Annotated in this window: 55 protein-coding genes, 4 pseudogenes and 3 riboswitches (1 of these 62 only partly in view); of the genes and pseudogenes, 50 read left to right on the forward strand and 9 right to left on the reverse strand. The window is 37.7% G+C overall.

Annotation, left to right across the window (positions count from 1 at the left end):
• Positions 1-388, reverse strand: partial view of a lipase family protein gene (locus tag BkAM31D_RS09550; protein ID WP_066151710.1) — the 5' portion only. The gene continues 338 nt to the left of window position 1, outside the view; 388 of the gene's 726 nt are visible here — the first part of the coding sequence; it begins with the start codon at positions 386-388; its stop codon lies beyond the left edge, outside the window.
• Positions 389-570: 182 nt separating this feature from the next.
• On the opposite strand from BkAM31D_RS09550, the gene BkAM31D_RS09555 reads away from it, so the two are divergent.
• The 5 genes from BkAM31D_RS09555 (at position 571) to BkAM31D_RS09575 (ending at position 7,250) form a co-directional block, all read left to right on the forward strand.
• Positions 571-1,350 (forward strand): class I SAM-dependent methyltransferase, encoded by a 780-nt coding sequence (locus BkAM31D_RS09555; protein WP_066151708.1) that lies wholly within the window; start codon positions 571-573, stop codon positions 1,348-1,350.
• Positions 1,351-1,780: 430 nt separating this feature from the next.
• Positions 1,781-4,534, forward strand: coding sequence for a phosphoenolpyruvate carboxylase (gene ppc, locus BkAM31D_RS09560; protein WP_066151706.1), 2,754 nt, complete (start codon positions 1,781-1,783; stop codon positions 4,532-4,534).
• A gap of 119 nt (positions 4,535-4,653) precedes the next feature.
• Positions 4,654-5,589 carry a carbon-nitrogen hydrolase family protein gene (locus BkAM31D_RS09565; protein WP_084372050.1) on the forward strand — a complete coding sequence of 312 codons (936 nt, stop codon included), beginning with the start codon at positions 4,654-4,656 and terminating at the stop codon, positions 5,587-5,589.
• Positions 5,558-6,220: a GNAT family N-acetyltransferase gene (locus BkAM31D_RS09570; RefSeq protein WP_066151704.1), complete on the forward strand. Its 663-nt coding sequence runs from the start codon at positions 5,558-5,560 to the stop codon at positions 6,218-6,220. Before BkAM31D_RS09565 ends, BkAM31D_RS09570 begins: the two co-directional genes overlap by 32 nt.
• A 163-nt stretch (positions 6,221-6,383) precedes the next feature.
• A complete protein-coding gene (locus BkAM31D_RS09575) occupies positions 6,384-7,250 on the forward strand; it encodes an AraC family transcriptional regulator (RefSeq protein ID WP_169801089.1) in 867 nt (288 codons plus the stop codon).
• 52 nt (positions 7,251-7,302) lie between these two features.
• Here the strand turns inward: BkAM31D_RS09575 and BkAM31D_RS09580 are convergent, their stop codons facing one another.
• Positions 7,303-7,644, reverse strand: a complete 342-nt coding sequence (locus BkAM31D_RS09580) for a winged helix-turn-helix transcriptional regulator (RefSeq protein ID WP_066151700.1) — start codon at positions 7,642-7,644, stop codon at positions 7,303-7,305.
• 121 nt (positions 7,645-7,765) lie between these two features.
• Between BkAM31D_RS09580 and BkAM31D_RS09585 the strand changes: the two genes are divergently transcribed.
• Together BkAM31D_RS09585 and BkAM31D_RS09590 are read left to right on the forward strand one after the other, a co-directional pair.
• Positions 7,766-8,638, forward strand: a complete 873-nt coding sequence (locus BkAM31D_RS09585) for a VOC family protein (protein ID WP_084372049.1) — start codon at positions 7,766-7,768, stop codon at positions 8,636-8,638.
• A gap of 1 nt (position 8,639) precedes the next feature.
• Positions 8,640-9,044: a DoxX family protein gene (locus BkAM31D_RS09590; protein WP_066151695.1), complete on the forward strand. Its 405-nt coding sequence runs from the start codon at positions 8,640-8,642 to the stop codon at positions 9,042-9,044.
• Between the two features lie 41 nt (positions 9,045-9,085).
• Here the strand turns inward: BkAM31D_RS09590 and BkAM31D_RS09595 are convergent, their stop codons facing one another.
• A complete protein-coding gene (locus BkAM31D_RS09595) occupies positions 9,086-10,033 on the reverse strand; it encodes an L-lactate dehydrogenase (RefSeq protein WP_066151692.1) in 948 nt (315 codons plus the stop codon).
• A 250-nt stretch (positions 10,034-10,283) separates the two neighbouring features.
• On the opposite strand from BkAM31D_RS09595, the gene BkAM31D_RS09600 reads away from it, so the two are divergent.
• From BkAM31D_RS09600 to BkAM31D_RS09620, 5 genes are all read left to right on the forward strand, one after another.
• The gene (locus BkAM31D_RS09600; protein ID WP_066151821.1) at positions 10,284-11,447 is read left to right on the forward strand and encodes a M20 peptidase aminoacylase family protein; all 1,164 of its coding nucleotides are present in this window, start codon (positions 10,284-10,286) and stop codon (positions 11,445-11,447) included.
• Positions 11,448-11,988: 541 nt separating this feature from the next.
• The gene (locus BkAM31D_RS09605; RefSeq protein WP_066151690.1) at positions 11,989-12,639 is read left to right on the forward strand and encodes an SIMPL domain-containing protein; all 651 of its coding nucleotides are present in this window, start codon (positions 11,989-11,991) and stop codon (positions 12,637-12,639) included.
• A gap of 139 nt (positions 12,640-12,778) precedes the next feature.
• Positions 12,779-13,441 (forward strand): MFS transporter, encoded by a 663-nt coding sequence (locus BkAM31D_RS09610; RefSeq protein ID WP_066151688.1) that lies wholly within the window; start codon positions 12,779-12,781, stop codon positions 13,439-13,441.
• 150 nt (positions 13,442-13,591) lie between these two features.
• Positions 13,592-14,203 carry a hypothetical protein gene (locus BkAM31D_RS09615; protein WP_066151686.1) on the forward strand — a complete coding sequence of 204 codons (612 nt, stop codon included), beginning with the start codon at positions 13,592-13,594 and terminating at the stop codon, positions 14,201-14,203.
• Between the two features lie 87 nt (positions 14,204-14,290).
• The gene (locus BkAM31D_RS09620) at positions 14,291-14,755 is read left to right on the forward strand and encodes an SMI1/KNR4 family protein (protein ID WP_066151683.1); all 465 of its coding nucleotides are present in this window, start codon (positions 14,291-14,293) and stop codon (positions 14,753-14,755) included.
• A gap of 118 nt (positions 14,756-14,873) precedes the next feature.
• Here the strand turns inward: BkAM31D_RS09620 and BkAM31D_RS09625 are convergent, their stop codons facing one another.
• Complete coding sequence (locus BkAM31D_RS09625) at positions 14,874-18,086, reverse strand: DEAD/DEAH box helicase (protein ID WP_066151680.1); 3,213 nt, start codon at positions 18,084-18,086, stop codon at positions 14,874-14,876.
• 183 nt (positions 18,087-18,269) lie between these two features.
• Positions 18,270-18,417, forward strand: a riboswitch (FMN riboswitch).
• 209 nt (positions 18,418-18,626) lie between these two features.
• Between BkAM31D_RS09625 and ribD the strand changes: the two genes are divergently transcribed.
• The 7 genes from ribD to BkAM31D_RS09660 all read left to right on the forward strand — a co-directional run bounded on the left by ribD (position 18,627) and on the right by BkAM31D_RS09660 (position 24,479).
• Positions 18,627-19,712, forward strand: a complete 1,086-nt coding sequence (ribD, locus tag BkAM31D_RS09630) for a bifunctional diaminohydroxyphosphoribosylaminopyrimidine deaminase/5-amino-6-(5-phosphoribosylamino)uracil reductase RibD (RefSeq protein WP_066151678.1) — start codon at positions 18,627-18,629, stop codon at positions 19,710-19,712.
• The gene (gene ribE / locus BkAM31D_RS09635) at positions 19,713-20,366 is read left to right on the forward strand and encodes a riboflavin synthase (RefSeq protein ID WP_066151676.1); all 654 of its coding nucleotides are present in this window, start codon (positions 19,713-19,715) and stop codon (positions 20,364-20,366) included.
• A 20-nt stretch (positions 20,367-20,386) separates the two neighbouring features.
• Positions 20,387-21,607 (forward strand): bifunctional 3,4-dihydroxy-2-butanone-4-phosphate synthase/GTP cyclohydrolase II, encoded by a 1,221-nt coding sequence (locus tag BkAM31D_RS09640; RefSeq protein WP_276565207.1) that lies wholly within the window; start codon positions 20,387-20,389, stop codon positions 21,605-21,607.
• Between the two features lie 58 nt (positions 21,608-21,665).
• Positions 21,666-22,133 (forward strand): 6,7-dimethyl-8-ribityllumazine synthase, encoded by a 468-nt coding sequence (gene ribH, locus BkAM31D_RS09645; protein WP_066151672.1) that lies wholly within the window; start codon positions 21,666-21,668, stop codon positions 22,131-22,133.
• A gap of 186 nt (positions 22,134-22,319) precedes the next feature.
• Positions 22,320-23,369: an IS1595 family transposase gene (locus BkAM31D_RS09650; RefSeq protein WP_066151670.1), complete on the forward strand. Its 1,050-nt coding sequence runs from the start codon at positions 22,320-22,322 to the stop codon at positions 23,367-23,369.
• Between the two features lie 31 nt (positions 23,370-23,400).
• Complete coding sequence (locus tag BkAM31D_RS09655) at positions 23,401-23,865, forward strand: DUF2691 family protein (protein WP_066151668.1); 465 nt, start codon at positions 23,401-23,403, stop codon at positions 23,863-23,865.
• Positions 23,866-24,110: 245 nt separating this feature from the next.
• A complete protein-coding gene (locus tag BkAM31D_RS09660; protein ID WP_066151664.1) occupies positions 24,111-24,479 on the forward strand; it encodes a GNAT family N-acetyltransferase in 369 nt (122 codons plus the stop codon).
• A gap of 45 nt (positions 24,480-24,524) precedes the next feature.
• On the opposite strand, the gene BkAM31D_RS09665 is transcribed toward BkAM31D_RS09660, so the two are convergent.
• Entirely contained in the window at positions 24,525-25,055 is a 531-nt protein-coding gene (locus BkAM31D_RS09665) for a DUF309 domain-containing protein (protein ID WP_066151662.1), read from the reverse strand.
• Positions 25,056-25,190: 135 nt separating this feature from the next.
• Between BkAM31D_RS09665 and BkAM31D_RS09670 the strand changes: the two are divergent.
• The 3 genes and pseudogenes from BkAM31D_RS09670 to BkAM31D_RS09680 all read left to right on the forward strand — a co-directional run bounded on the left by BkAM31D_RS09670 (position 25,191) and on the right by BkAM31D_RS09680 (position 27,609).
• Positions 25,191-25,978, forward strand: a pseudogene (locus tag BkAM31D_RS09670) (segregation/condensation protein A).
• A complete protein-coding gene (gene scpB, locus BkAM31D_RS09675; RefSeq protein ID WP_066151657.1) occupies positions 25,947-26,537 on the forward strand; it encodes an SMC-Scp complex subunit ScpB in 591 nt (196 codons plus the stop codon). The pseudogene BkAM31D_RS09670 and the gene scpB overlap by 32 nt, the downstream one beginning before the upstream one ends.
• Positions 26,538-26,706: 169 nt before the next feature.
• The gene (locus tag BkAM31D_RS09680; protein WP_066151656.1) at positions 26,707-27,609 is read left to right on the forward strand and encodes a superoxide dismutase; all 903 of its coding nucleotides are present in this window, start codon (positions 26,707-26,709) and stop codon (positions 27,607-27,609) included.
• A 188-nt stretch (positions 27,610-27,797) separates the two neighbouring features.
• Here BkAM31D_RS09680 and BkAM31D_RS09685 read toward each other — a convergent pair whose 3' ends face one another.
• Positions 27,798-29,273 (reverse strand): alkaline phosphatase family protein, encoded by a 1,476-nt coding sequence (locus BkAM31D_RS09685; RefSeq protein WP_180319898.1) that lies wholly within the window; start codon positions 29,271-29,273, stop codon positions 27,798-27,800.
• A 16-nt stretch (positions 29,274-29,289) separates the two neighbouring features.
• On the reverse strand, positions 29,290-29,970 hold the full coding sequence (locus BkAM31D_RS09690; RefSeq protein WP_174521901.1) for a DUF421 domain-containing protein: 681 nt from the start codon (positions 29,968-29,970) through the stop codon (positions 29,290-29,292).
• 292 nt (positions 29,971-30,262) lie between these two features.
• Between BkAM31D_RS09690 and BkAM31D_RS09695 the strand changes: the two genes are divergently transcribed.
• The 7 genes from BkAM31D_RS09695 (at position 30,263) to BkAM31D_RS09725 (ending at position 33,920) form a co-directional block, all read left to right on the forward strand.
• Positions 30,263-30,466 carry a DUF1657 domain-containing protein gene (locus BkAM31D_RS09695; RefSeq protein WP_066151652.1) on the forward strand — a complete coding sequence of 68 codons (204 nt, stop codon included), beginning with the start codon at positions 30,263-30,265 and terminating at the stop codon, positions 30,464-30,466.
• A gap of 68 nt (positions 30,467-30,534) precedes the next feature.
• Positions 30,535-30,966 carry a YhcN/YlaJ family sporulation lipoprotein gene (locus tag BkAM31D_RS09700; protein ID WP_066151650.1) on the forward strand — a complete coding sequence of 144 codons (432 nt, stop codon included), beginning with the start codon at positions 30,535-30,537 and terminating at the stop codon, positions 30,964-30,966.
• A gap of 16 nt (positions 30,967-30,982) precedes the next feature.
• On the forward strand, positions 30,983-31,462 hold the full coding sequence (spoVAC, locus tag BkAM31D_RS09705; protein ID WP_066151647.1) for a stage V sporulation protein AC: 480 nt from the start codon (positions 30,983-30,985) through the stop codon (positions 31,460-31,462).
• A 1-nt stretch (position 31,463) separates the two neighbouring features.
• A complete protein-coding gene (gene spoVAD, locus BkAM31D_RS09710; protein WP_066151645.1) occupies positions 31,464-32,480 on the forward strand; it encodes a stage V sporulation protein AD in 1,017 nt (338 codons plus the stop codon).
• The gene (gene spoVAE / locus BkAM31D_RS09715; RefSeq protein ID WP_066151643.1) at positions 32,477-32,827 is read left to right on the forward strand and encodes a stage V sporulation protein AE; all 351 of its coding nucleotides are present in this window, start codon (positions 32,477-32,479) and stop codon (positions 32,825-32,827) included. Before spoVAD ends, spoVAE begins: the two co-directional genes overlap by 4 nt.
• A gap of 14 nt (positions 32,828-32,841) precedes the next feature.
• Entirely contained in the window at positions 32,842-33,045 is a 204-nt protein-coding gene (locus tag BkAM31D_RS09720) for a DUF1657 domain-containing protein (protein WP_066151641.1), read from the forward strand.
• A gap of 14 nt (positions 33,046-33,059) precedes the next feature.
• The gene (locus tag BkAM31D_RS09725) at positions 33,060-33,920 is read left to right on the forward strand and encodes a DUF421 domain-containing protein (protein ID WP_066151640.1); all 861 of its coding nucleotides are present in this window, start codon (positions 33,060-33,062) and stop codon (positions 33,918-33,920) included.
• 1 nt (position 33,921) lies between these two features.
• Here BkAM31D_RS09725 and BkAM31D_RS09730 read toward each other — a convergent pair whose 3' ends face one another.
• Positions 33,922-34,635 carry a DUF421 domain-containing protein gene (locus BkAM31D_RS09730; RefSeq protein ID WP_235820327.1) on the reverse strand — a complete coding sequence of 238 codons (714 nt, stop codon included), beginning with the start codon at positions 34,633-34,635 and terminating at the stop codon, positions 33,922-33,924.
• A gap of 216 nt (positions 34,636-34,851) precedes the next feature.
• On the opposite strand from BkAM31D_RS09730, the gene BkAM31D_RS09735 reads away from it, so the two are divergent.
• The 10 genes and pseudogenes from BkAM31D_RS09735 to BkAM31D_RS09780 all read left to right on the forward strand — a co-directional run bounded on the left by BkAM31D_RS09735 (position 34,852) and on the right by BkAM31D_RS09780 (position 45,789).
• Positions 34,852-36,000, forward strand: a complete 1,149-nt coding sequence (locus BkAM31D_RS09735; RefSeq protein ID WP_066151635.1) for a D-alanyl-D-alanine carboxypeptidase family protein — start codon at positions 34,852-34,854, stop codon at positions 35,998-36,000.
• Positions 35,993-36,586 (forward strand): nucleoside recognition domain-containing protein, encoded by a 594-nt coding sequence (locus BkAM31D_RS09740; RefSeq protein WP_066151634.1) that lies wholly within the window; start codon positions 35,993-35,995, stop codon positions 36,584-36,586. The genes BkAM31D_RS09735 and BkAM31D_RS09740 overlap by 8 nt, the downstream gene beginning before the upstream one ends.
• A complete protein-coding gene (locus tag BkAM31D_RS09745) occupies positions 36,587-37,120 on the forward strand; it encodes a spore maturation protein (RefSeq protein WP_066151633.1) in 534 nt (177 codons plus the stop codon).
• Between the two features lie 191 nt (positions 37,121-37,311).
• Positions 37,312-38,726, forward strand: a pseudogene (locus BkAM31D_RS09750) (NAD-dependent succinate-semialdehyde dehydrogenase).
• A 134-nt stretch (positions 38,727-38,860) separates the two neighbouring features.
• Positions 38,861-39,589 (forward strand): pseudouridine synthase, encoded by a 729-nt coding sequence (locus BkAM31D_RS09755; protein WP_066151816.1) that lies wholly within the window; start codon positions 38,861-38,863, stop codon positions 39,587-39,589.
• Positions 39,590-39,668: 79 nt separating this feature from the next.
• On the forward strand, positions 39,669-40,196 hold the full coding sequence (gene resA / locus BkAM31D_RS09760; protein ID WP_066151629.1) for a thiol-disulfide oxidoreductase ResA: 528 nt from the start codon (positions 39,669-39,671) through the stop codon (positions 40,194-40,196).
• A gap of 14 nt (positions 40,197-40,210) precedes the next feature.
• Positions 40,211-41,856, forward strand: a pseudogene (gene resB / locus BkAM31D_RS09765) (cytochrome c biogenesis protein ResB).
• 71 nt (positions 41,857-41,927) lie between these two features.
• Entirely contained in the window at positions 41,928-43,118 is a 1,191-nt protein-coding gene (gene ccsB, locus BkAM31D_RS09770) for a c-type cytochrome biogenesis protein CcsB (protein WP_066151625.1), read from the forward strand.
• A 160-nt stretch (positions 43,119-43,278) separates the two neighbouring features.
• Positions 43,279-43,992 carry a response regulator transcription factor gene (locus BkAM31D_RS09775; RefSeq protein WP_066151623.1) on the forward strand — a complete coding sequence of 238 codons (714 nt, stop codon included), beginning with the start codon at positions 43,279-43,281 and terminating at the stop codon, positions 43,990-43,992.
• A gap of 2 nt (positions 43,993-43,994) precedes the next feature.
• A pseudogene (locus BkAM31D_RS09780) lies at positions 43,995-45,789 on the forward strand (ATP-binding protein).
• Between the two features lie 233 nt (positions 45,790-46,022).
• On the opposite strand, the gene metE reads toward BkAM31D_RS09780, so the two are convergent.
• Entirely contained in the window at positions 46,023-48,299 is a 2,277-nt protein-coding gene (gene metE, locus BkAM31D_RS09785; protein WP_066151619.1) for a 5-methyltetrahydropteroyltriglutamate--homocysteine S-methyltransferase, read from the reverse strand.
• A 130-nt stretch (positions 48,300-48,429) separates the two neighbouring features.
• A riboswitch (cobalamin riboswitch) is annotated at positions 48,430-48,612 on the reverse strand.
• Between the two features lie 136 nt (positions 48,613-48,748).
• A riboswitch (cobalamin riboswitch) is annotated at positions 48,749-48,932 on the forward strand.
• Between the two features lie 172 nt (positions 48,933-49,104).
• On the opposite strand from metE, the gene BkAM31D_RS09790 reads away from it, so the two are divergent.
• Genes BkAM31D_RS09790 through BkAM31D_RS09835 form a run of 11 tightly spaced genes read left to right on the forward strand, consistent with a single transcriptional unit; the run spans position 49,105 to position 57,544 of the window.
• A complete protein-coding gene (locus BkAM31D_RS09790) occupies positions 49,105-50,097 on the forward strand; it encodes an ABC transporter substrate-binding protein (protein WP_066151617.1) in 993 nt (330 codons plus the stop codon).
• Entirely contained in the window at positions 50,060-51,118 is a 1,059-nt protein-coding gene (locus BkAM31D_RS09795) for a FecCD family ABC transporter permease (protein WP_066151616.1), read from the forward strand. Before BkAM31D_RS09790 ends, BkAM31D_RS09795 begins: the two co-directional genes overlap by 38 nt.
• A gap of 14 nt (positions 51,119-51,132) precedes the next feature.
• Entirely contained in the window at positions 51,133-51,285 is a 153-nt protein-coding gene (locus tag BkAM31D_RS24265; RefSeq protein ID WP_257391653.1) for an ATP-binding cassette domain-containing protein, read from the forward strand.
• Positions 51,286-51,308: 23 nt separating this feature from the next.
• Positions 51,309-52,595, forward strand: a complete 1,287-nt coding sequence (locus tag BkAM31D_RS09800; RefSeq protein ID WP_257391671.1) for an adenosylcobinamide amidohydrolase — start codon at positions 51,309-51,311, stop codon at positions 52,593-52,595.
• Entirely contained in the window at positions 52,595-53,548 is a 954-nt protein-coding gene (gene cbiB, locus BkAM31D_RS09805; RefSeq protein ID WP_066151814.1) for an adenosylcobinamide-phosphate synthase CbiB, read from the forward strand. The genes BkAM31D_RS09800 and cbiB overlap by 1 nt, the downstream gene beginning before the upstream one ends.
• Positions 53,535-54,608: a threonine-phosphate decarboxylase CobD gene (gene cobD, locus BkAM31D_RS09810; RefSeq protein WP_066151612.1), complete on the forward strand. Its 1,074-nt coding sequence runs from the start codon at positions 53,535-53,537 to the stop codon at positions 54,606-54,608. The genes cbiB and cobD overlap by 14 nt, the downstream gene beginning before the upstream one ends.
• Positions 54,605-55,198 (forward strand): bifunctional adenosylcobinamide kinase/adenosylcobinamide-phosphate guanylyltransferase, encoded by a 594-nt coding sequence (locus tag BkAM31D_RS09815; RefSeq protein ID WP_085449780.1) that lies wholly within the window; start codon positions 54,605-54,607, stop codon positions 55,196-55,198. Before cobD ends, BkAM31D_RS09815 begins: the two co-directional genes overlap by 4 nt.
• Positions 55,179-55,970: an adenosylcobinamide-GDP ribazoletransferase gene (locus BkAM31D_RS09820; RefSeq protein ID WP_085449781.1), complete on the forward strand. Its 792-nt coding sequence runs from the start codon at positions 55,179-55,181 to the stop codon at positions 55,968-55,970. Before BkAM31D_RS09815 ends, BkAM31D_RS09820 begins: the two co-directional genes overlap by 20 nt.
• Positions 55,939-56,580 carry a histidine phosphatase family protein gene (locus BkAM31D_RS09825; RefSeq protein ID WP_066151608.1) on the forward strand — a complete coding sequence of 214 codons (642 nt, stop codon included), beginning with the start codon at positions 55,939-55,941 and terminating at the stop codon, positions 56,578-56,580. The genes BkAM31D_RS09820 and BkAM31D_RS09825 overlap by 32 nt, the downstream gene beginning before the upstream one ends.
• Before the next feature lie 20 nt (positions 56,581-56,600).
• Positions 56,601-56,945 carry a bifunctional adenosylcobinamide kinase/adenosylcobinamide-phosphate guanylyltransferase gene (locus BkAM31D_RS09830; protein WP_066151604.1) on the forward strand — a complete coding sequence of 115 codons (345 nt, stop codon included), beginning with the start codon at positions 56,601-56,603 and terminating at the stop codon, positions 56,943-56,945.
• A 14-nt stretch (positions 56,946-56,959) separates the two neighbouring features.
• Positions 56,960-57,544, forward strand: coding sequence for a cob(I)yrinic acid a,c-diamide adenosyltransferase (locus tag BkAM31D_RS09835; RefSeq protein ID WP_066151602.1), 585 nt, complete (start codon positions 56,960-56,962; stop codon positions 57,542-57,544).
• The last annotated feature ends 127 nt before the right edge of the window (positions 57,545-57,671 follow it).

Below are 57,671 nucleotides of genomic sequence, written 5' to 3' on the forward strand. Positions count from 1 at the left end.
CTGTCACGTATATAGGTTTTGAACGAGAAACGTTCTTTAAGCTGTGAGTGATGGCTTCTCTACATGAGGAGTAGGTCGTTAGAAATCCGGCATGAACAAGGGGAAGGTCGTTCATGTTAGTATAGGGAAAGGTTTGTTGGGAAACCTCCGCATCAATTATCCAGTCGGAGTTAGATTCTGTACCACGAAAAGCAATAATGATGTTTTTTTTTGATTCTAGAATAAAGCCAAACCATTCTTCTTTCCCCATTGCCAAAGCTTTGAAGCTAAGAATATTCTTATATCCAATAGGTTTCGTAAAAGCACCATCCATTTCATATTGCTTGTATGTTTGTAAACAACAATTTGCTAAAAATAAAGGAAGTAGCTTAGCCTCTTGTCGATCCATATAAGTGCCCCTCCTTACGGTTTTTAATTTAATATATGTATAGGTGTTAGTCTAGGTTTCTAGCTTTTTCAATTTTCTAACTGGATTTAATGATTAAATATGTGTATGAAGTTTTGAAAAGGGAATTTGAAAGCATGCATAGAAGTATTAAAAGATATTTCATTTATGAAAGGGAGGATTTGATGACGGAACAAAATGAAAAAAGCAACGTTCAAAAGCAGTTTGGTCAAAACGCGGAAAACTATGTAACAAGTCAAACTCACGCTAAAGGGGTAGATTTAAAAAAGTTAGTTGGGATCCAAAGCTTTTTGGGAGATGAATTTGTATTAGATATTGCTACAGGAGGTGGACATGTAGCCAATGCAGTCGCCTCTAGAGTAAAAAAGGTAGTTGCCTTTGATTTAACCGATGAAATCTTGGAGGCTGCTAGAGGATTTATTGAAATGAATGGTCATCGTAATGTTGAATTTGTAAAAGGGGATGCAGAACAACTCCCTTTTAGTGATGAAGAATTTGATGTAATCACTTGTCGTATTGCCGCACACCATTTTCCTAATCCAAAAGCTTTTGTTCAGGAGGTTTTCCGTACATTGAAAAAGGGAGGGACGTTTTTATTTATTGATAATGTTGCCCCTGAACTTGATTCCTTTGACCAATTTTATAATAAGGTAGAAAAAGATAGGGATTATAGTCATCAACGAGCTTGGAAAAAGACCGAATGGATCGAAATGCTAGAGAAGGCGGATTTTGATGTAGAAGAGATGTATACATTTAAGAAAACCTTTATTTACGAAAATTGGACTAACATGATGAAGCTTTCAAAGGAGAATAAAGAAAAGCTTTCAACCTTTATGCTTGATGCGCCTGATAATCACCATAAGAAATTCAATATTAAAATAGAAGATAGTAAAATAGTATCTTTCCAAGGTGAATCGATCCTTATAAAAGCAAGGAAAGGCTAATGTAATAAGATAAGAAAGAGATAAAATAAATCCCAAAATGTTAACGGTCAGCGTTAGTATTTTTATTATTGAACAATAATGGTTTTTCATTGCATATACGTTTGATTGTCATTTATCCGCCAAAGAGCAATAGACAGATGTTCGTAAGTTAAAACTTGAAAAGTAGCCGAGAAGGTAACATTTATTGAGTTTGTTATATCGATCTAAAATTTGAAAAAACAGAAAAATGAAAGCGGTTCAAATTACAAAATAGTCAGAAAAATATTTGAGCAATCTTATATCTTATGGTACTATAATAAGTACTTACAGGCAGTACATAAATCTACTGTGTAGGGACAAAAAGTGTCCAGGTATTGGGGATAATGATTAATAAGTTGCTTTGTAAGAGTGTAGAGAGAGAAAAATGTTTTTGGATTAGGAGGCTGCTTAAATGATCGATGTAGCAGATAAAAATGTACTACTACGTAACGATGTTAAGAAACTAGGCAATATTTTAGGGGAGATTTTGGTCCATCATGGTGGAATCTCACTTTTAGAAAAAGTTGAGAAGATACGTGAACTGACAAAGAATCTTCGGAAAAATTACAATGAGGAATCCTATCTTTTATTAAAACAAGAAATTTCTTCACTTGAACCACCAACACGTTCACAAGTGATTCGTGCTTTCTCGATTTACTTTCATTTAGTAAATATAGCTGAGCAAAATCACCGTATTCGTCGTAGACGCCAATATCAGTTACAGCAAGATGGAGTGATTCAACCGGTTTCGATAGAAAGCGCTGTTGTAGCTATCAAAGAAGGTCAGTATTCACAAGAAGTGATCCAACAAGTATTAAATGATTTGTCAATTGAATTAATTATTACCGCACATCCAACAGAAGCAACGAAGAGAACGGTACTGGAAATTCAAAAGAGGATTTCTACGATTCTTCAAGAGTTGGATAACCCGATGTTAACGAAGAAAGAAAAAAAGAATTTAGAGGAAAGTTTGTTCAATGATGTAACAGCTTTATGGCAAACAGATGAGTTACGTCATCGCAAACCAACCGTTATAGACGAAGTGAAAAATGGCTTATATTATTTTAAAGAAACACTTTTTGATGTTTTACCAGATATTCATCAAGAGTTAGAAGATCAGCTTGAAGAACATCTTCCAGAGACGAAATGGAATGTTCCTAATTTCTTACATTTTGGCTCTTGGATTGGTGGAGATCGAGATGGCAATCCGAATGTAACACCTGAAATTACATGGGAGACGTTAAAGTTACAACGTAAAGTAGTATTAAAAAAGTATGATGAAGCAATTGTTGATTTAATGAAGCGCTTCAGCCAATCTACTGCTCGTGTTTCGTTAGATGAAGAGTTGGTTAAGTCTGTAGAACATGAAGAAGAGATTTATCTAACTGAAGACGATTGTTGGCCGGTGAAATCGGAAGTATATCGTCGAAAGTTTGCTGTCATGCTTAAACGAATTCGCGAGGTAGGTAAGTCTGATGTAGGTTATCAAACATCAGAAGAACTTGAGAAAGATTTAATAATCGTTAAGGAAAGTGTTGAACAGCATCAGCCATCTCAACATAAGTTGAAGACGATTCGCAAAGTTATTCGTCAAGTTCAATTATTTGGTTTCCACTTGGCTACCCTTGACATTCGTAATCATAGTGGGGAGCATGAAGCGGCCATTACTGAGATCTTAAAAGTCGTCAATATTACTGATCGTTATGCTGATTTATCAGAGGAAGAGAAAATTAAGCTCCTAGAAAGTGTATTGAAGGATCCAAGACCCCTTTTATTACTTGAGGAGGATTATTCAAAAGAAACACAAGAAGTGTTAAAAGTATTCCAAATGATTAAAAAAGCTCATAATGAGTTTGGCAGTCGTTCCATTGAAGTCTATTTAGTTAGTATGACTCAGTCGGCAAGTGATTTGTTAGAAGTCCTTGTGTTAGCTAAAGAAGCTGGTATCTATCGTTTACATGCTGATGGGAAAATTGAAAGTGGATTGAATGTTGCGCCTTTACTAGAAACGATTGATGACCTTGTTGCAGGACCAAAGATTATGAAGACGCTTTTTGAAATGGGTGTGTATCGTAAGCATATTCAAGAGCGTGGTGATCATCAAGAAATTATGCTTGGGTACTCAGATGGTAGTAAAGACGGTGGTACTTTGACAGCGAATTGGAAGCTCTTTAAAGCACAACAAGAAATTCATAATATGGCTAGGGAATTTAATATTGGATTAAAGTTTTTCCATGGTCGTGGAGGTTCTTTAGGTCGTGGAGGCGGTCCGCTTAATCGCAGTATTCTGTCACAGCCTGCTGAAACGTTAGGTGACGGTGTGAAGATTACAGAACAGGGTGAAGTTTTGTCTTCGCGTTACCTACTTGAAGACATTGCTTATCGTAATCTTGAGCAAGCAGCTTCTGCCTTATTAGAGGCATCAGCTAAAGTTGCTAAGAAATCTGAGCAAGGAAAAATTCGTGAGGAAGCATGGGAAGTTGCGATGGAAGAGGTTTCGGCACACTCTTTGAAAAAGTATCAATCGCTAGTGTTTGGTGATCAAGATTTCCTTACTTACTTCAAACAAGCGACACCGTTGCGTGAACTAGGCGCATTGAATATAGGGTCTAGACCGATGAGTCGTAAGGGGAGCGAGCGATTTGAAGACCTCCGTGCTATCCCTTGGGTATTTGCGTGGACACAGTCTAGACAAATGATTCCAGCTTGGTACGCAGCAGGTACTGGTCTACAAACTTTTGCTTCTAAAGGGTCTGAAAACTTGAAACTGTTACAGGATATGTATCAACAATGGCCATTCTTTAGATCTACTATTAATAATTTACAAATGGCTTTGATGAAAGCAGATCTTTCAACGGCTAAAGAATATATTAAATTAATAGAGGATCAAACAATTGCTGATCGAATCTTTAACGATATTTCAGAAGAGTATAAGAGAACGAGAGAAATTCTTCTGCAAATTTCGGGTAACCTAGAACTACTTGATCATACACCTAATATTCAAGAATCTGTCCATCGTAGAAATCCGTATGTTGATCCACTTAACTTTTTACAAGTAGATCTCATTCAGAAAATGCGTCAATCGGAAGAAAGATCAGATGAGTTATTAACGGAAGTATTACTAACGATAAGTGGAATTGCGGCAGGGTTAGTGAATACTGGCTGATCATAAATGAAATAAAATGACTGAAACACATTCCTTTTTGGTTGAATGACGAAAAGGGATGTGTTTTTTTTGTGTTAAAATTCCGTTGAAATGTGTAATTTACGCAAGGGGGAGTAATAATGAAGTTTCGTGTCTCTGCTGTTCAATATCATCTTCATACGATTTCAAGTTTTGAGGAATTTGCAAATCAAGTAACTCATTATATAAAAACAGCTGCTGAATTTAAGTCAGATTTTGTCTTGTTTCCTGAGTTTTTCACGACTCAGTTATTATCAATTCCGCAAGAAAATGGAAGCCAAACCATTAATGATCTTCCTAAATATACGAAAAGCTATTATGATCTCTTTCAAAATCTTGCGAAAGAGTATGATATGCATATCATTGGTGGTACGCATGTTATCCAGAAAGAGGGACGCTTGTACAATGTAGCTCATCTCTTTTATCCAGATGGACGAATTGGCGAACAAGCAAAGCTTCACATGACACCAACTGAAGTAGAGGAGTGGGAATTAACCCCTGGAGATTCTCTTCGGATATTTGAAACGGAGAAAGGAAGAATTGCTTTATTAACATGTTATGACATTGAATTTCCTGAAGTTGTTCGAATGGTGAGAGGGATGGGAGCGGATGTTGTTTTTTGTCCTTCATGTACAGATGATCGTCATGGGTTTCATCGTGTTCGTTATACATGCCATGCTAGAACAATTGAAAATCAAGTATATGTAGTGACAACAGGAACGGTTGGCTCATTGCCTACAGTTGATTTTATGAGAGGGAACTTTGGCCAAGCGGCAGTAATTACACCGAATGATGTACCTTTTCCACAGCATGGAATCATGGCTGAAGGTGAAATGAATAATGATATGATTATTACTGCTGATCTTGACTTATCCCTTTTATACGACGTGCGTTTAAATGGTTCTGTTACAACATGGAGAGACCGTCGCTTTGACTTGTATCCGAATGTTTGTGTGAATACAATGGAGGAGGAAGACAATCTAACAGAAAAGGATCTGGTAAGGGATGTACAAAAAACAACTTTATCTTTTTCATGAAAAGCAAAACGTGAAAGTCATCATTCGAAATTATCAAGAAAATGATTTCGAACAGTTGATTCAGATCCAAAAAGCAAGCTTTCCTCCACCATTTCCTTCTGACCTATGGTGGAATAAAGAACAATTAAAAAATCATATCACCTTATTCCAAGAAGGGGCACTATGTGTGGAAGTCGAAGGACGACTTGTTGGTTCTATGACTGGTTTAATCGTTTCATTTGATCCTGCAAATCCTGAGCATACATGGGAAGACATCACCGATAATGGCTATATTCGAAATCATGATCCGAATGGAAATACGTTATACGTCGTTGATATTTGTGTTCATCCTGACTATAGAAAGCTTGATTTAGGGAAATGGTTAATGCAGTCGATGTATGAAGTGGTTGTTCATAAGGGACTTGACCGCTTGTTAGGTGGGGGAAGATTACCTGGTTATCATAAAGTAGCAGAAACAATGTCTGTTGAGCAATATTTACATGCAGTGATAAAAGGTGATTTAAAGGATCCTGTGACTACCTTTTTGTTACGTTGTGGTCGAACTCCGTTAGGAATTGTTACTAACTATTTAGAAGATAAAGAGTCAAGAAATTATGCTGCATTAATGGAATGGAGAAATCCTTTTAAATGACCTTGAATGCAGGTGACATTCGAGGATTATGCTACAGAGTAGATTCTTTTTCTCAATTTATGCAGACTACGGTGAGGAGAACGTTTTCCCCTCTCGTAGTCTTCTTGAATTTCTAATAAGTATTCTGTATAGTGAAAATTACTATATAGAAGTAGGGATGAAAATGAAATCTCAAAAGTTTTTAGATGTAATGGAACGAATCAAAAAAGCAAAAACGAAGCAATCGAATTTAATTGAATATAAACAAGACCTGGCAGGAGAAGAGCGGACGTTTTTCAGTGAAGAGCCGGGTATTTTATTTGTCTTATCAGGAGAATTGGAATACCAGATCGGGGAAACGAATTTTATCTTACTTAAACAAGGTGAGTATTTATTCTATCCAAAAGGGGTAACAGTGCAGCTCGAAATTGAAAATGGTTGCAGTAGTTTGCTTTTACCTTTAACGAAATCGATTACAGAATCTTTCATTCAATTGCTAGAAGAGTATAGAGGTTTTTCTCCACGACTACTAGAAGTACCAAAGCGTGTGTGCATTATGCAGGAAACTTGGTCAAACGAAATAGATAAATTACTGATCGACATGTTAGAAAAGTACTTAGAGAATAATGATTTTTTCATTCATCTATATGCGTGTGAAGTGATGTATCATATTTTTCCAAATGAGTATATGTTATCAAAGATATCGTATATTTTAGATATGTTTTATTATCCTGAATCGATTCGAATGGTCGAAGCTTTTCTGTTGCAGAATTATCAGCGGCCGCTTCGAGTCAGAAATATAGTTGAGAAGGTCAATGTGAGTGAATCACAATTGAATCGGTTATACAAAAGATATTTTCAACAGTCACCTATGGAACGTTTAACAGAAATTCGAATGGAACAGGCAGCCCTCTTACTTAAAAATCAATCGATAACAGTTACAGAAGCAGCAGGACAGGTAGGGTACCAAAGTATGTCTGCTTTTGTACAGCAATTTAAAAAGAAGTTTGGTGTTTCGCCAAAAGACTATCAATTATCTGGTAACAGGTAACTGCTGTTTATAGTGAAGAGGCGCCTAAAGCAAAATAGGCGCCTCTCCTTTTTTATTTAACTTCCTTCTTAGCATTTTTGAAGGATTGTAAATGGGCAGCGTGCATCGCACCCCATTGGCTCATTTGCTCCAAAATAGGAATTAAGCTCTTCCCATGCTCAGAAAGAGAATATTCGACTTTTGGTGGGATTTGTGCGTAAACCTTTCTTGTAATGAGATCATGTTCTTCTAATTCTCTCAGTTGAGATGTTAACATTTTTTGCGTAATCCCCGGTATAGACCGCTTTAACTCATTAAACCTCATCGTTTGATTTTGAACGAGAGGAAATAAGATTTTATGCTTCCACTTTCCTACCAATGCTTCTAAAGCAGAGTTTACTTGGCATTCACTCATTTTTCACCCTCCTTACAGTTTCCTTTTGTATACTATACCACTTTTAAGTGCGTACTTTTGAAAAGATAATATATAGTCCATAATAACAATGGAAAGGAAAAAAATAAAGGAGGTAGTTGATGTGAGTTTTCGCATACATCCCGAATTAGAATTAGGTCCAGTTAAATTAAAAGTTAGTAATCTTGAGAGATCCATTCAATTCTATAAAGAAATAATTGGCTTTAAAGTCTTAAATAAAGGAGAGAAAGTGGTGGAACTAACAGCAAATGATAAAGATGCTTTGCTAATTCTAGAAGAAGTATCAAATGCGCTTGTTTATCCGCCAGGTACTTCATTAGGACTTTATCATGTTGCAATATTATTACCCGAACGAAGTGATTTAGGATTATTTTTAAAGCATGTCGCGAACAAAGGAGTAAAAGTGGGTTCAGCCGATCATTTTGTTAGTGAGGCCCTTTATTTATCTGATCCTGATCACAACGGTCTTGAAATTTATAGAGACCGTCCAAGAGAAGGATGGACAAAATACGGCGATGATTACAAAATGGTCACTGAACCAATTGATGCACAGGGCTTGTTGCAGGCAGCTGGAGAACACGATTGGCAAGGGTTACCTGAAAAAACAACAATTGGACATATTCATTTACATGTTCGTGATTTATATGAGAGTAAAAATTTCTATCGAGATCTACTTGGGATGGACGTAACAGTAGGGAATATGACAAAATATGGAATGCTATTTATGGCTGCAGGTGGTTATCATCACCATATTGGCTTAAATATTTGGGCTGGTTCTGATGCCAAAATTAGACCTAAAAATGCAGTTGGGATTGAGTATTACACAATTCTATTGCCCGACGAAGAAGCATTGTCAAAAGTGGTTCATCACTTAACTGATAATCAGGTAACGATAATAGAAGTAGATGAAGGATGGCTAATAGAAGGTCCTTCAGGTGTTGGCATTCGTCTTCAAATAAAAAAAGGGGGGAACTAAATTGAATAAGAATGAGTTAGGTTTATTCATAGTTCGAGTTGTTGTTGGTCTTACGTTCTTTTTCCATGGACTTGATAAATTCCAAAGTGGGATAGCGAATATTGCAGGTTGGTTTGAGAGTATTGGGTTACCGGGATTCTTGGCTTATATTGTTGCTATTATTGAATTAGTTGGTGGACTAGCAATGGTCTTAGGAATTGGAACGAAAGTGATAGGAGCCTTATTTGCAATAATCATGGTAGGAGCCATATTGACAACAAAATGGCCAGAAGGCTTTCTTGGTGGATTTGAGTTAGATGTTATTCTACTTGCGGCATCTATACAACTGATTATTAGCAGCAGTCAAAGCTTTTCAATCGGAGCGTATTTTAACAAGCCTAAACATGAAACTGTTCAACATAATTAACAGGAAGAAGAGGTTGTCACGGAGCTGTGACAACCTCTATATTAGTTTGAAATCGGAAGAATAATCTCTTTTAATACTTTAACAGAATGATCAAATTGTTGCTTTTCTACATCATTTAGCTCAAGTTCAATGACCTGCTTCACACCATTTCGGTTAATAACCGCTGGAGTACCAATGAATACATCTTGATGGCCATACTCGCCGTCCAGATAGACAGATACCGGCAATATACAATTTTCGTTTTGTAAAATGGCTTTTGTAATCCGTGTTAAAGACATTCCTATGCCGTAGTAAGTGGAACCTTTTCGTTCAATAATGTGATAAGCGGCATCACGCACATTTTCAAATAGGCTTTCTAACTGTTCTTGGTTATACTCACTATTTTTAGCTAAATAGGTTTCAAGTCTTTCAACACCAATGGTTGTATGACTCCAAACAGGAAGTTCCGTATCCCCATGTTCACCAATAATATAGGCATGAACATTCCTTGAATCAATATCAAAATAATCTCCAAGCATATAGCGTAATCTAGCTGTATCTAAAGTCGTTCCGGAGCCAATTACTCGTTCTTTTGGTAACCCAGATTCTTTCCAAGTAACATACGTTAAAATATCAACTGGATTTGTAGCAATTAAAAATATCCCGTCAAAGTCATTATCCATAATATTCTTCACAATGTCTTTAAAAATCATCGTGTTTTTTCTAACGAGGTCAAGTCTTGTTTCTCCAGGCTTTTGTGGTAGACCTGCTGTTATGACAACTAGATCTGCTTCTGCACAATCTTTATAGGATCCATTCCAAATTTTAATAGAAGAAGGAGCAAAAGGGAGACCATGATTTAAGTCCATCACTTCACCTTCAGCGCGAAACTCATTTACATCAATTAAAACTAATTCTTCAACTGTTCCTTGATTGATTAATGAATAAGCATAACTACATCCAACGGCACCAGTTCCAATTAACACGACACGATTTACTTTTCCGTTCATAGTAAACCTCCTCTAAACACATTCTTATATGCTTTTGTTTACATCCTAAGTATAACAAATAATTGTGAAGTTTTTCACATTTTTATTTGGATAAATTGTGAACATCTTCACAAAGTTGGGTTGGTTTACTAGATGCCCATTTATAAAATACAGGACGATAAAATGAGAATTTATGGTACTCGTTGAATATAGTATAGAAAAAACAAAAGTGAGCATATTGAATGGGTAAATAGATTTGAAAGGGAAAGGAGTGAGAACAATTAAAAACATAGACGAATGGATTGAAAAGTACAAAGACCAAATAACTGCAACGTACCAACATCTTCACTCGATCGCAGAAGTTAGTTGGGAGGAACAAGAGACGACAAACTATTTGGCAAAAAGAGTCGGTCAATTGGGAATTGAATATTCTCTTTTTGATGATCATACGGGACTTGTTGCAGAATGGAAGGGAGATAGCCATGGTCCTACGGTTGCACTGAGAGCTGATATAGATGCCTTATGGCAAAATGTTAATGGTGTATGGAAGGCAAATCATTCATGTGGTCATGATGGACATGCAACAATGGTATTATATACGCTCAAAATGTTAATGGACATCGGCTATAAGCCTAAAGGGACATTGAAAATCATTTTTCAACCAGCTGAAGAGACGGGGACTGGCGCAAAAAAGTTCATAGACAAAGGAGTTGTTAATGACGTTTCTTATCTACTTGGCATTCATGTTAGACCAAGTGAAGAACTATCATTAAAAGAAGCTTCACCCGCCATTTATCATGGAGCTACGAAAATACTGCAAGGAAAGGTAAAGGGTGTTCAAGCACATGCTGCGAGGCCACATCAGGGAATAAATGTAATAGATTCAATCGGTGCAATCATAAATGCGGTTAATTCAATTAAGATCGATCCAAGAATATCCAGTTCTGCAAAAGTAACCATGGTACGTACGGAGGGAAGAAATTATAACATCATTCCGGATGAAGCGATTATTGGAATTGATCTTCGCGCACAAACGAATGAGGCAATGGAAACCCTTTTTGCTCAAGTTCAGAAAGCTGTAATGACAGCAGCTAGTTTTAATGGAGCTGAAATTGAACTAGAAACGCTCACATCAATGGTAGCCGCAGTTCCAAATAAAACGATGGAACAAATCATTCAAAAAGCGATAGAAGAGGTACTTGGTAAAGAAAGCGTATCACCGCCACTCGTAACGCCGGGTGGAGAGGATTTCCACTATTATGCTGCTCGGAATCCTAATTTAAAAGCAACGATGGTTGGTTTAGGAGCGGATCTTTCTCCTGGTTTACATCATCCCAATATGAGCTTCAATGTTACAGCTTTATTGGATGGAGTGAAGATATTGGCCGTTTCTATTATGAAACTATTTGAACAACCGAGAAGTGATAGTAAATAAACTGATAAAAGCTAAGGGTGCGTTTCAAAAGTTTCTTTTCTTTTTTGAGACGCACCCTATCTATGAATCTATCCTATTAAGACTGCTCTACAGTCAGATCAATGATGACACATAGAGGTTGTCGCAGATTTGAGACAACCTCCTGTTTAGAAAGGAGAGGGAGAATGAATCAAGCTATTTGTCTAGATACTGAGAATGTTACTATCACCTCCTTATATTGTTACTTTATGATTGAGCATAACAAAATGATCTGTAATAAGCGGAATCAGAATAAGAACAAACGAAAAGACTAGCAAATTCGTTTAGAAAGGGGAATAGCTGGTATAGCTCGTAAGAACAACTTCGTAGCACTGAGATAACTAGGGTTGAAGTAAGTTTTCTATGTTAACCCAGTAGTTAGAAATTATTTTGATCATAAATGTATTTACATATGGGATCCATCAGTTAGCCCTGAATCCTTTTTTTATTCATGTAACGAGTGTTCTTTTGCGCAAAGATCGACAATATAATTGGATAAATAGGGGTTAAAGGTGGGGGATAAATGGACAAATCACAAAAGCATACTAGAGAGTCTGAAACAAATACGTTACGAGTTAGGGGAGAAGGGATCGTTCAAGCTACACCTGATCAAGTTCAAATTACGATGGGAGTGACTACGTTAAATGAGAGCATTATTGATGCTCAACAGGAGAACGCTATGGCAATAAATGCTGTAATTTCTAGTCTTATTGAATTAGGAATCCCGGAACAAGATATTCAGACGACTGTTTACCGAATCGATCCAGAGTATGATTATATTGAAGGTGTTCAAGTCTTCCATGGTTACCGAGTTGCTCATCTCCTCCGAGTAACCCTTGATCAAATTGGAATAGCTGGAGTGGTGATTGATTCGGCTGTGAAAAATGGTGTGAATTCTATTGCTTCCATTCATTACACCGTGAAAGATCCTTCTCCTTTTTATCAACAAGCCTTAACAAATGCAGTTGAAAATGCTCTAGGAAAGGCCATTGTTTTAGCAGATGCTCTCAACGTTACGCTAAATCCAACCCCGATAGATGTGAAAGAAATCGATCGATCGCAAATTCAAGAGCGTTATCCAACCGTATTGGCAGCACAAACAGCAACTACAGCCATTCAACCTGGTCAATTAACGTTTGAAGCATCTATTGAAGCATTATTTAGCTACTTTTAAAATTTTAGTTAATATTGTAAAATAAATACAAAACGATATTGTGAAGTTTCCTCTTAGTTTCCTTCCTTCAGGGGTCTAATGAGGTCTTTTTTTATTTATAAACGAGAATATCGGGATTTTAAAAAGGAGTTTTAGAGAAATGAAGAAACCTAGCTTAATAACAGCAATTACATTATTCCTATTTGGAATCGTCTTACACTTTCCATTTCCAGACCGTACTCCTTTTGGTACACGAATCTTTTCAGTAGTCGGGATACCAGCTTATTCGAATACCGAGACTGAAACAGGTTTGCATTACGTAGGGCTTACGGCGCTTTTTTGTTTAGTCATCAGCCTTATGATTTTCTATTATTTATTACCTAAGTGGCGAGGTAGAGTAATTTTTTCATTAATATTAATCTTTCTTTTTGTTCCAACAGCTTTAATTAGTTCGTATCAATCTATGTTTGCAACAGGGATAAATGGGATCGTCTATCATAAAGAGTGGAGCAATTGTCTTTATGAGTTAAACGAAATAGAAATGGTTGCCGAGATTGAATGTGTGATCCCGTTGGAAAATAAGGGGCGTACTGATGTAACGTTTGAACTTGAAATGGTTGAGCGCTTTTTTTCAAAAGATGATTTGAAAACCTACTCGTTATTACAATCTCAAACAATTAAACTGTATAGACAGCAGAAAAAGGTGATTCGCATTGAAGGAACTTTCAATATGTCTGGTGAAGAGGCCTATTACTATTACAGTGAATCGAGTGGAATAGACATTATTTTGAAAGAGGAGAGTGGGAAAGAGAGAATGCTCTAACAACGTCAATATTCTACGAATTAGCTCGAATAATTACCTGTCTGTCTGACAATTACTACCGAATTTGTTCTACTTTTGTCAGGGGCTTGAATAGCTAGTTATGTTCATAGTAGGATTTTAATAGAATGATAAGTTAAGGAGTTGCTAATAATGAATAAAATCCTACTTGTTGTCTTAGGAATTATCGTTGTAGGGATAAGTGTTTACTTTATTACAAACAGCGATTCATCGAAAGAAGAGATGGTCCTTGCAGACGTAGAAGATGACATCGCTGAAGATGTAACAGAAAGAGAGGAAGCAGTAGAGACCGTTCCTACTGAAGAAAATGAAGAGCCATCTTATGAACAAAACATAGCATACCAAGAGGGAATGGAAAGCTCGGTTAAAGAAATAATAAAAATCCAACATCATTACCTCAATGATTTAGCAGGCTGGGGAAACGCGGAATCAATCGGCCCTGAACAATTAGGAACAGATGAAGATTGGAAAAAACTTCAAGAAGATATTGTTTGGTTAAAAGATGAAGGTTTTGCTCAGTCTACTGTACTAAAAGATATGGAAAGTGCTTATCAATTTTATTTAGTAGCTAGCAATACAGGTGATTCAATGTCAGTAAGATATCTTCATAGAATTTTCCATGATTTAGATGCTCATATTAATGATCGGAAAGTAGATCGGATTTGGGATGTTACTTTTGCCTTTGGTACTGAGGGAATGCAGGATCAGTTATATACATATTTGTCAGGGGTGGACAGTGAATAAGCTACTCATAAGTTGAAAGTGCTTTTCTTTCATTTGTGCTAAGATACTTTATAGGTAAAAGTAACATTTAGAAAGAGGAGTTAAAAGATGAGTTTACAGTTTTATGAAGGACAAGCCTTCTGGAAGTCACCGTCGGAATATCAACCAGGTACAATGTTAACAGATGAAAAAATAAGTGAAGTCGAACGTCACTTGCATGTTCGGTTGCCTCGAGGTTATATCGAGTTAATGAAACAGCAAAATGGTGGAGAGTTAGCATTTCGGTATGTCTTATTTGAAGATGGTGATGCTGCGATTATTCCCTATTTATATGAAGTAGAAATTGATCATGGAATTGGATTGTCTTCCGTGTTTATAGATGAATGTCGGTTACCAGATAAGCTCGTACTTTTAACAGGAGATCTACATTCCTGGTTAGCACTAGACTACCGAGAGAAGAGTAATCCGTCAGTCGTTTATATTACCGAGAGTGAAACTGAAAGTGGGAAATGGGACGAACATCCATTAGCAGATTCATTTGATCAATTTACAACAAAGCTTTTCTGTAAATAAGAATAAGAGGAAGAAAAGCGCAATGGACCCCATAACTCCATTGCGCTTGTTTCTTTGTATATAAGAAAAACGAAATTGGTAAAACTGACGGAAGAAATAACTTATGGTCATGTTGACTTTAAGAAAAAGTTAATAATTGTTTTATATCTTCTGCGCTTAAGGCCTGTAACGATTCTTCTCCTGGTTGAATAATAGCATCAACAAGTGCTTTTTTCCTGTCGTGTAAATCAAGTATTTTTTCTTCAATTGTCCCATTTGCTATCAATTTAATTACTTGCACTGTTTTAGTTTGGCCATAGCGATAGACACGATCTGCTGCTTGTTCTTCAATCGCAGGATTCCACCAAGTATCATATAGAATTACTGTATCGCCACCGATTAAATTAAGACCGGTTCCTCCTGCTTTTAATGAAACGAGAAAAAGGGGTTTTTCCCCATTATTGAATTGCTCAGCCATCTCAACTCGCTGTTTTGCAGGGGTTTGTCCATCTAAATAATGATACGTCCATTCTTTATTTAAAAAAGCTTCTTTAATAAGCTGTAGCATGGAAGTGAATTGTGAAAAGATAACGATTCGTTGCCCAGCTTGGATTCCTTCCTCTACATATTCTAATAACCTATTTAGTTTCCCTGACTCGTATTTGTCCTCATGATTGATTAAATTTGGATGACAACAAATTTGTCTCAAGCGTGTTAAACCAGCGAGAATTTCAATTCGCTTTTGCTGGAATTGATTTGTGACGATAGCATCATTCACATCTTCGGTTAACTGTTTTACTTGGGCTAGATACATCTTCTTTTGATCTTTACTTAAGTCTGTATATTGAACAGTCTCAATTTTCTCTGGAAGCTCTGACAATACATCTTTTTTTAGTCTACGTAATATAAAGGGTCGTACACGTTTTTTGATAACAGTGTTTTCCAGGTCTTTGAATTGTTTCTTCGTACCTAACATACCAGGTAATAGACTATGGAAGATCGAAAATAACTCATCTTGATGATTTTCAATGGGAGTCCCACTTAAAGCAAAGCAACTGCCGGCTTGAAGGGAACGGACAGATTTTGTTGTTTTCGTTGCATCATTTTTGATAGCTTGTGCTTCATCAAGAATAATGGTTTGAAATAAATGATTCTCATAGTTCTTATAATCACGCTGAAGTAATGGATAAGAAGTAATAAACACATCTGTTTCCTTTATATTGCCTTGGAATAACTGTTCACGTGTTTGTTTTGTTCCGGCTAGAACGATTGTTTTTAAAGCTGGGGCAAACTTCCTTATCTCCTTTTCCCAGTTGTAAATAAGGCTAGCGGGAGCAACAATCATTGCTTGAAAAGTAGGTCGCACCTCTATTTCGGCTTGTAAAAAAGCGATTGTTTGGACTGTTTTCCCAAGTCCCATATCATCGGCTAAAATACCACTAAGGCCAACTAGATTTAATGTTCGCAACCATCGATAACCATTTACTTGATAATCTCGAAGTTCGGCATGGAAATCCTTTGGCATCGGCCAATCGCTAAATTCAGGTTGTTGTACATCAGATAGCAATTGATGCAGTCTTTTCGAAATACGAGTTGAAGACGTTGCTTTCTCAAGTTCAAAGGCTTTGTGTAAGGGAATAGCCATGTCTTTGTCGAGTGAACGTTTCGTAGTTGTAACGGTTTTGATAACCTTTTTCATTGAATCAAATCGTTCATGATTTAATTGTAAATAAGCACCTGAAGATAGTTTGTAGTATTTCATACCTGATTGAAGTGCTTGTAATACATTCATAATATCTGCCTCAGGAATGCCTTCAATAGAAAAAGAGACATCTAGCCAGTTCGTTTCATTGTTAACATCTAATTGAACCGATGGTGTTGTTGGCGGTATGGCAATCACTTTTTTTACGGCTGAAGTTGTGTAGACATCTAGTTGCTTTTGTAACAGAGGGAGCTCTTCAAACATAAAGGGAATAATCGTTTCCCAGTCAGAAAGAGTCAACTGTCCTTCGTTTATTGTGAAATTTGTTCGTTTAAGAACGTGTAGGATTTGTTCTTCCTTACGTACATCTCTTGTAATGATTTTCGTTGTAGCTTTTTCTTCACTCTCATAAAATGGATTGCGTATATGTTCCCCATATTCAAATGAGAGCCGTGCGTATAAGGTCCCATTATCAATATCAAGAAACAGTTTTGCTTGTAATGGGCGCTTCTCGATAGATTTATGTAAGGTATCCTGCAATGTAACTTGTCCAATGGAAGATAAAGTAGGTAATACATAAGAACAAAAGGCTTCAAGTTCTTCCTTAGGGATGAGATCTAACGTTTCGTTTGAAGTCGTATGCTCACCGATCATTTCTAATTCTTTTGCCTGAGTGGTTGTTAATGAATAGATTGTATTTCCTTCGATAAGAATTTGAAACGCTTCTTCGGCAAAGACAAATTGTTCTATATTGGAACTAGCTAACTGAATGAGACCGTGACGGTTTCGTGATTCTTCTAGCGAAAAATGTAGAAGGCGATCAGAACCTAAAGGTTTAATGGTTACATGGTTAATTTGATGATCATTTGATAGCAAATAAGATAAGTTTGCGCCATTTAATAAATCTAACAAAGAATGGAAAGTAATAGCTGGAATTTCAAGCGTCCTTGTTTGGTTTTGTCGATAATAAAAAGATTGATGTTGTTTGGTTGCTTGGATTTCTAGATGGGTATAAAGAAGCTCGAATACAGCTGAATCCTGTTCATTAAAATGATGATCTTTAGGGTCAAATGTAAAGTTTGGAGTAAACGTATATGCTTTTTTATCTATCCATGAATGAATAAATTCATCAATCTCTCTCACAACATACATTCGCTTATTACCTACTTTTAATTTTAATTCAACTTTATCAATCATCGAATGGTGATAGTTTGTTGAGAAGACTAGTTCATAATGAACGGCAAGTTCTTTTGTTTCTGAAAAAGGGAGTGGGTTTTCTTCAGCTGAAGACTGCTTAAATGCATAGAGCATAGAGCTCCTGGATTTTATAGGTGAAGTTTGAATCGTTTCAATCTCTTTTTGTTGCTCTTTAATGGCAAATAACATCGCAACAATATGCTTACATGCCCCAGAATATGTTAGCGCTGCTTCGCAATCGCATTGAAAGTCAATCTCTTCTTCGCCGTTTATGGTAACCTCGCAATCATATAAAAAAGATCCATCAACTGTAGCAGTATATTTTTGAGTAAGCGAATCATAGGATAAATCTGTTATTTTACCTAATCGGAAATAGTTAATTCCTCTATTAAAAGTAGCTTGACTGGAAGCTACAGACACAATAAAGGCCGCTTGAAGCCATGAATGTTTCATTAGGGGTCCTCCTTGTACAGTACTTCGCTCTAATCATAACATGGTGAATGGAAATCTAGCTCTTTTTCTGATTTTTCAAATGTGAGAAATTTCATTTACCGAACTTTAGATCTTTTTAGTTGACGAATGAACATGAATAGAGATACAATTTAGACACAATCTAATAGTAGACCATTTAATGGTTGATTCCTTCGGGGCTGGGTGAAAATCCCGACCGGCGGTGATGAAGCGAATGCTTCTTAGTCCGTGACCCGTTTCTAATGTATTAGAAGCGGTGGACCTGGTGCAAATCCGGGACCGACAGTGAAAGTCTGGATGGGAGAAGGAACGAATCGGCTGTGTGGTGTTTAGTTTTTTTAAAAAGCACCTTTTAATCAAAGGGGGTAGTCTATCCTTTTTGAAACATTGCTGAATGCGTTAATATATCAAAAAAGTATATATTGGACGCTTATTTCGTGATCTCTTTTTTAAATACTAGCCCTGAGTGTATGTAAGCTCAGGGCTTTTTGTGTTGAAATATATGGATGAAGGGGGCTTAAAATGATTGATTCTGATTATATGAAATTAGCATTAGATTTAGCTAGAAACACTCGTGGACAAACTTCCCCAAATCCGATGGTTGGTTCAGTAGTAGTAAAAGATGGTGCTATCGTAGGAATGGGAGCGCATTTAAAAGCTGGTGAAGGACATGCAGAAGTGCAAGCTCTAAAGATGGCAGGTGATGATGCACGTGGAGGGACGATCTATGTGACTCTTGAGCCGTGTAGTCATTTTGGAAAAACGCCACCGTGTGCTGACTTAATTATTGAAAAAGGATTAAGTAGGGTTGTAGTCGCAACGACCGATCCGAATCCGGCTGTAGCAGGAAGTGGGATTGAAAAATTGAAAAATGCGGGTATTGAAGTCGTAGTTGGTGTAGGTCGTGAAGATGCTGACAAGTTGAATGAAATTTTTTTTCACTATATTCAGACGGCCCAACCATTTGTAACGTTAAAATCGGCTACAACACTCGATGGAAAAACAGCAACGGTCACAGGACAAAGCAAGTGGATTACAGGAGACGAAGCTCGTGAAGATGTTCATCGTTATCGTCATACTCACGATGCGATACTCGTTGGGATCGGTACGGTACTAGCTGATGATCCTTCCTTAACTACTCGTTTACCGAATGGAGGGAAAAATCCAATTCGTGTTGTACTTGATCGCCGTTTACGTACACCAATTAATTGTAAGCTTGTTCAAGATCGAAAAGCACAAACGTGGATTTTAACAACAGATCAAGCATCTAATGAAAAACGAGAGGAATTAATGAGACTCGGTATAGAAGTGATTTTGTTGCCTGATGATTCGATTGAAACGATTCTACATATTCTTGGTTCAAAAGGGATAACGTCATTGTTTGTTGAAGGTGGTGCAGAAGTTAACGGCAGCTTTCTAAAAGCAAAAGCTGTCAACCAAGTGATCACCTATCTTGCGCCTAAGTTGTTTGGAGGTCATTCTGCTCCTACGGCAATAGGCGGACAAGGTTTTACTGAAGTAGAAGATGCGGTTGAATTAGAAATTGAAGAAATTGTTAAAATAGGTAATGATATAAAAGTTGTTTCGCGGGTGAAAGGAAGTGACTAAATGTTTACAGGTATTATTGAAGAATTAGGGACAGTTCAGGAAATGCGTTCAAGTGGAGAGTCAATGGTAATGTCGATTGGAGCAAGTCGAATTTTATCTGATGTTCAACTTGGTGATAGCATTGCAGTAAATGGTGTTTGTTTAACCGTAACTTCCTTTTCATCGTCTCACTTTACGGTTGATGTCATGCCTGAAACAGTAAGGGCAACAAGTTTACAGAAGCTTGGACGTGGCAGTAAGGTAAACTTAGAAAGAGCGATGAGCGCGAAAGGTCGGTTTGGAGGTCATTTTGTCTCTGGGCATGTTGACGGGATTGGAACCATTCTCTCAAAACAAACGGAACAAAATGCTGTATATTACCGAATTGGGATTAACTCGGAACTGCGTCACTATATGATTGAAAAAGGCTCTGTAGCAGTCGATGGTACGAGTTTAACGATCTTTGCAGTGGATGAGGAAAGTTTCACCCTTTCGATTATTCCACACACAATGGAAGAATCGATTATTGGCCTTAAAGGAATAGGGGATATTGTCAATATAGAATGCGACATGGTTGGAAAATATATTGAGCAATTTGTTTCGAGAAGTTTTAAGCCTAGCCACAACAAAGGAACATTAACAGAAGGTTTTTTGTCAGAGCACGGATTTAAATAAAAAAGAGGAGGGTGAAGGATATGGCGGACAAAAAGGAAGAAACAAAGTTGTTTGATCCGATTGAAGAGGCAATTTATGAGCTTATGCAAGGTCACTGTGTCATTGTTTGTGATGATGAGGATCGAGAAAATGAAGGGGATTTCGTTGCGATTGCTGAAAAAACGACGCCAGAAGTTATTAACTTTATGATTACTCATGGTCGTGGGCTTGTTTGTGCACCTATTACAGAAGATCGAGCGAAAGAACTTGATCTCATGCCAATGGTTGATCACAATACTGATCCTCACGGAACGGCATTCACAGTAAGCGTTGATCACTTTACGAATACAACTGGGATTTCAGCTAAGGAGCGCTCTGACACTGTTCAGGCATTAGTTGCGGACGATTCTAAGAAACATCATTTTAAACGCCCAGGTCATATTTTCCCGCTAATTGCGAAAAATGGTGGGGTCTTAAGACGAGCTGGTCATACTGAAGCGGCAGTTGATTTAGCGAGATTGGCTGGTTCTAAGCCTGCAGGTGTTATTTGTGAAATAATGAATGAAGACGGGACGATGGCAAGAGTTCCGGAGCTACGTAAAATTGCAGATGAACATCAGTTGAAAATGATAACGATTAAAGATTTAATCAAATATCGTCATCGTAAAGATCAACTAGTTAAACGAGAAGTTGATATTCAATTACCGACAGCGTTTGGTGATTTTCGTGCAGTTGGTTTCTCTGATATTATTGATGGCAAGGAAAGCGTCGCTCTTATAAAAGGTGAAGTCATTGAGGGAGAACCGACTTTAGTTCGAGTTCATTCTGAATGTTTAACCGGAGATGTTTTTGGCTCTCACCGCTGTGATTGTGGACCGCAATTACATGCAGCGTTAACACAAATTGAGCAAGAGGGTCGTGGGATTTTGCTTTATATGCGTCAAGAGGGTCGTGGGATTGGCTTAATGAACAAACTGAAAGCTTACAAACTTCAAGAAGAAGGCTATGATACAGTTGAAGCAAATGAGAAATTAGGATTTCCTGCTGATTTAAGAGATTATGGAATTGGAGCACAAATTCTCCGTGAACTGGGAGTTAGACAAATGCGTCTATTAACAAATAATCCACGAAAAATCACCGGATTAAAAGGGTATGAGCTTGAAGTAGTTGAACGTGTTCCGTTGCAGTTGCCACACAATAAAGATAACGAAAATTACTTAAAAACAAAATCTGAAAAATTAGGACATATGTTGCACTTCTAGGTGATGAAACAGTACTAATTATAAAATAAGATAAGTTAACTGAGGAGGAAGTTTTATTATGGGACAAACATTTGAAGGACATTTAGTAGGTACAGGTTTAAAAGTTGGGATTGTTGTAGGACGTTTTAATGAATTTATTACAAGTAAATTATTAGGTGGAGCCCAAGATGCGCTAAAGCGTCACGGCTTGAATGAAGAAGATGTTGATATCGCTTGGGTACCTGGTGCGTTTGAAATCCCTTTTGCAGCGAAAAAAATGGTTGATACAGGTAAATATGATGCGGTTATTACTCTAGGAACTGTAATAAGAGGAGCAACGCCTCACTTTGATTTTGTTTGTAATGAAGTAGCGAAAGGCGTCTCGCAATTATCATTAACTTCAGGAAAGCCTGTTATCTTTGGTGTACTGACAACAGATACAATTGAACAAGCGGTTGAAAGAGCAGGGACAAAAGCTGGAAATAAAGGTTGGGATGCGGCAACAGTTGCGATCGAAATGGCTAACCTAGGCAAAACATTTGAATAAATCTTTATCTTAAGAGAGGGACGGAATTTCAAAAGTCCGAACCTAACGAGGACGTCTTCAAAGGTCAGAAAAGGCTTTTAGGCGTCTTTTTTTAAATAGGCTATGTTAATTAACTCTGTTGATATTTGATAAAAGCGAACGAATGTTCTATAATATAAAAAAGAATGTTCGTTTGGAGGGTTTGGAATGACGTTAAGAGAGTTAATAGCAGAAATTAAAAAATTGAATTCCGCAGGACAGCATCGTTTAAAAGAATTCTTTATTAATTCTATTGCGTCATTTTCAGCCAGTGAACCAGTATTTCAAGAAGTGACTGAACGTAAAAATAAAAATGGATATACTTGCGTACATTGCAGTTCTAAACAGGTGGTTCGTTTCGGTAAATATAAGGTGAAAATTGGTCTTAAAGAAGTTGAACGCCAACGATACCGTTGTAAAGATTGCAGAAAAACATTTACAGATGTAACCCCAACGCCTCTGTACCGAAATCATAAGCCTGATAAATGGTTAGATTTCATTAAATGTATGTTGGAAGGCTATTCTCTTCGCAAATCGGCAGACCTTATTGGTGATGTTCATTTCGTTACACTTTTTTATTGGAGACATAAGGTGTTGTCTGCATTAAAGCAAATGGACTTTAATGAATTTTCAGGGATTGTAGAGATGGATGAAACCTATTTTTTGTATTCTGAAAAAGGTAAAAGAAACATTGAAGGGCGTAAGTCTCGCAAGCGTGGTGGCTCCTCAAGATTTCGTGGGATTAGTCACGAACAGGTTTGTGTCCTAATCGCACGAGACCGACAAAAAGCAACTTTTTCAGGGGTTCTTGGTACTGGTCGTATTATCAAAACTCAATTGGATAAAGCAATCGGCTCAAAATTGTCTTCGGACAATACACTTTGTACCGATGCTTGGAGAGCATTTTCTACCTATGCAAAAAGCAAAGGGTTGGAACATTATCGCTTTAAATCAGATGGTACAGAGCGTGTTAAAGGTCTTTATCATATACAAAATGTCAATAACTATCACAGTCGATTAAAAGGTTGGATACAAAGATTTAATGGCGTGGCTACAAAATACCTCGATAATTATTTGAGCTGGTTTCACTTCTTAGATGTAGTTAAACATCGTAGCGATAACGAAACAGTGAGTAAAATGATTGTAGAAAGCTCATTATTTTCATCCAATGAAACGTATAAAAGTCTAAGAATGATGAAATTTAAACAAACTGCTTAGTTTTACAATAGTCTGGGGGGAGTTGTTTTTTATGAAGAGAGGAATTAGCTTTGAAATTCCAAATGAATATGGAACCTTTCTTGGAGAAGTGCTAAAGCCAATTGACACAACTGTTTTCAGTTGGCGAATTGGTAACGGTGAGTCATATATAGTAGTTGATGATGAATTAGATGAAGAGCTTTTCTCAGAAGATAAAAAAGCAATTGAAGGTGCAGAACTCAAAAAACTATTAGAAAACAATAAGTATTATATTATTTTCGCTGACTTACAAGCATATCCAAAAGATGAATTTTCTGATATTGAGACCTATGAAGATTTTATTAAGAGCCAATGTGAGCTTGTTTTATTAGTGGTCGATAGCTGTTATGTCACTATCTATTGCAAAAATAAGGAAACAATCGAATTACTATACAAGAATGCAACACAATGTGGATTTGAAGATGTTGAATATATTACCGATGAAAACGATACAAGAACAAGGCTATCTGCGTGGTAATGACAAAAAAGACCTTTACGCATAAAGGTCTTTAAAATCAACATTATTATTTAACATAGCCTTTTAAATAAAAAGAGAAGTGAATTCAAAGAACAAAAAGAAAAATAATGCATATTGTAAATAAAGAACTTAATATATATGAAAAAAAGTCAACGAATTCTAATGAAATATGATAGAATAAATAGTGGTGAAAGCGCATACGAAATCAGCCTGTTGAGGCAAAGAAAACGTAGAGAGGTATTGTTATGCTTGTACCTTATAAAACAATTCATCAAAAGATCGCTATGGGACTTCTCTCATTTATGCCAGGAGAGAAAGAAATTAAGAAGCTTCAGAAAACAATCGACAGATATGAAAATGATCCAGACTGGAAGCTTTATTTATGGAAAGCAGAAGATTTTGTTGGTGTAGCGGGAATTACACTTAAAGATGATGGCGCTTATTTGCAACACATATGTGTGAATCCATCCTTTAGGCAAGAAGGAATAGGGAAGGCTATGTTGCAACAGTTAAAAAGTACGCTGCCGTGCCAACTAAATCCAACAAAGGAAACGAAAAAATTCCTAGAAGCATGTTTAGTAGAAGAAGAAAATGGAAGCTCTCATCAAGTATAGCGAGGATAGGTTAAAGGAAAGAAAGAAGACAGTTCACTATTGTGTTTACTGTCTTCTTTCTTTCCTTTTTTGTAACTGTTTATCACGTTCTTTAATCACTTCAGTACGGTCTCTCCTGCTATGTTTATGGATAATAGAGTCTTTAATAGATTGGGAATCAGCAAATATCCATTGTAACCCAAGTTTCTCACATCTAGCCTGACAGGCATTCAGTAATTTGTCGTCTGTAATAGGTAAATCAAGATCAGTAAATGGTAGTTGTCGGAGATTGATTGAATCTATTTGTTCTAGTAATAACTGTTCTAACTTTGCAACATCTAGACTTAGTTGAGATATTGCAGATGAATGGTTCGAGAGGGCCTCTAATGCTTTTTGATACATCCTAAGTGCTCCGTTGTCATTTTGTCTTCGGTGATGGTAGAGTCCAACTGCAATCTGAATTAACCCAACCCAGTAATCATCGCGTTCATTAGTTGGCTTTTTCTTCCAATACTCTTCTAACACTTCATGACATTCAAAATAGTCCCGTTCAACATGAAAGTAAATAATATAGTCAAGGTAGGCGGTTGGATACATGACACTAGCTCCTTTAACATTGAATTGTTTTAAGTCTATCACATTTATTTCTCAATTGGTTGATTCATATGTCACCTTAAAAAAATTGTGGTATAATTTCATCTAGTGTATATTAAGAAAGCTAGTGGTGGTATGATGAATCCGTATAATGTGAAACTTGACTTGTTTGAAGGCCCCTAGATCTTCTCTTGCATTTAATTAATGAAGCTGAAGTTGATATATATGATATTCCAGTTGCGGTAATTACAGATCAATATATGACGTATGTCCATGCTATGCAAGAGTTAGAGCTTGATGTAGCAAGTGAATATTTAGTAATGGCAGCTACATTACTTGCAATTAAAAGCAAAATGCTCCTTCCTAAACAGGAAGAAGAACTATTTGATGAAGATTGGGACATGGAAGAAGAAGACCCGCGTGAGGAACTTATTATTCGATTGGTTGAATACAAAAAATATAAAGAAGCAGCAATTGAGCTAAAAGAAAAGGAACAAAAAAGAAGTCTCGTTCATACCCGTCCTCCTGAAGACCTTGAACCATTCATTTCTGATGAAGAAAAAAGAGATGTGGCGATTCAAGGTGTTTCTTTGTTTGATATGCTAGGCGCGTATCAAAAATTATTAAAGCGTAAAGAATTAAAAGCGCCAAAGAAGACGACTGTAAGAAGTCAAGAGTATTCAATTGAGGATCGAATTCAAGAAATTTTACGAGAGTTAAAGAGGTTTAAGGGTGTTTGTCGCTTTGATGATTTATTTCCTATTAGAGAACGCGGACATATGGTTGTTAGTTTTTTAGCAATTTTAGAATTAATGAAAACGAAAGCAGTTAGGTGTGAGCAGTTGATGAACTTTTCAGACATCATGATTTACAGTATAGAGGAGGGTATCCACATTGACAATTCAAGAACTCCAAGCAACCATTGAGGGATTGTTATTTGTGGTTGGTGATGAAGGAATGACGATTCCAGCTATGGCCGATGTGATTGAGGTGGAAACTGATACAATTTCTGAGGCGATCTATTCCCTGCAATTGTTATTTAAAGAACAACAGCGTGGATTGCAAATTGTTGAAGTTGCTGGTGCATATCGATTAACAACATTACCAGAACACGCACCATACTTTAAGAAATTAGCGACATCACCATTGCATTCGGGTTTATCCCAAGCAGCTCTAGAAACATTGGCGATTGTAGCATACAGACAACCTATTACACGGATGGAAATTGAAGATATTAGAGGTGTTAAATCAGACCGCTCTATTCAAACATTGACGTCTAAGTTATTAATAAAAGAAGTTGGTCGAGCGACTGGACCAGGAAGACCGATTTTGTATGGAACAACAACCTTCTTCTTAGACCATTTTGGTTTAAAAAGTTTAGATGAATTGCCACCATTACCTGATAATATTGATGAAAGTTCTTTTGAAGAGGAAACAGACTTGTTTTTTCAAAAGTTTGAAGAGGACTTAGAAAAAGATTACTAGTTAGCTGATGAGATTGCTCATCGGCTTTTTTATTTGAACACAGGCGAGGGAAATCCTACTTCATATAACCCCTAGGGATGGTAGGTGGTAAGTAGCTTAAAGCAATATGACACACATAGACAATGATTTCGTGCATAGAATAAAACGTTAGTGATAAGGAGGGTTGATGATGAACGATCAAGAAAAGGAAATTTATCAATGGGTGCAAGATGTAAAAAGAATTTGGAATGAGCAAGGTTCACTTATTGAGGCACAAGTTGGTTATGGAAAGATAAAACCATTTATGAATTCGTTAATCACTTTATCGAATGAATTGCAATTCCCTCAATCACGGAGTAGTGATCAAGATCGACAAGTATATTTAAGTGAACTAGCTCATGAAGTATATGATAATTGGATTGATTTAGAACAAGTACGTGCTGAGGTAGGAGCGTCATTAGACCCAGTGCCAATTGGAGGTCATAAGCTTCCCCCGTTGCCTTATGCTTATAATGACTTGGAACCTTATATATCTGAAGAGATTATGAGGCTGCATCATAGTAAGCATCATCAAAGTTATGTTGATGGATTAAATAAAGCGGAAGAAGAAATGCAAAAAGCACGTAAAAAAAGAGATTATGATTTAATTAAGCATTGGGAAAGAGAAGCTGCTTTTCATGGAGCTGGACATTATTTACACACAATTTTCTGGAATATTATGAGTCCGCGTGGGGGAGGTCAGCCAAGTGGGGAGTTAGCCGCGCAAATTAACAAAGATTTTGGTAGTTTTAATAAAATGAAGGAGCACTTCTCAAAAGCGGCTGAAAAAGTGGAAGCGGTTGGATGGGCGTTGTTAGTTTGGTCGCCTCGAACACACCGTTTAGAAATATTACAAGCGGAAAAACATCAAAACTTAAGCCAACAAGACGTTATTCCATTATTAGTTTTGGATGTTTGGGAACACGCGTATTACTTACAATATAAGAACGAACGTGAACCTTATATTAATAATTGGTGGAACTTGGTTCATTGGCCGGAGGTGGAAAAAAGGTATTTGCAAGCAAGAAATGTAAGATGGGAAACATTTAAATAAACCGAAAAAGCTTTCTATATATAACTAGCCTTGAGAGCAGAAATCAGCTGCCTCAAGGCTAGTTGTGCTAATTTTTCAGCTCATGCCTACAACTTTTCATTCTTCTAGTAAATCAATAAAATAATTCTTTAAATCTTCCATCCTGCGTTTTTCGAGTGGCTTGTCAGTTCCGGCAATGATAATGGACGCTAACGTATCATTTTTATGGAATCCCCATGTTCTCCACCAGCTTCATGAACAGGTGCTCCTTCTGATTTAATGGTATGTCCTGGGCGGGCAGTTACGACCATTGTTGGACCATGGCTGTTAAGTGCACCGTCTAGTTGGTGAAAAATATCAGGATACTCTCCATATTTAATGGTACCTTGCTTCGTTAATTCAATATCTGCTATTTCTTCGTTACCTGAAATCTCCCAAGTTTGATTGTATTCGTCCTTCCAGCTCCCATTTTCTTTCACACGTAATTGTCCTGTTTTACCGACTTGATGGATGACCATTTCATCGCCATCTAGATATGAAATATGATCGATTCGTGGATCTTGTCTTAACTTTTCAGTTATTGCTTCGTAATGTACATTATTTGATGTAGGGTAAAGATAAGCTGAACGGTGATTATTTGCTATGACAATATCTCCGCTATTTGGTTCGTCAAGAAGAGACGCAATCGTGTATGGTGCTAGGATTGGTTCAAGATCGATCGCCGCTTCTGCTTTTTTAGGGTGTAATAAGTCTTGTCCATGGTCTCCCATAATGACAAAGATGTTTCTTTCTAGTGCTTCATCCCAGTTATCGTAAGCATTTAGAATGGTTTGTAGATGCTGATCTGTATTGGCAAAATGTTCAGGACTAACAGGACCATGTTTATGGGCATCTTTATCATAATTTGGAAAGAAGACCATAAGAAAATCAGGTTGTTCCTTTTCTTTTATAAGAGTTTCGGTAACTTGAGCCGAAAATTCGTCATTTAATCCAAAACGCTGAAAGATACTATCGCTTAACTTTTTATTTTGTACGGCTTTTGGAAGTACAGCTTGGCCAAAAGCTAGTAGATCCGGTCCTTTTGTTTCGAGTTGGTCTGGTAAATGCAGCAAAGCTTTAATATAACCAGGTACAATCACTTTGTGAGATGAATCTCCTCGATAAACAATTGTATTTATTGCACCTGTTGAATAACCTTTTTGATGTAAATCTTCATAAATCGTTTCAACTTCTGGTGATATATGATTTGAATTCAAATGGACAAGTGCATTTAACAACGTATCATTCATTCCTAGTTTCCAATATTTTGATAAGGTTGAACCATAATCAACGATCGTATCAGCCTGTGCATCATACCATACTAGACCTGGTAGTAAATGCTCTTTTGGGGAAGTGCCAGTTATTAATGTTGTCTCAATTGGGACAGACATTGATGGAAAGGGAGCAACAAGATCATGGTGAGTCATTCCTTTTTCCATTAAAAATGAAAGTGCTGGGAGAAACCCGCGATTTAAGCTCTCATCTAAAACGTCTTTTGTCATCGAATCAATGATAATAACAATTACGTTTTTCTCATGATCAGCAGCTGTTTTTGTTGATTGAGCTAAAGTCGCTCCATCAGATCGATCATTGTTACAGCCGATTAAAAGACACCCCATTAAAATGAATAAGAAAAGCTTCCTCATTATCATCACCTTCCTACTAATATGTTTGAATCTCCAACCCTTCGCCTTCTAACCATTCAGCATACAAGATCTTTTTAGCTCCTGGTAACCCTTGTCTATACAGTTCATCTATAAGCCAGCTTTCGTCTTTGTTTAGTTTTGTTAGACCTTCTGTAATAATTTCACCATCTAGTATTAAAAGAACCGGGAATGCAACCGTTTTTGTTGGGATGTTTAACTCACTATTAATAGGTGTTTCGTATGGATGCTTTCGTAAAACATTAACAGCTCCGTTTGTCTCAAGAACACCAAATTCAACTTCACGTACTGAGAATACCCCGCGGTCTCGTAAAAGGTGAAGCAATTGATCTAGATCCAGCTTATTACGTTTGAGTGCTTCATATTGGATCTTTCCATTTGAAATGATTAGTGTAGGCGTACCTTCTAACAATGGTCTTGAAGGACGAAATTTTTGAGTGATCATTTCAATCCCATAAATTAAAAATCCCCAAAAAACAACAGCGTATAAAACATAATGTAGCCCGATATCTTTATCGTAAATCGCATTACCGACAAGTTCCCCTAATACAAGAGCTGAAATAAAATCAAACGGTGTGAGTTGAGTTATTTGGTTTTTACCAAGTACTTTTGTCATCGCTAGAAGAGCAAAGAATCCAAAGCATAATTCAATCGTTAATGAGAGGAAATTTGTATTCACACTATATACCCCGCTTTTCTTTACGTTACAGCTTAGTTTGAGCGAAAGTTGAGGGAATTATGAGAGAAGAAATAATTAGCCGTCCGATTATGTGGATGAGGATAGTTTCCCTAAATTTCCAATGAGAATTTCCTATACAGTGATGCATATTAAGTGAAGAGGTATGTCGATTCATTTACAAAAATTGTAACTAATAGATCGACTCATTTCTTGTCATCCTATTATCATAAGCTTGAAACCAATTTGGTCTGAGCTTAAAAAAATTGTTGTAATCATAGGGGGATTTCGCAAGATGACAGTTGCTGCCAAAATGAAACAAACATTAGCTGGATTAAAAAGTGCTCAAGCAAGTTTAGAAACATTCGCTTTAGAAACGGAAAACCAGCAAGCAAAACAGCTTTTTCAGCAAATGGCTCAACAAACTCAGGGAGTTGTAGACGGCTTATCGCCACGCTTACAACAAATCGAGCAAGAAGAGCCTCAGTATAAGCAGTAAATACTTATATACGGCACGAGCCTTAAAGGGCTCGTGTCCGTTTACATATTAATCAAAGGAGAGATTTTATGAAGTGGCTCGTTCAACTATTATTCATATTATGCTTTTTGACAGCTTGCCAAATGGCAGAACCGCAGCAAGACATAAAGCCTTTGCAGTTAACAAATAAAGCAGTAGTGAATCAACAACAAGCTGATGATGCGAAAAAGATTGTCCTTTCCATGGAGGAAGTTATCGATGTAAAAGGGATCACAGATGAAAACAATATATATATTGCACCGAGAGTAAAGCATTTTGACCGTTTTCGTCTTAAAGAAATTCGTAAAAATGGACATGATTCAATAAAGAAGAGATATCCAGATGCAACGATTCATGTGTCAACCGATCAAAAGATTTTTATGGAGCTTGAAAAATTAGAAAAGGAACTCCAACAAAGAACAATAAGTGAAGAGAGATTCAAGCAAAGGTTAGCAAAGCTTGACGAAATGATTAAAGGATAAAGGGGAGGGTTGGAAGATGTCATCAAGTAAAAAGAAAAACGTTACGCCTGCACAAGAAAAATATCAAACATTAGCTAGTAAATATGAAAAGAAAAGACCTGTCGTAAAAAATTGTTTTCGTGCTTTTTTGGTTGGAGGATTTATTTGTTTGATTGGGCAAGGTTTAAATGTCTTTTATTATACTTTCTTCGATTTTACCCAAAGGACGGCTGGTGATCCAACAGTCGCAACATTAATCTTAGTATCCGTTTTACTCACGGGTTTTGGTGTTTACGATCGTTTTGCTCAATTTGCTGGAGCTGGAACTGCTGTGCCAGTAACGGGATTTGCTAATTCAGTTGCATCTGCAGCGATTGAACATCGAACCGAGGGTTATGTACTAGGGGTAGGTGGTCAAATGTTTAAGCTTGCAGGATCAGTTATTGTCTTTGGTACCGTAGCAGCATTTATTATCGCGATTATAAAAACAATCCTGATACAGTGGGGAGGGCTATAAGATGTTAAAGGGGCATCAGACTTGGGAATTTGAGAATCGACCTGTTATTCTTTCGACCGGTACAGTTGGGGGTCCATTTGAAGCGAATGGAAAATTGGCTGATGACTTTGATTTGCTACATGATGATTTGTGGATTGGGCAAGATTCATACGAGAAAGCCCAAAAAGTATTATTAGAGGAATCCATTACAAGAGCACTCGAGAAGGCAGAGCTAACAAATGAAGACGTCCATTTCATGTTTACAGGTGATTTAATTAATCAATTGACCCCTTCTAGTTTTGCTGGCCGTACTCTTTCTATTCCGTATTTAGGACTATTTGGCGCATGTTCTACATCTATGGAAGGATTAGCGCTTGCCTCGTTCATTATTAATGCGAATGGAGCTAAACGAATTGTCACTGCGGCTTCTAGTCATAATTCAGCTACGGAAAAGCAGTTCCGTTATCCGACTGAATATGGAGGTCAAAAGCCTCCTACCGCGCAATGGACAGTTACGGCATCAGGAGCAGCTGTCGTTTCTAGTGAAGGAGATGGACCTGTTGTTACATCAGCAACAATAGGAAAAGTTATTGATATGGGATTATCTGATCCTTTTAATATGGGAGGGGCGATGGCACCAGCTGCAGCTGACACGATCGTATCACATTTTAGAGATCGCAATTTATCACCTGACCATTATGATTTAATTGCTACAGGAGACCTAGGGGAGATCGGGTTACCAATCGCAAAGGAATTATTACGAGAAAAAGGGCTAACTCTTCATGAAGATACACTTCAGGATTGCGGGTTAATGATTTACAAAGAAGATCAACCTGTATTTGCAGGAGCTAGTGGACCTGGTTGTTCAGCCACAGTTACATATGGGCATCTTCTTAATCGGATGAAAAGAGGGGAATTAAAGAGAATGTTAATAGTTGCAACCGGTGCCTTGCTTTCTCCACTTTCCTTTCAGCAGAAAGAAACAATCCCTTGCATTGCACATGCCGTTTCAATTGAAATGGGAGGGACAGCTCAATGATTTTTATTACAGCTTTTGTTGTTGGAGGTATCATTTGTGTCATTGGACAAGTTTTAATGGATGTCGTTAAATTGACACCGGCACATACGATGAGCACGCTTGTTGTAACCGGTGCTGTCCTTGATGGGCTTGGACTGTATGAACCATTAATCGATTTTGCTGGCGCAGGAGCGACGGTGCCGATTACAAGTTTTGGGAATGCCTTAGTACATGGTGCAATGGCAGAAGCAGATCAGTATGGTTTAGTCGGTGTTCTAACAGGGATTTTCGAAGTGACGAGTGCAGGGATTTCAGCAGCGATCATTTTTGGATTTCTTGCCTCGCTCGTTTTTAGGCCAAAAGGGTAAGGGGTGAATTTCTTATGACTGTAGGTAGTCAAGTACAAGGTTTGTTAATTTCTTTAAAATCAATTGACGCAACTTTATCATCCCTAGCATTAAAGTCGGATGAGGGAGAAGCTCGTGAGGCATTTCATCAAGGGGCATTAAAAACAAGATCGGTTATAAAAGAAATTGAAAAAAGAAAAGGTGAAATTGAATTTGAAGAACCACAATACCAACAATAAAGGAAGTGAAAAATATGCAAGGGTGGGTTGAGGTTGCACTTCGGAGTTTTCTTGGCTTCATTTTGTTTGTTGCTATCGCGAGGATGTTTATCCGTAAGCCGATCGGTGAGACATCGCAATTAGAATTTGGACTAATCGCCTCAGTCGCCGTTATTTTTGGAATTGGCTCTATTCAATTGGCCATTCCACTCTCTCATTTACTTATAGCCTTGTTCATTTGGGCTGGTGGGACTTTTGCCATTCTCATGCTAAGTATGAAAAATGCAACATTTAGAGCTGCTATATACGGTAAAGGAATTCCGATTATGAAGGACGGTAAGATATTAGAAGATAATATGAAAAAACAGCATTTAACAAGTGATGAACTATTGCGTAAACTTCGCGGAAAACAAGTTTTTCAAGTAGCAGATGTTGAATTTGCCGTTCTAGAAGGGAATGGAGAATTAAATGTTCTAGTAAAGAAAGAACAGCAACCAATTACTGCTAAAATGCTTGACCACTATGTTGCCCCTATTAAAGAACCAGAAACAGTTATTATGGATGGGAAGATTCTACATGAACCTTTAGCTACGCGAGGTCTCAGTGAAGAATGGTTAAAGACAGAACTAAAGAAAAGCAATGCAATTGTTGAAAATGTATTCTTAGCACAGGTTGATGAATACGGACAAGTAACTTTTGATTTATTTGATGATGTTCTCCAAGTTGCAAAACCAACAGAATTGCCACTTCTTGAAGCGAGTATTAAGAAAGCACAGGCTGACTTAGAATTATTTGCTCTTGATACTGAGGATAAACAAGCAAAGAAAATGTATAGTTGGTGTGCAGAGCAAATGAAGAATGTTCATTCACTCGTCTCACCATTTACAAAATCATAGATCAGTGCTGAATTCGTTGATAGTGTTCGTCTTTTTTTGTGAAGGCAAGTTGTAGATCTCCTTCACCATTTATTGTACAAAGAAAGATCTTTTCCAATCTAATAATCCCTTCGTCTTCTAGACGCTTTCGAAGGGATTCTTTGCTAATTTTCAACTCTTTTAAGATTTCCTCTTTCATTTCACCCTCAATAATAACAGGATAGGATATCCCACTTGATTTTTTCGTAATTCCTAAGTCCTCAATGCTAGGTGCTGCTTTTGCAGGTTTCTTTTGGACGCTTAATTCTCCATTTGCTTCAATAACACCTAGTTGTACTTCATAAATATCAAAGACATTTTTTTGACGAAGCATTTGCAAAATATTATCTACTGTAAATTGAATACTTTGAAGATTATCAACTAATAATTGTCCATCTTTGATAACCACAATTGGTTCAAACGTAATCAATTTGCCGAACTTTCTTTTTTTAAAGGCTAGTTTTGCTACAGATTTCTGCAAAAAAGCGATAGCCACAATGGCGAAAGCAGTATGCACATGTTCGACCGAAGGGTCTGCTAAATCCGCACCTGTAACATTGGCCAGTGTGACAAAAATTAAAAAGTCAAAAATAGGGAGTTGTCCGATCGAACGTTTACCCATAAACAATGTCATAGCGAGTAAGAGTGGATAAATTGTGACGATGCGCGCAAGTACGTTTGTTAGTTCTAGAAGCAATTGATCCCTCTCCTTAATAAGGATATAACATCCATTATTTCCGATTTAATGAAAAATTAGTCTTTTTAAAGGAAAAGAGAACACAGCTTGAGCTGTAAATTATAGTCATATCATTGGTTGTCCCGCATAGACTTTGCTAGTAGGAGAAGGAAAAGACAGGCACTGCTAGTGTCTCATCAAGATGCTACTTTACTAAGACAGGACGGGGATCTGAATATGGGGAAAAAACTGGCACTTATACTATTGGCATTCTTACTTATTGTGACGGCTGTACCATTGTATGCTGCTGCAGAGCAGCGTAATTTCTCTGTTTCTGCTCAAGCAGCTGTCTTAATTGAGCAGGAGTCAGGAAGAATCTTATATGGGAAAAATCAAGATACACCTTTAAGAATTGCAAGTATTACAAAAATCATGACAGCGGTTTTAGCAATTGAATCGGGTAAAATGGATGAGATGGTTAAAGTCTCTTCAAACGCAGAAGGAACTGAGGGTTCTTCGATTTACTTAAGAGCTGGAGAAAAAATAAAACTTGAAGATTTAGTGTATGGCTTAATGCTACGCAGTGGAAATGACTCGGCTGTTGCGATTGCGGAGCATGTTGGAGGCAGTTTAGAAGGCTTTGTTTATATGATGAATGAAAAAGCTCAAGAACTTGGGATGAGTAATACGATGTTTCAAAACCCTCATGGACTAGACGATCATGAAGATCACTTTTCAACAGCTTATGATATGGCTTTATTAACACAATACGCTATGGAACTAGAGCAGTATCAAACCATTTCAGCAACCAAAAGTCACCGAGTTGATGGGGAACAAATACGTGTTTGGAGAAACAAAAACCGTTTGTTAACAGAGTTATATAAGTATTCAACTGGCGGTAAGACAGGTTATACGAAACGTGCTAAACGAACTCTTGTTTCAACAGCGGAAAAGAACGGTACCGAATTAATAGCGGTAACCTTAAATGCACCAAGTGACTGGCATGATCATATGAATTTATTTAATTGGGCTTTTCAATCATATTCTATGGAAACGCTAGTTGAAGAAGGAGTTATGAAAGAGATAGAAGATGCATTTTATAAGGATAATGTGTATGCACCCTATTCATTTGAATTTCCCTTAACGAATGTAGAACGAGAAGCGTTAACAAAAGAAATTACATTATATAAGCCACCTGCTGATAAACGATCAGCTGAATTCATTCCTCCACAGCCAGTCGGAAAAGTAGAAATAAAAATTAATAATGATGTAATTGGTCAAGTACCCCTTTTATTTGATCCTCCAGAAGTCGAAGAGAAAAGAAGTTTCTGGAAAAAGTTTCTAGACATTTTTTCCTTCACTATTGGGGTGAGAAGCAGTGATTAATAAAATTTGGGTTGCGATGCTCGTCATTGGAATCATTTTTGGAGCAGTAAACGGGAGGATGGAAGAAGTTAATGAGGCGATTTTTGCAGGCGCTAAGGATGCTGTAACAATTTGCCTCGGGTTGATTAGTATACTTGTATTTTGGCTTGGCTTGATGAGGATTGCTCAAGAAGGAGGGCTTTTGGATTTACTAGCTAAATTAATGCGCCCAATTGCGACTAGAATATTTCCGGAGGTTCCACCCAATCACCCTGCAATGGGTTATATTTTATCAAATATGACTGCAAATTTATTTGGCCTTGGTAACGCAGCAACTCCGATGGGGATCAAAGCCATGCAACAGCTTAAGGATTTAAATGGAGGAAGTGATTCTGCTAGTAGGTCTATGATTACATTGCTAGCAATTAATACTGCTAGTATTACACTAATACCTACAACGGTCATTTCGATCAGAATGAGTTACGGATCCGTTTCTCCGACAGAAATCGTCGGGACCACTCTTATCGCAACAACCTGCTCGACACTCGGAGCGTTACTGATCGACCGATATTTTTATTACAGACGTATTAGAAAGGGGCGAGCCTAGATGGGATGGATCACCGTTATTTCGATTTGGTTCATACCAGTCTTGATTGCCTTTGTTCTTATGTATGGAACGTATAAACAAGTGCCGACGTACGAGACGTTTGTGGAGGGAGCAAAAGAAGGTTTTGGAATGGCTGTATCTATCATTCCATATCTAGTTGGGATGCTTGTTGCGATTTCAGTTTTCCGAGCATCAGGTGCAATGGACTTCATAATTAATCTAATGAAACCTGTATTACAAGCTATTGGTATTCCCTCAGAAATTGTCCCTTTAGCGATGATACGCCCCATTTCAGGAACCGGTGCTCTTGGAATGACGTCAGATTTAATCGCAACTCACGGACCTGATTCATTTATAGGAAGGTTAGCTTCTACGATGCAAGGAAGTACGGACACTACCTTTTATGTTTTGACCGTCTATTTTGGCGCTGTTGGAATTAAAAAGATGGGAGATGCACTTAAAGTAGGATTACTTGCAGACGTTGTTGGAATTATAGCTTCCATTTTAATTGTGACATATGTCTTTGGAATGTAAGAAACAACCTGCTTGGATCGATATTCTAGAATATAGAAACTAAAGACTGCTAAAAAAGATATCCTTTCTTTTTCAGCAGTCTTTATTCTTAGAATCGTTTTCTTATTTATGTTAAAATGATTAGAAAATGTAAGCTGTTACATTGGAAATACAGTTGAAAGGCTATCAAGGCTAGGGGGAGAGAATGAATCATGAGGAATTTTAATCTGTTTATTGACGGGCAATGGGTTTCACTAGATGAAAAAATCGATGTTACTAATCCATCAACTAAAGAAGTAGTTGGCCAAGTTCCAAAAGCGGGAGCTATAGAAGCAAAGCAAGCAGTAGACGCAGCTCACAAGGCTTTTCCTAGCTGGTCTCGTTTAACAGCAAACGAGCGTAGCGAAAGAATTATGAAGTGGTACCAATTAATAGAGAGAGAGTCTGAGGAAATTGCGAAGTTAATGACGCTAGAGCAAGGAAAGCCTTTTAAAGAAGCTTTAGGCGAGGTAGGGTATGCCAATAGTTTTCTATCATGGTATGCAGAAGAAGGAAAACGAATATATGGTGAAACAATTCCAGCTTCATCTCCTAATAAACGAATCATTATTCAAAAACAGCCGGTAGGAGTAATTGCAGCAATTACCCCTTGGAATTTTCCAGCCGCAATGATAACGCGAAAGGTGGCTCCTGCATTAGCTGCGGGGTGTACGGCAGTCATTAAGCCAGCAGAACAGACGCCGCTTACTGCCTATTACTTAGTAAGTCTTGCCGAAAAGGCTGGTATACCAAAAGGGGTACTTAACGTCATTACGGGCAACCCAAAAGAAATTGGCGAAACGTGGATGAAAGATGCTCGAGTGAAAAAAGTGACGTTCACTGGATCAACAGAAGTTGGGAAAATCTTAATGAAACAGGCAGCAGGTACCGTAAAGAAGCTTTCATTAGAATTAGGGGGGCATGCACCATTCATCGTAATGGCAGATGCAGACTTGGAGAAGGCGGCTGAAGGGGCAATTGCGTCTAAGTTTAGGAATGCCGGTCAAACATGCGTTTGCGCCAACCGTATTTATGTACATGAAGAGATCAAGGAACCCTTCCTTGCTAAGTTTACAGAAAAAGTTCGAGCACTATCTGTAGGAGATGGATTCAATGAAGAGAGTGATATCGGACCTTTAATAGATCAAGCAGCTGTTGAAAAGGTTAAAACGCAAATAGATGATGCAATTCAAAAAGGGGGGAAGTAGTAATTGGTGGGGAGCCAATTTCTGGTTTATTTTATCAGCCAACCGTTGTGACCGGCGCGACTGATGAAATGCTTTGTATGAATCAAGAAACTTTTGGACCTGTAGCACCGGTTTCAACGTTCTCATCTGTTGAAGAAGTGATAAAACGGGCGAACGATTCTGCTTTTGGCTTAGCTGCTTATGTATATACGGAAAGTTTGTCTGATGCGATTCGAATGAGTGAAGCACTTGAATATGGCATTGTAGGAGTCAATGATGCACTTCCTTCTGTGGCTCAAGCTCCTTTTGGAGGGTACAAGGAAAGTGGCTTAGGAAGAGAAGGGGGCCATCACGGGATTGAAGAATTTCTTGAAACGAAGTATATTTCAATGGGAATATAGAAATCTCTTATATTAGATAGAAGCTATTAGGATTTACAAATCCTGATAGCTTTTTTCGTCAATAGTGTGACGAGAATCACTGAAGCTTGAGAATTCATGATGGGAAGAGTATGATGGTACATGAGGTGAAAGAGATGGAACGGTTACAAAAAGTAATTGCCCAAGCTGGGATTACATCTAGGCGAAAGGCAGAACAACTTATTATTGAAGGCAAAGTAAAGGTAAATGGAAAAGTAGTACGTGAACTTGGGGTGAAAGTAACGCCAAATAAAGACGAGATTGAAGTAGAAGGCGTTCCGATTGACCGTGAAGAGCCAGTTTATTATTTGCTCTATAAGCCAAGTGGAGTTATCTCTAGTGTGAGTGACGATAAGGGAAGGACCGTTGTAACAGATTTTCTGGAAATTGAACAAAGGGTATTTCCTGTAGGTCGTCTAGATTATGACACATCAGGAGCTATTCTACTGACAAATGATGGTGAATTTGCGAATGTGCTCATGCATCCAAAATACAAGGTTGAAAAAGTGTATGTCGCAAAAGTGAAGGGAATTCCATCAAGAGAAAAGTTGAAGGAACTTCAAAATGGTATAAAGCTCGAAGATGGGATGACTGCTCCAGCAAAAGTCAAGATGATGTCGCTAGATAAAAAGAAAAATACGGCGATTATTCGAATTGTTATTCATGAAGGAAGAAATCGTCAAGTAAGAAGAATGTTTGAAGCAATTGATCACCCCGTTATTAAACTAAAGAGAGAACAATACAGCTTCCTTACTTTAAAAGGTTTAAATCCAGGTGATGCGAGGCAGTTAAAGCCGATTGAAGTTAAGCATTTAAAAGAATTAGCTGTCACGAAACCGTCATAAACGGAATTAGTCTACTTACTTAACTAACGTTATAATAAAGGGAATTGATAATAGTTATTGATTAAAGGGGGAGAGTTTCTTGAAACAAAAACGTTTAATCATGCGTTCAAGTATTCTGGCTATTATCGCAATTGCACTTGCCTATACGTTTTATTCAAATTTCATAGCTGATCGAAGTGTTGCCAAAGCTGGTGAGTTATCGGTTAATTTTGTATTGAATGACTTAGAAGGTCAACGTATTGAGCTAGAGGATTTAAAAGGAAAAGGTGTCTTTTTGAACTTTTGGGGAACCTATTGTCCTCCATGTGTTAAAGAAATGCCAATAATGGAAGATCTATACAACGAGTATCAAGAGAAGGGTGTAGAAATCATTGCGGTAAATGCAGCTGAGCCTTCACTGACAGTTGAGCGCTTTGTTGATCGACATGGGCTAACTTTTCCAATTGCGATTGATAAAGGAAGAGATGTTATTGACGCATATGGAATTTCGCCGTTACCGACTACAATTCTGATCGATGAACATGGTACGATCGTACGTGTTCATCAAGGTGGCATGACAGATCAAATGGTTAGAGATTTCATGGAAGAGATTAAACCCGGAACATAATAGAGGTGTGGGGAATGAAGAAAATTACTTGTGAATGCGGGCATGAAAATCCAATAGGAACGATTGTCTGTGAGTCATGTGGGAAACCATTAGATGATAAAGAGAAACAAAAGGAACTTCTCGATATGAAATACGAGGGGGTTGCCCGACGTTCACAAACTTATACAACAACGTTTATCGATAAAATTTGGATGTTCTTTTCTTCTGTTAAAGTGGGAATTTGGATTATTGTACTAACTTTATTAGCTTCAGCACTAGGGACAATTTATCCACAGGAAATGTACATACCGCCTACCGTTAATGCAGCACAATATTATGCTGACGAATATGGAATCACAGGACAAATCTATTATCAATTAGGTTTCCATAATTTGTATGGGTCTTGGTGGTACATGCTCTTAATTGCAGCACTCGGTGTCTCTATTTTCATTGCTAGTTGGGATCGGGTATTCCCGTTATATCGTGCATTAAAAACCCAAAGAGTAACTAGACATGCGAATTTCATGAAGCGTCAACGTGTGTATGGAACTTCTAAGGTTAATGATATTGATCAAACATTTGAACAAGTGAAAAGTAAATTACAAGAGAAGAAATATAAGATCTCTGAAGAAAACGGTAACCTTGTAGCTGAGAAAGGTCGCTTTGCCCGTTGGGGTCCATATGTAAATCATATTGGATTGATCATTTTTTTAATTGGCTGTATGCTCCGTTATTTTCCTGGTATGTATGTTGATGAAAGTGTTTGGATTCGTGAAGGGAGACTGCGGTTGTTCCAGGTACGAATAGTCATTATCATATTAAGAATGAGGAGTTTCTAGTTGAATTGTATGACGAAGATGATGAGGTATTTGGCGAGGCAATGCAACGAGCTGGAGGTCCTATTGTCAAAACTTATCAAACTGATGCGACACTATTTAAACAAGAAGATACGGGAATTGTCGGTGAAGGGGATTTAGTAGAAGTAGATCGACATAAAATTCGTGTAAATGAACCTTTTAAATTTGATCAATTTGCGCTTTATCAAGTTGACTATAAGTTACACGAGTTAAATACGATGAGCTTCACACTAGAAAATAAAGAGACCGGTGAGACTTTTGGTCGTCTTGATATTGATTTATTCAATCCAGATTCTGTTTATGATCTTGGTGAGGGGTATCGAGTAGAAATTAGAGACTACTTTCCAGATTACTTCTTGAACAGTTCTAATGTTCCTTCAACCCGTTCACAAATTCCGGACAATCCTGTATTTATTTTTGATATGTATACACCGGAAACACCTGAAGGCGAAGTGAGTTTTGTCGGGATTCAAACGAATCTGGAGCCAATTGGAGAAAATGACTATAAAATGACGTTTATTGATCTTGATACGAAGCACGTCACAGGATTAGTTGTAAGAAAAGACTACACATTACCATTTTTAATCGTTGGTGGGATTATTTTTATGATTGGTTTGGTTCAAGGATCTTATTGGGCTCATCGCCGCATCTGGTTCCAACGTATTAATGGTGAGGTTTGGGTAGCTGCACATACAAACAAAAATTACCTTGCCTTACGTAAGGAAATTGATTATGCCATTGCTAAAACGGATGTACATTCACCAATAGATCAAGTTGAGGCTGAAGAGCAAAAAGCCGAAGAAAATAAACAAGAAAGTCTTTAAAATATTAAGGTAGTATAAGAGAGGGAATAGATTCTAGTTCCCTCCTCTTAGTTACAGGAGGTTTTTCAAAAATGGGAGCAATAAGTGGGAATTTATTGTTTATTGCTTTTTTCCTTTATCTTGCTGCAACAATTGCTTTTACAGTATCGATTACAGGAAAGAAGTGGCGAAACAAGCAAGGAGAAATGAAAGGAAACCGTTGGGGATTTTTCGGTTTTATTTTTGCGATCTTAGGTTCTTTAGTCTCTATCGGTTATTTTATTACGCGTTGGATTCATGCAGGACATGCACCAGTAAGTAACATGTTTGAGTATATGACATTTTTAGGTATTTCTATTGGGATTGCTTTTGTTATTATTTATGCAATATATCGCTCTAATTATCTAGGATTGTTCACAATGCCTATCGTCATGTTAATTATCGCTTATGCATCTATGTTCCCTGGTGAGGTAGCACCTTTAATTCCTGCCTTACAGAGTAACTGGTTAAAAATACACGTAATTACAACGGCGCTTGGCCAAGGAATTTTGGCGATTGGATTTGCAGCTGGATTGGTTTATTTAATTCGGACAATCGATTTCACGAAAAGAAATAAGCAAACAATTGCTCTTGAGCTTGTAATGTATTCGTTAATAAGCTTAGTTGGGTTTATTTTAATTGGTACTATCTTTAATGCGATGAATTATCAAGCAACATTTGCTTACGTTAATGAAAATGGACTAGACTCAGAAATGGTTTACAATTTGCCTGCATTAGTTGGTCCGAATGAAGGACAATTATTAACGGAAGATCGGATGTCGCCGTTTTTTAATGCACCAGCCATTATTGTAGCAAATGATCTTAATACAGTAATTTGGTCTTTATTATCAGGTGTTATCATTTATTGGTTATTACGATTAATCTTACGTAAACGAATTGGAGGCGCGATTCAACCTATCCTTAAAGGAGTAAGTCCTCAAGCTGTTGATGAAGTTAGTTATCGTGCCATTGCTATTGGTTTTCCAATCTTTACTCTTGGCGGACTTATCTTTGCAATGATTTGGGCACAAATTGCTTGGACAAGGTTCTGGGGATGGGATCCAAAAGAAGTTTGGGCCTTAATTACGTTTTTATTCTATGCAGCCTATTTACATTTGCGTTTGTCAAAAGGTTGGCACGGAGAGAAATCAGCATGGTTATGTGTAATAGGATTTGCTATTATCATGTTTAATTTAGTATTTGTAAATCTTGTTATTGCGGGTTTACACTCGTACGCTTTATGATACGAACCCTCGCTAAATGCGAGGGTTTTTTTAAAAAAGGTTTACTCATGGATATAAATACTTGAACAGTTTGATGAATGTCATCAGCTAGTTCATTCAAAATTAACAGCTATTCATGTTACACTACATATATAAAGGTTCGACATAGGAGGAAAGCTAGATGGAAAAAGAAGCGCGTATTTTAGTCGTTGATGACGAAGATCGTATTAGAAGATTATTAAAAATGTATTTAGAACGTGAAAATTATGAAGTAGAAGAAGCAGAAAATGGAGAACAAGCGCTGGATAAAGCGTTAGCTGAAGAGTTTGACTTAATTTTATTAGATATCATGATGCCAGGCATGGACGGTATTGAAGTCTGTCAAGAACTTCGAAAAACAAAAGCAACACCTGTTATGATGTTAACAGCAAAGGGAGAAGAAGCCAACCGTGTGCAAGGGTTTGAAGTAGGTACAGATGATTATATCGTTAAACCATTTAGTCCGAGAGAGGTGGTTTTACGAGTAAAAGCTTTGTTACGTCGTTCTTCCACGACAAAATTTTTGCATACGGATACACAAGCTAAAGATGTTTTAGTTTTCCAACATCTAATGATCGATAACGATGCACACCGAGTTACTGTTTCAGATCAAGAAATTAGTTTAACTCCGAAAGAATACGAGTTGCTGCATTATTTAGCGCAATCTCCAGATAAAGTGTTTTCACGTGAACAATTATTAAAGGATGTATGGAATTATGATTTCTTTGGTGATTTGCGTACAGTCGATACACATATAAAACGTCTGCGTGAAAAGTTAAATAAAATCTCACCTGAAGCTGCCTCGATGATTTCAACTGTTTGGGGTATTGGCTATAAGTTTGAGGCCGTGAAGTAATAATGCTATGGCGTAGTGTCGTAGGAAAGCTGTGGATAACAATCTTACTTCTTGTCTCAGTCGTATTAACGTTTTTAATGGTTTTGCTTCTACAATCATTTGAGCGTTTTCATGTTAATGAGGCGGAATCTCGTTTAGTCAATCACGCTCAAATGATTTCCTCTATGTATGAGGGCTATAGTAGAGAGAGCGATGCTATTAATACAATTAGGCAATATGCGGATTCATTTGATATGCATGTCATTTTTTTAGTAGAAGGAGAGAAAGTTTGGAGCACAGATGAAACAGAAGCTCATCAAATCACGTTGGAATCCTTTTTAACAGACGAAACGTTGTCCCAAGTATTATCAGGGGAACAAGTTGTAATGACAGAGGGGGATTTTCCGTTCATTTCTGAAGACGATGAAGAATTCTATTCTGAAATTATGATTGTCGGCGTTCCCATGCAACCTGGTGTTTTAGACGATAGTGCTGTATTTCTTTATCAATCCCTTTCTGCGATTGATGAAGCAACGAGTGAAACACGACAAATTATTTATTTTTCAGCTGGAATTGCAATCGTGTTAACAACTTTTTTTGCCTTTTTCTTATCAACTAGAATTTCTGCACCATTATTAAAAATGCGACAAAGTGCGTTAGAGGTCGCAGAAGGGAAATTTAAAACAAAAGTTCCTATATTGACACATGATGAAATTGGACAACTAGCGATTGCGTTTAACAGGATGGGGCGCGATTTAAATAATAATATCCATGCTTTAAACCAAGAAAAGGAACAGCTTGCTCGTATTCTTGTCAGTATGGCAGACGGTGTCGTAACCCTTAACAAGAAGGGGAGGGTCATGTTAACGAATCCACCTGCTGATCGCTTTATTCAATCTTGGTATTATGAACAAGGCATGAAAGAGCAAGGTGATCAGCTATTACCTGAAACGTTGCAAACATTGTTTGAAAAGGTTGTACTGCTTGAGAAAGAGCAAGTTGGAGAAGTCGAAATGCAAGGAAGAAGCTGGATGATTTTGATGACTCCTCTCTATGACCAAGCTGAAATCAGAGGGCAGTTGCGGTATTACGTGATATGACAGAAGAACGTAGGCATGATAAGTTAAGAAAAGACTTTATTGCTAACGTTTCACATGAATTAAGAACGCCAATTGCAATGCTGCAGGGTTATAGCGAGGCAATTATTGATGATATTGCAGGGTCGGACGAGGAAAAGAAAGAAATTGCAAAAATAATTTACGAAGAATCACTCAGAATGGGACGCTTAGTCAATGAATTATTAGATATCGCGAGAATGGAAGCAGGTCATGTTGAGCTTAACTTTGAGAAGCTTGAAGTAGAACCTTTTTCTGAACGAATTGTTCGGAAATTTCAAGGGTTGGCGAAAGAGCAAGGACTTGAACTCTTATTGGAGATAAATAATGTTTCAACTATTACGTGTGATCCTGATCGAATTGAACAAGTGTTAACAAACTTACTTCATAATGCAATTCGTCATACTGAGGAGAACGGTCAGGTTATCCTAACAGTCACTCAATATGATGAAGGTTGTAAATTTGATGTAAAAGACACAGGGACGGGAATTCCTGAGGCTGATTTGCCTTATGTTTTTGAGCGTTTTTACAAAGCGGATAAAGCGCGTACAAGAGCACAAGGGGAACTGGACTCGGACTGGCGATCTGCAAAAATATTATCGATGCTCATGATGGCAATATTTCTGTCCATAGTAAAATGAATGAAGGGACAACGTTCTCTTTCTTTCTTCCTAATAAAACAAATAAAAGTAAAACGGGCTAATCCATATCGGATGAGCCCGTTCTTTTTAAACGTATAAACATTAAAGTAACATACTTTGATAAAGGTTGATCCATCTTTTCTGCGTAAATTCATCGGTGAAAGAAAGATAATGAAACAATGTCAATAAACTCTTTGCATCCATATTTTTAATGCATGCAATCATGATTTTTTCATCATTGGTCACCTGGAGAAAATGGACGAGTTCGTATCTCACTTCCTAAGATCAACTCCCTTTACGAATTTGTAATAGCTACCATTGTTCTCGCTTTCTTTGCTGATTGAACCATATTTGATAGAGCTGCCACGGTTTCTTGTTCCGTTCGTGTTTTTAATCCACAATCAGGATTAACCCAGAAGAGAGATGGTGGAAGAACTGTTAGAGCTCGTTGAATAATAGTCACCATTTCTTCTTCTTTTGGAATTCTTGGACTGTGAATGTCGTATACACCTAATCCGATTCCTTTGTCATACTGTCTATGTTCAAAAGCAGAGATCAATTCAGCATGACTTCTAGATGTCTCAATAGAAATCACATCGGCATCAAGTGCACGAATAGAATCAATGATATCGTTAAAATCGCAATAACACATATGTGTATGAATCTGTGTTGAATGATCAATTTGTGATGTGGACATACGGAACGCTTCGACGGCCCACGTTAAATATTCATTATGTTGCGTTTTTTTCAATGGAAGCCCTTCTCGTAAAGCTGGTTCATCTACTTGAATCATTGTTATCCCAGCACTCTCCAAAAGCTTTACTTCTTTTAATAATGCTTCAGCGATTTGAAAAGCAACCTCTTTTTTAGGGATGTCATCTCGAACGAATGACCAATTTAAGATCGTTACTGGACCTGTTAACATTCCTTTAACTGGCTTTTCAGTAAGTGATTGGGCATAAAGTGTTTCATTGACTGTCATCGGTTCAACAAATAGCACATTTCCGAAAATAATCGGTGGCTTTACACAACGCGAACCATATGATTGAACCCAACCGTTTTTTGAAAAAGCAAAACCAGCTAGTTTCTCACCAAAAAATTCTACCATATCATTTCGTTCAAACTCTCCATGAACAAAGACATCTAATCCAATTTTTTCTTGAATCTCAATCCATTTTTTAATTTCGGCTTTAATAAGTGCATCGTAAGCTTCATTTGAAAGTTCATTTCTTCTCCACCTTGCGCGAGCTTGGCGAATTTCACTTGTCTGTGGAAAACTTCCAATTGTAGTTGTTGGGAGTAAAGGCAACTTCCATTTCTTCTTCTGTAGTTTATGACGTTCATTAAAAGTTGCTGCCCGTTCTGTCGCTAATGGGTTTCTTTCAACCTTTTTTCGCCAATTTGAGTTTGTTAGTTCTGTAAAAGATTGAGTATGGGCTTGAATGGCACGTAGGTGTTCCGCACTAGGGACAGTGATCGCCTTTTTTAACATATTTATTTCTTCCAATTTCTCATGACTAAATGCTAGTGCATTTTTTAAAGTACGATCAAGTGTAGTTTCATGAGTCAAGCTTACAGGAACATGCAGCAAACTTGATGAAGGTTGAATCAGTAATCGTTCTACATCGACAAAAGTACTCAATTCCTTGATAAAGGTTAGTTTTTCTTCTAGATTACTTTTCCAAATGTTGCGACCATCAATAATACCAGCAGCAAGGATTTTGTCTTTTGGGAACCCGTGTTTGGTAATAGCGGCGAAGTTCGTTTCAAAACCAGCGACAAAATCCAATCCAATTCCTTTAACAGGTAAGTTCACTACTGCATCGTAATGTGTCACCGCTTCAAAATACGTTTGAACGATAATGTCTAAATCAGGAACTTGATCAGTTATGAAGTGATAGACAGAGGTAAATAAACTCATTTCCTCTTCACTGATATCTGTTACTAAGCTTGGTTCATCGATTTGTACGAATGTAGCTCCTGCTTCTTTAAGTTCTTGCAATAATTGAATATAAACCGAAGCCAATTGATTTAACCGATCAGCAAACTCGGATTGGTCAAAACCTTTAGATAATTTTAAAAATGTGAAAGGACCAAGGATCACAGGTTTACCTATTACATTTAGCTCAGTTTTAGCCTCTAAAAATGCTTGTAGTGGTTTATTTTCAACAAGTTTTGGTGTTAAACCTTTTAGCTCTGGAACAATGTAATGATAGTTTGTGTCAAACCATTTAGTCATCTCGCAAGCATGAGCATTATCCGTTCCTCGTGCCATGGCAAAATATGTAGATAAAGGTACTTTACCCCCTTGGTATTGAAAACGGTCTGGTACTAAACCAAACATTACTGCTGTATCAAGAACATGATCGTAAAGTGAAAAGTCTCCGACAGGGATATAATCAAGATTTCTTTCGATTTGATTATTTAGATATTGTAAACGGTAGCTCTTCATGACTTTTTCAAACGACGCTTCTGTTATTTTTCCTTTCCAAAAGGCCTCAAGAGTTTTTTTCCATTCTCTTTTTTCGCCTATTCTTGGGTATCCTAGATTGCTGCTAGTTAGTGAATTCATTGTTTGACTCCTCCAAAAGTGTATTATGGGCATGAAAAAATGGATATCATTACCAATAAAATAGGGTAAACGATATCCATAGAATGTCTAAGATACTGTTAACACCTCCCTATCTCCCGTAGGTAAAAAATCAGTGTTGTTGAAGCAGGCAGGTCTCCTGGCTTTAGGATCAACATTTTCGTGGCCTTCCCGGTTTGACCAGTGACTTTATCACGAAAACTCCTCTATTACAGTGGCGGGACCGCTCCGGATTTAAACCGGATTCCCTTTTAAACTTTGAAAATTTCAAAGTACCTGCTCCCAACATATGAAATTGTTTCTCACTTTAGCTTAGAAATAGGACGGTTGTCAACCCTTTTAATTTTATTATTCAGAATTTATTTAGTCGGAAAGAATAAAAAAGTGTCATAATTCCGGTTTTCATGTATACTAAAGATACTTATCAAAATCTCATATGAACTAGTATAGGTCATCCAGTGTTTTGGATGATAATAGGGAAGTTGGTGTAATTCCAACACGGTCCCGCCACTGTAAATGCGGATACACTTCGAACACCACTGTCGAATAGATGGGAAGGTGAAGTGAATGATGAAGCGCATGAGTCAGGAGACCTGCCTATACGTTGGTGTGAAACCTTCGAGGAAAAGGGGAAGCAATAGATTTTCATATCTTGCTATGATGTTAGGATATGCATTCTTTTGTTTTTTTGAGCCCTTTAGGGGCTCTTTTTTTTGATGTTGTTGGCTTTTAGTTTTCCGGTTTCAAAGAGAGAGATAAGAAAAAGATTAAAAGGGGTAGAAGAAGTATGAAGCAAGTAAAATTAGTGTTATTGGCATTGTTTCTTGCATGTTTTGTTGCAGCATGTGGTCAAGACCAAGCTCTAGAAACAGAGCATAGTGCTGACACGACAGATGAGGTAACAGTACCGGCAGAAGAGCAAGATTTAGAGGGTATTTATCCGATAACAGTAACGGATGCATTAGGAGACGAAGTGACAATTGAGTCACAACCACAGCGAATTGTCTCACTAGTGCCTAGTGTAACGGAGACGGTTTTTGCTGTCGGAGCAGGAGAAAAAGTAGTAGGACGTTCGGATTGGGATAATTATCCTGAGGAAGTTTTAGAGATTGAATCAATCGGTGGAATGGAATTTGATGTTGAAAAAATTATCTCATTATCACCTGATGTAGTGTTAGCGCATGAATCTGGCGTTGGATCTGGTGAGGAAGGCTTAAATCAAATCCGTAATGCCAATATTCCAGTTGTTGTCGTTCCAAATTCGAATTCGCTAGCTGATGTATACGAGGCAATTGAATTTATTGGGGCCGTAACAGGTTATCAGGATGAATCGAGTACGATTGTTTCAGAAATGCAAACAGCATTTGCAGCAATTGAAGACAAAGCAAGCGCGATTTCAGAAGATGAGCGTAAAAGAGTGTGGGTAGAAATTGGACCTGCTCCAGAGATTTACACTACGGGTAGTGGTACTTTCATGGATGAAATGTTGAGTTTGATTAATGCTGTGAATGTAGCTGGTGACGAGGAAGGATGGCCAATGTTCACAGAAGAAGAAGCTGTGGCTTTTAATCCAGATGTTATCTTACTTACATATGGCCATTATTTTGAAAATGCAACAGAGTCAGTTTTAAGTCGTGCGGCTTGGGCTGATATTCCAGCTGTAGCAAATAACGAAATTTATGAGGTGGTTTCAGATGAAGTGGAAAGACCTGGACCACGGTTAACAAAGGGAGTAGAGCAGATTGCAAAAGCAGTTTATCCAGAGGTATTTGGCGAATAATATAAAATTTGCATATGTTATAGTCATTCTGTTTTGCTTTTTTGCTTTAACAATAAGTATTGGAAAGGGAAGTGTTGAGCTTCCCTTTCTAACTGTTTTGCAAATACTGGCAACAGAAATTTTCCGGTTGCCGCTATTAGTAGAACTAGACCCAATGCACATTAATATCGTCATGGAGATTCGACTTCCACGCGTTTTACTTGCGATGTTTGTTGGGGCTTGTTTAGCATTAGCTGGTGCAGCCTTTCAAGGTTTTTTAAAAAATCCACTTGCAGATCCCTATACGCTTGGGGTGTCTTCAGGTTCAGCTGTTGGAGCGGTTGCTGTTATATTTTTTGGTATTAGTATTCCAATCCTTGGCAGATTTACATTGCCTTTTATTAGCATTCTTGCTGGTTTTGCTACTCTTTTTCTCGTTATCTCATTTGCAAGACTAGTTCAACGTTCCATGGCAGCAGAAACAATTATTTTAGCAGGAATTATATTCAGCTCTTTCTTGGGATCTTTTATCTCACTTATGATTGCTCTAACTGGTGAAGAATTAAGGCAAATTATCTCCTGGCTTATGGGGAGTGTTGCAATGAGAGGTTGGTCATACGTGTGGATGATTATCCCTTGTTTGCTAATTGGAACGTTGTTATTGCTATTTAATCGGCAAGAATTAAATGCACTTGCTTTTGGAGAAGAGACGGCAAGGCAGCTTGGTGTTAATATTGCCGTTCGAAAAATCATGATTTTAGTTGGTGCAACAATAGTAACAGGTGGTGCGGTTGCGGTCTCTGGTACGATTGGATTTGTCGGTCTTGTCATTCCTCATTTAACTCGATTGCTATGGGGAGCCGATCACCGTCACCTGTTGCCATTATCGATGTTTATAGGAGCAGGTTTTTTAGCGTTAACCGACCTTGTAGCTAGAACCATTATTTCTCCAACTGAACTGCCAATTGGTGTTATTACAGCAATCATTGGAGCGCCTGTGTTTGCACTGCTACTCTTAAAGCAAAGAAGAAGAGAAGAATGAAAGGAGGGGATAATATGATTCATTGTCAAAACATTACGATCCAGTATGGTTCAGTTAAAGTTATAGATGACATTGATTTTAAAGTGAATAAAGGCGAAGTATTTGGCATTATTGGACCTAATGGGAGTGGGAAGACAAGTTTACTGAAAGCAATTGGTGGGGCCTAGCACCTACCAATGGTGAAATTGTCATCGATAATAGAAGTTTATCTTCTTATCGTTCCAAAGAATTGGCTAGAAAAGTTGCGGTGTTGCCGCAACAATCTGAAACAGCTTTTTCTTATTCCGTCTGGGATGTAGTGGCATTGGGAAGGTATCCCTACCTAAAAGGCTGGTTGCAAGGAGTTACCAAAAAAGATAATGAAGTGATTACTCAGGCTATGCAACAAACAAATACATATCAGTTCAAAGATAAATCCATGCAACAATTAAGTGGAGGAGAGCGACAGCGAGTGTTAGTAGCGAGGGCGCTTGCTCAAGAACCTGATATTCTTTTATTAGATGAACCAACAAATCATTTAGATATTTCACATCAAATGAGTTTGTTAAATTCCCTACAGCAGTGGTCACGTGAAAGAGGACTAACTGTCATTGCCGTTTTGCACGATTTGAATATGGCAAGCCTTTATTGTGATCGGGTTCTTTTGTTAGATAAAGGGAAGGCTGTTGCACTTGGGACGCCGGTTCATGTAATGGAGGAAAAGCAGTTGGGAAATGTCTATGAAACGACACTTGAAAGAAAAGAACATCCCGCCGTTCCGAGTCCACTAATTACATTTATCCCTGAGAAAGTACTTGATTCAGCTGCCTTAAACACTCTACAGATTGAGAGATCGAAAGAGTGGATAAAAATAGAAAGTACGCAAAAATGGAAGACGTTGTCCTCCTCTGTTATCGGTGCTGGATTTCGTTGGCACAATCAATTTGTGAATCGACACGTCAACAAAAATTATCACTTTGACAATGTTGAACTTGAGTATGCCGAGTATTTGCAAAGAAATGGACTAGACCCGAAGGATACTTTAGGGATGATGACGGCAGCGATGCTAGATGATGCATCCATTGTTGTATCAAAAGGCGAACCTGCCGTTATGGCAATTATTAGTGCTGGAGCTTCCAATGCAGTTGATGCTTCCGTAGCCTATCAGCAGGCAGATTGGAAACCTTCTATTGGTACGATAAATATTTGGATTTTCATTGAGGGAGTCTTACCTGAAGCGGCGTATATCCAAGCGACGATGACAGTTACGGAAGCGAAAGCAAAGGCATTAAATGATGAACAGATTTTAGACCCTGTTAGTCAAACAATTGCAACGGGAACATCAACTGATAGTGTTTTGATTGCAGCTTCTCAGTCTGGACCTAGCTATCCTTATGCAGGCACGATTACGTCACTTGGAAAGGAAATAGCTAGATTAGTCTATCAAGGAACAAGAGAAGCGCTTGAACGAAATAAAAGAAGGAGAAAGCTAACATGATGGCTCATCTTATCGCAATCCTTTTAGCTGTTATAATTGATCGAATTGTTGGAGATCCCCGCTCACTCCCTCACCCCGTTGTCGGGATTGGAAAACTCATAACTGTATGTGATCGTTATTTAAATAAAGGGGAAGCAAAAAGAGCTAAAGGCTTATTGATGCTTATTTTCATTTGTACTTTCGTTTTTCTTGTAACCATTTGTATTGTTTTACTTTCTTATAGGATCCATTTGTATATTGGAATTGCTGTTGAAGCTTGGATTATTTCTACTACTATTGCGGCAAGAGGATTAATGCAAGCAGCTGAGGAGGTAGCTGTTCCCTTAAGGAAAGGGAACTTCAGTGAATCTAGAAAAAAACTGTCCTATATAGTTGGGCGAGATACAGAAACATTAAATGAAGAAGAGATTACCCGAGCGACGGTTGAAACAGTGGCTGAAAATACGAGTGATGGAGTAACAGCTCCATTGTTCTTTGCCTTAATTGGTGGGGCGCCGCTTGCGATGCTCTATCGTGCAGTAAATACTTGTGATTCAATGGTCGGTTATAAAAATAATACATACAAGGAATTTGGTTGGGCTTCAGCGAAATTCGATGATTTACTAAATTGGGTTCCTAGTAGATTAACAGCTGCTGTGATGATTCTTTCGATTAGGGCAATGGGTGACCGAACAAAGCAGCAATGTTGGGAAATTGTAAGAAGAGATGCAAGAAAACATCCAAGCCCTAATAGTGGTTGGACTGAGGCAGCTATGGCGGCTTTAATGGCAGTTCAATTAGGTGGAGTTAATACATATAAAGGTGTTGTTTCCAATAGAGCAAAAATGGGAAACGATGAGCGAGCTTTAAAGGTGAACGATATAGAGGTGGCAAATAAAATCATGCTGAAAACTGTTAATCAATTCACATTGTTCATTTTGCTTGTAGGAGGGGCTATTTATGCTATTACCTAATCACGGAGCTAATCCGGAAATATTATTAGAAAAGCTCGGAAAGAGAAGACCAAAACAAATATATGATTTTAGTGAAAATACAAATCCATTTGGTCCCCCTGAGTTCTTGAAAAATATATCTATGGATGAATTGCTAACAACAATGACTCATTATCCGGATCCAGAAGTTAGTCTGCTATCTAGTAGACTAGCAGCAAAGAATGGCGTTTCGATTAGTCAAGTTCTTGTCGGAAATGGTGCTGCTGAGCTGATCTTTCTGCTAGCTAATATGTTACAGGGGAAACGAGTCGGGATTGTTGAGCCTGCATTTTCAGAGTATCGAGATGCTTGTTCAGCGTTCAACTGTCAAATTACATCAGTCGTTTTATCGCCTCCATGGCAGCTTGATTTAAATAAAGTAAAAGCTGTTTTGCCTGAGGTTGATGCTCTATTTTTATGTAGTCCGAATAATCCCACAGGTGTTCGTTTTCGCCGAGAAGATCTAGTCGATTTAATAAGGGAAGCTGAAAAGAATCAAACGTATATTGTGTTAGATGAAGCTTTTTATGACTTTTGCGAATTAGAAGAGGGATTAGAACAATTAGTCCATCAGTATTCAGTCATCATTTTGCTTCGCTCTCTAACAAAAATGTTTGCTGTTGCAGGTGTAAGACTTGGCTATGTTCTTGCCAATCCTTTTGTAATCGAAGCCTTAAAGAAAAGGCAGCCTCCATGGAGCGTGAATGGGATTGCGCAACAAATTGGAATAAGATTATTAGAGGAAAAAGCATTTGTTAATCAAACCGTAAATAAAATCCAAGCCGAAAAAAGGCATGTTGTTGGACGTTTACGTCAGTTAAACTTTTTTGTGTCAGAATCAACGGTGAATTTTTATTTGCTTGCTGAAAAAGATCGAAAAGACTTGTTTCCTCTTCTTTCTTATCTTGCAGAACAAGGGATTATTGCAAGACATACATACAACTTTAAGGGTTTAGGAGGCAGGTATTTACGCTTGGCTGTCAAAGATCGGGAGTATAACGATCTATTAATTAAAGCACTATCTCGTTGGAGGCAGCAATGATTGTTTTTATTTCAGGAGGAGTAAGAAGTGGAAAAAGTGATTACGCAGAAGAACGAGCGCGCTTACTATACGCAAAAGAACAGAAGAATCTAATCTATATAGCAACAAGTGATGTGTATGATGAGGAAATGCATGTTCGAGTTAAAAGACACCAGGAGCAAAGAAAAAGGGATGAGGTTAATTGGAAAGTCTACGAGAAACCTTCAAATATTGCCGATCTTTTATCTGGATTTCAACAAGGGGATGTCATCCTGCTCGATTGTGTCACGACACTTTTAAGTAATGAATTATTTAATGGCTGGCAGCAAGGTGAGAAAAAATGGACAAGTCCGTCCTTTATTGCTGAAGTAGAAAAGAAGATGATTCATTTAGTTTCAGAATTGGCTGAAGGACCTTATACAGCCTTTGTTGTATCGAATGAACTGTGTTTCGATTTACCGCCTCAAGACAGGGCAACTTCTATTTATATTCGCTTACTCGGACGGATACATCAAGATATTGTTTCAAGAGCGAAGGAAGCCGTCCTAATTGAAAATCGTTTAGTACTTCTGAAAAAAAGGGGGGACAAGCATGATTGGAATGAGAAATAGCTTTCGGGTATGGTTGGACGGTTTGATTCTCGCATTCCAACTCTTAACGATCGTCCCGCTTTCGAAACAAGTTCAGTGGGATGAAGCAAGGGCTAAGGCATCCGTTGCATCTTATCCACTAGTAGGATTTGCCTTAGCATCACTATTATCTGCCCAATGGCTTCTCTTAGCTAATGTAACGTTTATATCTCCGCTTGTTGCGGCTTTATGGCTTCTAACTTTTTCTGCTTTTTTCTCAGGAGGATTGCATCTTGATGGATGGACCGATTTTCACGATGCTGTTTTTTCTCGCAGAAGTCGTGAACATAAATTAGATATTATGAAGGATCCACAAGTTGGGACATTTGGCGTTTTAGCATTACTCTTACTTTTAGGTTGGCGATTTGTTTTCATATTTGAGTTATTCAGACTAGCCCCTCAAACGGTTCTTTTGGCTGTCTTTCTAATCCCGATACTTGTGAGGCTTCTGCTAGGGTGGCAGCTCTTACTTGGAAGATTTGCTCGCGAGGATGGAATGGCAGCTGCATTAAAGTCAGCAAAGACAAAAGGGAATATCGCGATATATAGTCTATGGACTATCGTTTTACTAGGCTTCTTGTTGTTCGTATCACCAATCTATCTTTTATTACCTGGAGCAGCCTTTCTCTTTCTGGTTGTGTGGCAGAAGTGGGTCGTATACCAGCTTGGGGGTATTACAGGTGACACTGTTGGAGCAGGAGCGGAAGGGGGGAAACGATGTTATGGGGAATCGTTTGGTTGTTACTCTTATTAGACATGGTTTAACAAAGTTTAATGAAGAAAAAAGGTATTTAGGCTGGAAGAATCAACCCTTGTCTAAAAAAGGAAATGAGGAACTACTTCAATTAACTCACAAGTATCGTAATCATACGGGTGATATCCTTTTAACTAGTGACTTAGTTCGATGTATAGAAACGGCGAAACTTTTATTTCCTAATCAGCCTATTGTGACGTCATCTAAATTAAGAGAGTACGATTTTGGAGAATGGGAAGGGAAAACATATGAGCAATTAAAAGAAACGAAATTGTATCGTGATTGGTTAGATGATCCACTCTCGAACTTCCCGCCAAAAGGAGAAGCTTATCATTCATTTCAGCGTAGGACTGAAGAAGCTTTCTATGACATGGTCGAACTTGCACATAAAAGGAAAAGTAAACATGTTGTTGTCGTTTGTCACGGGGGCGTTATAAGACAGTGGCTGTCTAGTTATTCACCGGTCAACAAGTCCAAGTCTTTCTTTGAATGGAATGTCACAATAAATAGTTGTTATCAAATGATAGGGAGCATCGATAAAATAAGGAGAGGATTAACATTCACTTCATTACAGGAGGAGCCTATAACGGCAAAAATAAATGGGCATTAAATCATTATAAAAGAACGAATTTGACATGGGTTAACAGCTATGATGAATTACTGGCTTCACCTGTGAATACAATGAATGGAACTGTCATCATTTATGGCATAGAAGCAGTAATCCAATCATTTATGAACGACGATGACCCACGAAAGTCTTTTTATAAGTGGCTAGATCAATGGTTAAATTGGGAAAAAGAAACAGCTCAATCAAAACTAGTCTTAATTGGTGTAGATGTTGGAAAAGGTGTAGTCCCTATTGAAAAAGAAAAAAGGAATTATCGTGATCTAGTTGGGTGGTGTTATCAAGATGTGGTAAAGGAAGCAACTCGTGTAGACATCATTTGGTATGGACTCAACCAACAACTGAAATAGAGGAGATGAAAAAAATGAGATTATATACACGTACAGGTGATGAAGGAAAAACAAGTGTCATAGGAGGACGACTTGAAAAGGATGACATAAGGGTCGTTGCATATGGCACGACTGACGAATTGAATTCTTTTATCGGACAAGTCATTACACAACTAGATGAAAATATTTTCCCTGATATCAAACAAGAGTTGATTAAAATTCAACATGAACTCTTTGATTGTGGAGGTGATTTAGCTATGGTGAAAGTATCTGAAGATCGTCCATACAAAGCAAAGCAGGAGATCATTGATTATCTTGAAGGGAGAATTGATGAGTATATAAAAGAAGCACCAGAATTAGAAAGATTTATTTTGCCTGGTGGCGCAGTACCAGCAGCTACCTTACATGTTTGTCGGACGGTTACACGCCGTGCAGAACGGTCTGTATCAACGCTTTATCGTGAATCAAATGTATGTAATCCTATTGTGCTTAAATATTTAAATAGGCTTTCAGATTACTTTTTTGCGATTGCTCGTGTAGTTAATCATCGGTTGAATGTAAAAGATGTAGAGTATGAAAGAAGTGCGATTGTCTTTAGAGATGGAAAAAGAAAAAAATAGAATCATACTAAAAACGCTAGGTTTTATTTAATACCTAGCGTTTTTGCATATAGTCAAAAGTACTTAGTAGAATGTACTATTTTTATATATAAAAAGATGTAATTATATGGTATTTTTAAAGAGAGAG

The organism is Halalkalibacter krulwichiae, from assembly GCF_002109385.1.
GTDB lineage: Bacteria > Bacillota > Bacilli > Bacillales > Bacillaceae_D > Halalkalibacter > Halalkalibacter krulwichiae.

What these genes read in the sequence shown, in the direction of transcription:
- BkAM31D_RS09565 (WP_084372050.1), top strand. Translation starts at nt 4,654, where the DNA reads ATGAAGTTTCGTGTCTCTGCTGTTCAATATCATCTTCATACGATTTCA.
- ribH (WP_066151672.1), top strand. Translation starts at nt 21,666, where the DNA reads ATGGGACAAACATTTGAAGGACATTTAGTAGGTACAGGTTTAAAAGTT.
- BkAM31D_RS09815 (WP_085449780.1), top strand. Translation starts at nt 54,605, where the DNA reads ATGATTGTTTTTATTTCAGGAGGAGTAAGAAGTGGAAAAAGTGATTAC.
- BkAM31D_RS09650 (WP_066151670.1), top strand. Translation starts at nt 22,320, where the DNA reads ATGACGTTAAGAGAGTTAATAGCAGAAATTAAAAAATTGAATTCCGCA.
- BkAM31D_RS09660 (WP_066151664.1), top strand. Translation starts at nt 24,111, where the DNA reads ATGCTTGTACCTTATAAAACAATTCATCAAAAGATCGCTATGGGACTT.
- spoVAD (WP_066151645.1), top strand. Translation starts at nt 31,464, where the DNA reads ATGTTAAAGGGGCATCAGACTTGGGAATTTGAGAATCGACCTGTTATT.
- BkAM31D_RS09745 (WP_066151633.1), top strand. Translation starts at nt 36,587, where the DNA reads ATGGGATGGATCACCGTTATTTCGATTTGGTTCATACCAGTCTTGATT.
- BkAM31D_RS09820 (WP_085449781.1), top strand. Translation starts at nt 55,179, where the DNA reads ATGATTGGAATGAGAAATAGCTTTCGGGTATGGTTGGACGGTTTGATT.
- metE (WP_066151619.1), bottom strand. Translation starts at nt 48,299, where the DNA reads ATGAATTCACTAACTAGCAGCAATCTAGGATACCCAAGAATAGGCGAA.
- BkAM31D_RS09755 (WP_066151816.1), top strand. Translation starts at nt 38,861, where the DNA reads ATGGAACGGTTACAAAAAGTAATTGCCCAAGCTGGGATTACATCTAGG.
- BkAM31D_RS09595 (WP_066151692.1), bottom strand. Translation starts at nt 10,033, where the DNA reads ATGAACGGAAAAGTAAATCGTGTCGTGTTAATTGGAACTGGTGCCGTT.
- BkAM31D_RS09640 (WP_276565207.1), top strand. Translation starts at nt 20,387, where the DNA reads ATGGCGGACAAAAAGGAAGAAACAAAGTTGTTTGATCCGATTGAAGAG.
- spoVAC (WP_066151647.1), top strand. Translation starts at nt 30,983, where the DNA reads ATGTCATCAAGTAAAAAGAAAAACGTTACGCCTGCACAAGAAAAATAT.
- ppc (WP_066151706.1), top strand. Translation starts at nt 1,781, where the DNA reads ATGATCGATGTAGCAGATAAAAATGTACTACTACGTAACGATGTTAAG.
- BkAM31D_RS09835 (WP_066151602.1), top strand. Translation starts at nt 56,960, where the DNA reads ATGAGATTATATACACGTACAGGTGATGAAGGAAAAACAAGTGTCATA.
- cbiB (WP_066151814.1), top strand. Translation starts at nt 52,595, where the DNA reads ATGGCTCATCTTATCGCAATCCTTTTAGCTGTTATAATTGATCGAATT.
- BkAM31D_RS09825 (WP_066151608.1), top strand. Translation starts at nt 55,939, where the DNA reads ATGGGGAATCGTTTGGTTGTTACTCTTATTAGACATGGTTTAACAAAG.
- BkAM31D_RS09695 (WP_066151652.1), top strand. Translation starts at nt 30,263, where the DNA reads ATGACAGTTGCTGCCAAAATGAAACAAACATTAGCTGGATTAAAAAGT.
- BkAM31D_RS09655 (WP_066151668.1), top strand. Translation starts at nt 23,401, where the DNA reads ATGAAGAGAGGAATTAGCTTTGAAATTCCAAATGAATATGGAACCTTT.
- BkAM31D_RS09725 (WP_066151640.1), top strand. Translation starts at nt 33,060, where the DNA reads ATGCAAGGGTGGGTTGAGGTTGCACTTCGGAGTTTTCTTGGCTTCATT.
- BkAM31D_RS09625 (WP_066151680.1), bottom strand. Translation starts at nt 18,086, where the DNA reads ATGAAACATTCATGGCTTCAAGCGGCCTTTATTGTGTCTGTAGCTTCC.
- ribE (WP_066151676.1), top strand. Translation starts at nt 19,713, where the DNA reads ATGTTTACAGGTATTATTGAAGAATTAGGGACAGTTCAGGAAATGCGT.
- BkAM31D_RS09680 (WP_066151656.1), top strand. Translation starts at nt 26,707, where the DNA reads ATGAACGATCAAGAAAAGGAAATTTATCAATGGGTGCAAGATGTAAAA.
- BkAM31D_RS09685 (WP_180319898.1), bottom strand. Translation starts at nt 29,273, where the DNA reads ATGAGGAAGCTTTTCTTATTCATTTTAATGGGGTGTCTTTTAATCGGC.
- ccsB (WP_066151625.1), top strand. Translation starts at nt 41,928, where the DNA reads ATGGGAGCAATAAGTGGGAATTTATTGTTTATTGCTTTTTTCCTTTAT.
- BkAM31D_RS09620 (WP_066151683.1), top strand. Translation starts at nt 14,291, where the DNA reads ATGAGTTTACAGTTTTATGAAGGACAAGCCTTCTGGAAGTCACCGTCG.
- BkAM31D_RS09555 (WP_066151708.1), top strand. Translation starts at nt 571, where the DNA reads ATGACGGAACAAAATGAAAAAAGCAACGTTCAAAAGCAGTTTGGTCAA.
- cobD (WP_066151612.1), top strand. Translation starts at nt 53,535, where the DNA reads ATGCTATTACCTAATCACGGAGCTAATCCGGAAATATTATTAGAAAAG.
- BkAM31D_RS09570 (WP_066151704.1), top strand. Translation starts at nt 5,558, where the DNA reads ATGTACAAAAAACAACTTTATCTTTTTCATGAAAAGCAAAACGTGAAA.
- BkAM31D_RS09605 (WP_066151690.1), top strand. Translation starts at nt 11,989, where the DNA reads ATGGACAAATCACAAAAGCATACTAGAGAGTCTGAAACAAATACGTTA.
- BkAM31D_RS09575 (WP_169801089.1), top strand. Translation starts at nt 6,384, where the DNA reads ATGAAATCTCAAAAGTTTTTAGATGTAATGGAACGAATCAAAAAAGCA.
- BkAM31D_RS09775 (WP_066151623.1), top strand. Translation starts at nt 43,279, where the DNA reads ATGGAAAAAGAAGCGCGTATTTTAGTCGTTGATGACGAAGATCGTATT.
- BkAM31D_RS09665 (WP_066151662.1), bottom strand. Translation starts at nt 25,055, where the DNA reads ATGTATCCAACCGCCTACCTTGACTATATTATTTACTTTCATGTTGAA.
- BkAM31D_RS09790 (WP_066151617.1), top strand. Translation starts at nt 49,105, where the DNA reads ATGAAGCAAGTAAAATTAGTGTTATTGGCATTGTTTCTTGCATGTTTT.
- BkAM31D_RS09700 (WP_066151650.1), top strand. Translation starts at nt 30,535, where the DNA reads ATGAAGTGGCTCGTTCAACTATTATTCATATTATGCTTTTTGACAGCT.
- BkAM31D_RS09580 (WP_066151700.1), bottom strand. Translation starts at nt 7,644, where the DNA reads ATGAGTGAATGCCAAGTAAACTCTGCTTTAGAAGCATTGGTAGGAAAG.
- spoVAE (WP_066151643.1), top strand. Translation starts at nt 32,477, where the DNA reads ATGATTTTTATTACAGCTTTTGTTGTTGGAGGTATCATTTGTGTCATT.
- ribD (WP_066151678.1), top strand. Translation starts at nt 18,627, where the DNA reads ATGATTGATTCTGATTATATGAAATTAGCATTAGATTTAGCTAGAAAC.
- BkAM31D_RS09615 (WP_066151686.1), top strand. Translation starts at nt 13,592, where the DNA reads ATGAATAAAATCCTACTTGTTGTCTTAGGAATTATCGTTGTAGGGATA.
- BkAM31D_RS09735 (WP_066151635.1), top strand. Translation starts at nt 34,852, where the DNA reads ATGGGGAAAAAACTGGCACTTATACTATTGGCATTCTTACTTATTGTG.
- BkAM31D_RS09610 (WP_066151688.1), top strand. Translation starts at nt 12,779, where the DNA reads ATGAAGAAACCTAGCTTAATAACAGCAATTACATTATTCCTATTTGGA.
- BkAM31D_RS24265 (WP_257391653.1), top strand. Translation starts at nt 51,133, where the DNA reads ATGATTCATTGTCAAAACATTACGATCCAGTATGGTTCAGTTAAAGTT.
- BkAM31D_RS09720 (WP_066151641.1), top strand. Translation starts at nt 32,842, where the DNA reads ATGACTGTAGGTAGTCAAGTACAAGGTTTGTTAATTTCTTTAAAATCA.